Source organism: Halobacillus amylolyticus (assembly GCF_022921115.1).
Classification (GTDB): Bacteria; Bacillota; Bacilli; order Bacillales; family Halobacillaceae; genus Halobacillus_A; species Halobacillus_A amylolyticus.
Window position 1 is genome coordinate 1,784,094 of record NZ_CP095075.1, and the last position, 53,407, is coordinate 1,837,500.

Here is a 53,407-nt window from a genome sequence, read left to right on the forward strand (position 1 = left end):
CAACCCATTCTCTTCAATATAGGCTCTAGCATCAGCAATCGTATTGATCATATGATCTTGGTAACGGTTTAAAGGTTCGAGAAAAATCGTCGTATCGGTTTCCTCGGCTGCTTTTTCTAAATGAAGCAGAGAGTCACTAACAGCTTTCCAGTCCCCTTCCTGGCTTCGCGGTGATTCCATTGGAGGTAAGCGATACGTAAACATTCCCCAGGCTGCTGGAACGACGATTCCTTTTCCTCCTACATATTGAAGAGCTTTTAAGATTTCTGTGATTTCCTTTAAGCCATTTTGACGTTTCTCTTCAGAGAAGTCACCTATCCAGCCATCATATCCGCCGCAAGCAGCATTGACGACAACGCCGGTTTCATCGATGGCGTTTTTAATTTCCTCTTTATGATCCACTAATAGCTTTCCGTCTATCTCAAACGCGTCAAAGCCAAGCTCTTTAATGTACTGAAATTTCTCACTGATTCCTTCAGGAAAAAAGCTCTGATTTTGCGTTGCGAGTTTCATAGTCTCCACCCTTTCTTTATCCGTGTTGGACTCCAAGCTTGATACTAAGATTTGGTGATTGATCGACATATTTCATATAAGCCTCTGCACTATCTTCAAAGCTTACAACCGGATCAATTATTTTTTCACAGTCCAGATGACCGTTCATGAGTAACTGCCAGCACGTTCGTTCGATCCGCTTCCGATCCCAGCGCGGATAATCACGATTCGGTTCACTCGCTACCCTTGAGAATACAAGGTTGGCATTGTTGAAATGGGCTTCCCGTCCAAAGTTAAGACCCTCTGGAAAAGGCTTAGCAAATGCGATATAGGAGATCGTGCCAGCATAACCGGTTCCTTTTAACGCATCCTGAAGGGCACTGCTGATCCCGCTTGTCTCAACCCAGGCATCTACACCCTGTTTATCCGTCAGCTTTTTCACTTCAAAACCCGCGTCGCAGCTAGTGGGATCCAGGCACACATCGGCCCCTCCTTCTCTAGCAATCTCTCTTCGATGTTCAATAGGATCAACACCTATTACTAAGCTGGCTCCCATCTTTTTCACTAGCTGAATCGCAATTTGGCCAATCGCTCCTAAGCCAGAAACAGCGACACAATCCCCTGGTCTAATATGCGCATCTCTCACTGCACCTAACGCAAACTGGGCAGGGTCATAACAAACTGCATTTTGCCACTTTCCATGCTCCGGCATTTTTAATAGTCTATGGTTGTTACTAGCATTCACAATCACATACTCAGAGATTGGTCCATACGTGCAAACCCGATCCCCTACCGAAACGTCCGTGACCTTATGGCCAATTTCTACGATTTCACCGACTATCATATTTCCTAGCTTGAACTCACCGAACACAATTCCTTTTTCCGAGGTATCTTCCCTTGGAACAAAGCTTCTCCACTCCTCTGAAAACTCTTCATCCATGAAAGGAGTAATTCCCCGAAAGTCCACTACCTCCGTGCCGTGTTTCGGAGCTGAAAATTCAACTTTAATTTTCACTTCTTCTTCCCCTAGATTAGGGGCCTCAACGTCCAGCAAGGCTGCTTCTCTTGGTTTTGTAGCGACAAGTGTTTTAATTTGTTCCTCTTTTGCAATCATCCTTTAACCCCTCCATCTGTTACATTTCCTTTAATTAAGTTCTCTGATATCGCATACATAATGACGACAGGCAGTGCGGTAATAATCGACGCGGCCATCATTCTTCCCCAAACGTAATCAGGGGTACTAAATAATGCATATAACCCTACAGGTAATGTGAAATTCTCTGCGCCCGAGAAGAAAATCGAAGCGAAGAGGAAGTCATTCCAAGCAACCATAAAGCAATAAACAAAAACGGAAACTATACCTGTGAAAGAGAGCGGAATGATGATGTAAAAAATTACTTTAACTCGATTTAATCCATCTATTTTTGCCGCTTCCTCTAAATCTTTAGGGATCGTTTCAAAATAACTATTCAACATCAATATGGCCGTTGGCAAAGTCTGAACAATCATTACGATAATGAGTGATGTTTTTGTATCGTAAAGACCCAGCCCGGCAATAACTTTAAACAATGGAACAACTAAAAGAATTCCTGAAAACATATAAACGGTGTAAAAGCTGGCATTGATCGCCAGGCGCCCTCTGAAGTTCAGCCTTGAAAGGGCATAAGCTCCAAATATAGCAATTCCGACAGAGATGACAGATGCTGTTACGGAAACGATAAAACTGTTCTGTAAATAATGAAGGTATGGAAAGATCGCTGGATTAAAGATGTCAATAAAGTGCTGGAGCGTCCAATCCTTCGGGAAGAAAGTCTGATTTCTTGAAATGGCTTCTTCAGAGCCTTTAAATGCCGTCATTAGCATGATAAAGAACGGAAATAAGCAAATGCATAATAGAACGATGACTCCTATATAGAAGGACGCTCTTCTGGCCATTTTCGATGATCTTGTCTTAACTGCTGGCATTTAAGTTCACCTTCTTCCTAATAGCAATAATTAATGTACTAATCACTAAGAATAGGATGACAGAAATCGCTGATGCTTTCCCTAAGTCATTAAAGGCAAATGCGGTTTCATATAAATAGACTCCTAGTACATTCACTTTATTTGTTAATAGATAGACGTCCTCAAACATATAGAACATCCAAATTGTTCTTAACGTGATCACCGTAAGCATGACCGGCATAATGGCAGGTAACGTAACCGCTTTAAACTTTTGCCAGACGTTCGCGCCATCCATTTCTGCCGCTTCATATAAAGTAGGTGATATCGTTTGAAGAATGGCTAAGAACGCGATAAAGGCGTAAGGAAAGTACCTCCAGATCGCAAATAGCACGACAAGAATGAAAGCGCTGGTCGGATCATCAAACCAGAGAGGAGGCTGATTGAAAAGATGTAAAATATCTCCACCAATGTAATTGATGATCCCGTATCCACTATTGAACATATATTTCCACACAAAGATCAGTGAAATGGACGGAGTGACATAAGATAAAATGATCAGCGAACGTGCAACCTTCCTAAATCGAAATGGGCGATTGAACAAGATCGCTACATAAAGACCCAGGCCTGTGCTACCCACTACCACCAACAGGGTGTATAGAAGAGTAATACCAAGTGATTTATAAAAATCAATATTTGTTAATGTTTCTATGTAGTTTTCAAACCCTACAAACTCTGCGGGAAATTCAGGGTTAATAGGCTGCTCAAAAAAACTAATATAGAAGTTTGAGAGCATGGGATAGCCAATTAACAATAGAATTAAAAGGGTGCTCGGTAATAATAAAATCAATGCTAATTTTCCATCTGACGTTTCTCGTTTGACCTTAAACAATATATGGACCACCTTTCTAAACAAGATTTAAAGTTTGGCTGCGGGAATAATGATCCGCAGCCAACCATTTCAGAAGAGACCACCCTTATTCAAGAACTTTCTCCAACTGTTCTTGGGCCGCTTCCATCCCTTCTTCCACACTCGCATCACCAACGGTTACTTGATTCACCATGATAGGAATCGCATTAGAACTTGAAATTTGGCCCATTTTCACAAAGTTCTTATTATCTACTAAACCGAATACTTGAATTTCATTAAAGGATTCGGCAATCTCAGTAGATAGATCACCAAAAGCGTTAATGACTTTGTTAGATTGATAGGCTTCACTTACTACGACACTCTTATGAACTGGCTGAGCACCACCTGGAGCCATGAGAATCCATTCTGTTGCATTTTCAGTTTTGGAAAGGAACTTCACAAACTTTTTCGCCGCTTCTTTCTTTTGCTCTTTTAGCCCAGTGGGAATCGTTAAAGAACTAACTGTTCCAAAGACAGCCTCTTGTTCTTTCTTCGGAATGGCGTACCCAAGGTTACTAGGATCACCTTGTGCATAAACAGCGGGTAAAATGTACGTAGAATAGATGGCCATTGGGGCTGTCCCATTCATGAATGCATCTCTTACCTCAGTTACACCATTTGAGCCTGGCATCGTATATTGCGACAATTTCTTATAATACTCCAAGGCTTCTTTCATCTCGGGAGTGTTAAGGGTGATTTCACCATTAGCATTTAAGATGTTAGCCTTATTGGATAGGGCAAACTGTGAGAAGGCTTGCTCTGACATTCCGGTCTCTACAGTTGGCATGGCAATCCCATACTTCTGATTGGCCTTGTCCGTAAATGCTTTCGCAACCTCTAGCAGCTCCTCCCAGTTCTGTGGTTCATCAAAACCTTTAGAAGCGAGCATTTCTTTGTTATACCATATACCTTGTACCCACCCGCTGATCGGGATGCCTCTAAAGCCTTCCCCGTCCTCAGTACGAACGAGTTTCAATGCCCCGTCAAAGTACTCATCTTTACCAATGTCACTAATGACGCTTTTCAAAGCTTCCGTATCGACAAGAGCATTTCTATCCAGCATCTTTGCGTGCTGCTGCCCCACCTCAATAACCTCTGGTAACTCGCTAGCTTGGGCTAGGGTAATGATTTTGGTCGATAGACTGCCCTCCTCAACAACTACTGGATCAATGGCGATGTTAGGATTAGCCTCTTCAAATTCCTCTATTAACCCGTTTACTACCTTTAGGCGTTCCTGCTCTACAGAAGTATGCATAAATTCAATTGTTACTTTCCCCCCTTTGATTGGCCGGTTTCACTAGAGCAGCCGATTAAAGCTGCTGAGAGTACAATGAACGCAAGTATTCCAAACAATTTTAGTTTCATGTGTCAGCCTCCTGAATAGTTTTTGCTGATTTTACCTCCGAGGAATCCATGTCCCTTTTTTCTATTGGACGCACTTTTAGGGACCGCTCCCAAAAACTTTCAAAAAATATGACAGCGTTACCATTTGTGAAGATCATAATATACATTTTGTTTTGCTGTCAACATAATCTTTCATTCAAAACCCTTATTTTACGCAAACTTAAACCATCATAACCCCTACCTAATCCGAAGTGTTTTTCCTTTTTTAAAAAATTTAGAAAAAATTTATTGAATGACATATTTTAATATATTTGATACTATAAAATGGAACCGGTACCAAATAAAGAGGTGAATGATGATGAATCCGACGATCTACGATATAGCAAAGGCTGCGAACGTGTCAAAGTCGACTGTATCTAGAGTATTAAATAATAACCCTAACATATCTGCTAAGAGTAAGGAGAAGGTACAAAAAGCGATCGAAGAATTGAACTACCAGCCAAGTAAAATTGCACGGGGACTTTCTTCGGGCTTCGATGCTATTCTTGTCGTTTCAAGGTCAACGACCACAACTAAAAACAACCCTTTCTTCTCTGAAATTCTTCACGTCATATCGAAGTTTTCTGACGAGGAAGATTATGATGTTATCCTTCAGACCTCCCAAAATGACGTGGAAGAAATCAAACGTTGTATAGCAAAAACTGCATCCAAAATTGTAAAGGGCATTATTATGCTAAGCTCCCCATCCGATGAAGATTACTTTAAGGAAATCGATAAGTTTAACATTCCGACGATTGTCATCGGGAAAGTTGTCGGGGAGTATCAAAACATATACTCTGTCGATACGAATAACTTTTTAGACAGCTATAACCTCGTCCAATATATGATCGACTTAGGGCATAAAGATGTTGCATGTCTGTATTCACCACAAGAATATCATGTGTCGATTGATCGATTAGAAGGCTATAAACAATGTCTTAAAGATAACAACCTCCCAGTTCGAGATGAGCTCATGATCAACTGTGGTTTTACAATGAACGAAGCTTACGAAAATTCCCAAAAGCTTTTCGATAATTACAGACTCCCGACAGCCATCTTTGCTACAGATGATCTGAAACTGCTGAGCTTATATAAGAGTTTAGATAAGCATGCCATTTCGACCCCCTCGGGTATTCTTGTTGGTGGCTACAGCAATACAGAGATTACATCTTTCCTATTCCCATCTATTATACAGATAGAAAACCCAACAAATGATCTTGGAGAAGTTGCGACAAAACACTTGTTTAAGATTATTAAAAACAACGATGTAACTGGCCGCAAGGTTATAATTCCTACAACAAGGACTGTCCAAGGCTCGAAATATAGAACGCAGTCGTTTCCGAAGTAGGATTGATCAGCTATATATATTACTGAACATTTTTATAAAGCCTTATTAAAAGCCTCCCAGGATATCCTTTTATTAGATACCTGTGAGGCTCCTATTTTTAAATTCCTTCTTATTATTCCGATCCTCCCGCGATTTCGTTTTATCCATACAGAAGGTTCTATACTTAGAAACACTGCGATATATGCAGATTTTCTTTACTAAAGTATTCTTCCCTGCCATTAAGTAATGTCTGGTGAACCTGCTGTCCCAGTCATACTAACTTTATCATAGAATGCATTTACGGTAAGCAGCTTCTAATCCTCCAAAAATAATGACCATAAATTAGGACGCCGTCTCACAGCCAGTGGATGGTAAGCCACTGCTGTCTGCTGTCTGATAACCTTTTTACATTGTGGACTTTGCCGCGCAACGATTATACGTCAACGTCGGTGTTTCAAAGAAAAGATTGGACCGCGCCATTACCTAAACAAAACATGAGAGAGGGTTGTTTGGCTTGAAGCTGTCGGTGAAGGTGTACCATACAGATTCGACGAGCGGCCTCTTTATCATATTTGCGAACGGTTTTCCTTTTAGATTAAATGTCACGTATAGATCATTCATTGTTAATCCAGCTTCATTGGCAGCCTGTTGTAATGCTTGTCTCGTCCCGCACACAAATGGATTTCCTTCCCGATCTTCACGTGCTTCCGGGTTATCAAGAATAATGATAATAGGCGCTTCCAGCAGGTCGCCTTCTCCCCATACCATTCTCGATCCGTGTTCATATTGGCCGAAAGTCCGTACATTTTATCTGGTTTTCAGAGGGAGGATCTTCCAGACAAAGCATGGTACAAAAATCAGGCAATGCTTTCTCCTCCTACATAAACTTTCTAACCTTAGGATATCCATTTGCAGCTTTTCTTACTAATGTAACAAGGTTGTACCTCCAAGTTCCTGTTTAATAAATCCCTAAATGGGAGAAAGTAAGAGAAACAAAAAGGAGATGCTTTTTATGAAGGAAAACGATAACCTTACCGCAGCAGGTACAAATATCGATGAGGTAAAAAGGAAAAATGCGCACTCTGGTATGTCATACAATGAAGCCAAAGAATTTATGGCTAAAACAACGCGGGGACATGGTACCGAAACTTATAGTGATACCAACATTGATGATGTTAAAAGAAAGAATCAACAGCTCAAAGGAAATCAGGAACAATAGAAATGGGATCCGCTGGTGAATTCAAACCAGCGGATTTTTTTATTTTTTCGTCATTTTTTCTTGAGCCATCTTGACCATTTCCTTGACCATATTTCCGCCAATTGGCCCTCCAACTTTTCCAGCTTGTTCTGAAGTGATTTGACCGTTATATCCTTTTTTTAATGGAATTCCTTGTTCTTTTGCGACCTCGTATTTTACGTCATTCGGGGTTGTCATGTTGGCATCATAGCCTTTTCCTTTCATGACCCGTGCTTTTAACAGATCTAAATCTTTTCGGGCTTCCGGAACTAATATTTTATTCCTCGCCATTTTATCGCCTCCTTCATCTGATATGATTTACTTAAAAAGGTGTTTTTATATAAAAAAGAAACCACCTTGTCGAACGGGGGCTTCTTCTTCATTTAAAATGTCGGTAAATGATCGAGGTTGTTGCTCTTGATGCCATCTGGCTCGCTTCGCAAAATATCGCGCCCGTATTTATGAAAAACGTCCACATGTGCCAGATGACCTTGCTTCGCTTCCTCTAAAGCGGAAACATAATCAAGCTCCCGCCCTTTGCTCGTTTGAACCGCAATGATGTCGTCTTCTTCGTTTTTTCGTACCGCTACAATCTCTTCTCGCCCATCAGCAGTAGTGTTCTGACTCTCTTGAGACGCCTGTTGTTCTCCGTCTTGCTTATACTGGTTATAAATTTGCTCAAAATCCGACAATGGTCGTCCCTCCTTCTCTGTTTATTCTTCTCTAAAAAGGGAAAAATATAGGTGGAAAACCCTTCTGCCGCTGCTTATTTTTTTAACTCGCGATAGCGGCTATTTTCCACCAGTGATTCCTTAATTAAATGGGTTCCTATAGAACCGATCCTTTTAAAATTAACTTCATTAAAGGCTGCTTATGTCAAACTCCTTCATCGCTTGACAAAAGCCTAATCTGCCAGTATGATCACTATCAATTCGAACTTATTTACGGAGAGATCAAGATGAAAATTTATGTTGATGCAGATGCTTGTCCAGTAAAAGATATTATTATTTCTGAAGGTACGAATGAGGATATTCCTGTTATCCTCGTCACTAGTTTTTCTCATTATTCTAATGCAGAACCACAATCAGGAGTGGAAACCATTTATGTTGATTCTGGCCCAGAAGCCGCAGATTATCGGATTATGAAGTTAGTAGAAATGGGAGACATCATTGTTACCCAAGATTATGGTCTTGCTTCGCTAGGCTTAGCAAAAGGGTGTACGGTCCTTCACCATAAAGGGTTTAGCTATACACAGGACAACATTGACCAATTATTACAAACACGTTATTTGAGTGCAATGGCACGAAAAAGCGGAAAGCGTACAAAGGGTCCAAAGCCATTCACTTTAGAAGATAAGGAGAATTTTAGGGGAGCTTTTAAAAAAGCCATTTCCCATTAAAAAATAATCGTCCAATTTCACTAGAAAAAAGTGAGTACATTATCAAAGCGGTAGATGTATTTCCCTTGTTGGGTTATAAACTTTAAGCCAATTTTCTGTTTCCGCCTTTATCCAACTTCCAAAGCGATCCAAGAATTTCAATATTTCTTCTGAATTTGATAAAGGGTTGATTGCGTACCAAAGCGCTGTTCTCATCTCTTGCTCTTTTTCAGGATAATGCTTCGAAAATAGTTTAAAGGCTGGGAATAGATCCCTTGTGTACGACTGTTCTTGAACAATGACAAGCGCAAGACCAGCCCTCACAATAATTCTCATGATTCATGAACAGCAATCCTTAATGTCCTCAATGTCGTCATTTCCCGTTAAATCATGCTTGGCTTTATCAATCAGAGATGTTAAATGAATGAGGTGTTCATTCGCCAAGGAGCTGTCGGGTTTATAATCAGGGAGCTTACTTATTAGGTTTTCACCAATACTAATAACCGTATGTATCCCCTTCATCTAAATTCAATATATGATTATTTATCGACACAGTATCATTACTTTCCCATTCAACATCAACGTTCTCTGTTCTTTCCTGATAATAGATTCGTTTTTTAAACCAAAGTGGTCCATTTAGTTCCCCCTTATTCCAAATGTGCCTGCTGCTCCTGCATCCCAACGGTAAAAATCAATTGTATAGTTATCATTAGGGGAATGTATTGTTTTAATTTGTTTATTCGCTCCCATTGAAGAAGCAAAAATCGATAATGAAAACGCTAGAAAAAGGACAATGGATAGTAACAAAGACAAAATGACCGTCAACGAATTTCCTAATTTTTCCAACCAATTCGTTTTATCTTTAAAACCTTTAATTCCTAAAATAAAAGCTATGATGGAAAATAGAAAGATAATGTAAATCGGTGGTGCGATTAACCAAGTGTTGTTTATATTTGAATACAAGGAATACAAAGAAATCCCTAAACAAAGTAGTAATAAATAAAATGACCATAAATTATATTTTATTTCCAAATTATACTCCTCCTTGATGAAATCACTTCTTCAATTCATGCTATTTCTATTGTCTACTACCGATTATTTCAAAACCATGTAATTAACTCAATCCTTGCTCCAACAAAAAAAGACACCTATCTTATTCCAGATAAGCGTCCGTTTGCGGAAATGAGAGATAACTTATGAGTTCTTACAATCAATCAACAAATATCGAAATCAAGAAACTGATTCCAAAGAGGCCAAATGCAATCTGAATGATTATGTACATTGTAAATTCAAAGGCTAAAAGTTTTCTTTGCTTTTTAGTTTTTTCCAAGTGTCGTAAAAAGAAACCAGCACTAATAATAAGTATTACGTAAGAAATTGCACGTAATACTTCTGCAAAAATGACCAAGGATATCAAATCCTCCCCCTTGAACTATATACCTACAATCTGATTCCCAATGGTCTGGACCTTATCTTCAATTTAGGCGCTAATACTGAACTGCGCTCCTTTAATGGAATAAAATAGTTACCTTTTATTTTTATCAAATTTGACCCAAGCATAAAAGATAACTATAGCAATGATAGGGAGAAAAGAAGGGATCCAATGATACTCTATTGGTAAAGGAAAAAATAGTATTCCTGATAGTATGATTACAGGAAGCACCCCTATAAACCATATTCTTACACGTTTATTTTTAAAGCTAAGTTCGAATGCCTCCATTACTCATTCCCCCTCTTGAAGTAACCTGCACCGATAGCTGTAAAAACAATAAGGCAGACTGAACATAGGCAGCTAGTTATTCAATTTTTGCGCCCCTTAAGACTCGATATCAAGATAATGTCCTACTTGTCTAGATTTGTAAGCTCAAATGATCGAACGACTTTTAAATAACTTTCTAACAATTCGTCATACTTTGGGGCATCAAAAGCAATATCAAAAGTGACTTCATACACATGACCGTCAACTTCCGTTAAAAACCAGTATTCTTCATAGCCATCAAATTCGACTCGAACGCCAGTCGTGAACACACCTGTTTCGAAACCTTCCTTTTCGTGTAAATACGTGATCGACCGAGCGTAGTCATGCTGATAGGCAACAAAATCACTAAGCTGCTTCGTTCGCATCTCCTCTTCCCGGTTTCTGGCATTTTCCTGCTTTGCGACGCGGACAATTAATTCCGAACTGTTTAAGCTAAAATGCTCTCTTTCTATGGATTCTTCATAAATCGTGTCAAACGTATAACGGTAGGTATGGAAGGTTGGAAATGAGTACCTGAAAGTGGCAGCTTCCGGTATTTCAAAGGAATAACCTACTTCGGGATAGCTCACTTTAAGATTCTCTGCAGGTTCATAGGACAATTGGGTAGGTTCATCTAGAACTGGGTTATTTTTAAACTCTTCCTCTTTGTATGTCATTGTTTTTACAGAAGCCAGCATAGGCTCAAACAGCTTTTCTTTCATTTTTGGGGGGATCGACAAGGTAGCTTGAACATAAGCCTTATCAAGTTTCCCAAACAATTCGTAATAAATGACGCCTTGTTCCGATTCGTGTTCAACCATATAGGTGAAAGGTTTGAGATCATAGTCTTTATTGGTGTAAACAGTAGGATCGCCCTCCAACCTCTCTATTGAATTATCTTTCATTTCTTCAATATGCTCTTCAGACTTTTCTTCTACCTTTTGCGTTACATCTTCCGTGATCTCTTGGATTTCAGCTTCTGTAAAATCCTCACCCAAAGAGAAATATTCTTGCATATAGACATAACTATTTTTATTCATCGGTCTAATATCAATCGTCGGCACTTCTTTTTGAAGACTTTCTGTAGTTGTCTCAAGTGTAAATTGAAATTCGTTTGCTGAGGGCTGATGCCAAAAAAACATTCTTTCTTCGGTCGTACTTATTACATATTTTGAAATCCTTTCGAAAGAATCATCAACCGTTAGCTGATAAGTATGTGGAGCTAACCAATTTCTTTTGTCCTGTGTATCCTGTTCTTGTTTGAACTCATAAGTTGTTATGGTTGTTTCATCATTCTCGCTAGTCTTTTCTGTGTCATCTGTTTCCACTTTCTCAGCTGTAGAACAAGCACATAGAAATAATAGTCCCAAAAAAATAAGTCTGGTCTTTTTCATAATTACACTCCTACACATATAGTCCTATTATTGTAACATCTCTCTCTAAACGTTGGTTAAAAGAAAGAGGCGACTATCTATTACTGGATAATCGCGCTCCGTTTGCTTAATCTACAACGTCTTTTATGTTCTTTTTACGTTAGAACCATTTTGAATACCACGTTGGAGTCCGAAACTCCAGGGTTGCTTACTATGTAAAATAACTTAATAGCCTATCAAAAGAATTAATCTCGGCATATGGTTTTAATACAGTATCATTCTTGATCATGTGAGGATTGAACCATATGCCGTTTATATTTGCATTTTGACAACCACCAATATCCTTTTCTATGTTATCTCCAACGAATAATGCAGATTCCGGTTGCACATCAAGCTTATTTAATGCTAATTCAAATATACGTTTGTCAGGTTTACTAAATCCAACTTCTTCAGAAATAATTATTATATCAAAACAACTATTTAAATTAGTATTCATTATTTTGGCTTTTTGTCTCTGAGTTGAGCCGTTTGTTATAACTGCAACTTTAACTTGCTTCTTTATAGCATTTACGACACTCATAGTACTTTGGCTTATAGTAAAACATTGAGGGAAATTATTATTCCAAAAATCCTGAATGTAATTGCGTGGCAATCTATATTTTGGTGGAAATTCATCAAAAAATGATTCCAAAACCTTGGTTTTATCACCATAGCCATAGCCTCTACTATCATATTCCTTGAATTTTTGCAGCATTTCATTTTTCACTGAATGCTTAACATCCCCATAACACTTTTCTAAAATAATTAAAAACATTTTATCTACTGCCTCATCCCTATCAAGTAAGGTATCATCTAAATCGAATAGCATTGCCTTATAACCTCTCAAATAACTTCACAGCCTTTCTCACATTGTTTAAATAATCTCTAGTTTGCACCAAGGAAGTTGTTCCACACTCTGTCCCTATACAGAAGGACCCGTTATTCGATAAACGCGACCGATTGTTTTACAATGCGCCCCTATCCCGATATAAAAACAACGTAAGTGCATTTAATAAAATGGTAACAATGACAAGTACTGTTGAAGCAACAGCTACACCACGCATTGTATCCATCAGAGCAGCCCAGTCTTCAATTTTTACCAAGTGAAGGTTATAAAAAATTTGTAAACATATTGCGATAGCGCAAGCGCTGAAACTGATAATAGAAAGAGCAATCCATTTCATATTCTTCTGTTTTTTATCTCCCGCAAGATTAATAATAGGAATTATCCAAGCTACTAACCCAAGTATCAAACTGCCGACGTTAAGCCAACCAGCATCAATCATATTTCATACCACCTTCATTTTTTCTTTCTGAATTTCCCCTCAACAATATGGCCCGATTCAAAAAGGACGCCTTGTTCAACAAGCGACCAATATCTATAAATTGGATTTAAGGATTTCCATCAGTTATGTAACTAACAAAGTACCCTACAAACATAAATATAAAAAAGCTAAAGAACATAAAAGTATTAGCCACAATTAGCCAACGTTTCTTCATAAGCGCCGCGAATACTATCCCAATTGGAGCAATAACAAAAGTCATCATCCATAGTTGACTTGGGATTTGAAAAACTATGTTCGGGATCCAAACAAGTACACAAATAAATAAACAAACCAAAGATAATACTTTAAACCTCTTTTTCTTACCCATCTTAACACTCCCCCTTTATTTACTAAGAAGAAAAGATTCATCTAAATTTACGTATGTACCTCATATAATTTAAGCCGCCATAAACCACTGTGACACTAATACCACTTATAAGAAAGCTAGAAAAATCATTCGAGAATATAACTATTTGCACAGTAAATAGTATAAAATTGGCTGAGATTAATTCAATAGCAGTTCTTTTCATAAATCCTGCATTCTTCTTTTCTAACCAACTTTGCCCCCCCAAGCAATTACACCTATGAATGGGACAAAAGCAGTGCCAACTAAAGACATAACCAAGCCTTTCTGCAATATTATGTAACAGGTATAAAACACAACTGCGGTTAAAACGAGATACATAATGACGTTTATAGGTGAGACCATAATTAACCCTTTGCTATTAATAAGATGGTACACCCTCTAATGATACGAAGGAATAAAGAGATTCGTTTCACCAAAGTACAAAATGGAAAGTCATCCTTATTCGCCCTACACATAAAGAAAGAGCACAATTCATTATTTCAGAATCGCGCCCGATTATGGAATTTTACAATTTTAGATATTAATAAAACTTGCTTATTTAAGGAACTAATCATTTTTCACTTAGTAGATATCAACGATTGAAAATAGTGCAAGGTTATAGGATCCACTTAAGTTGATGGCGTATTTTCTTGGGGGTATTTTTCCAAGTAATATTTAATCGTATCAGGAAAGCCATTTGATTGCTTCATATTTGATTGCATTTTTATAACCCTTACTTTTGTAGATTGTCCCATTTTGGGAAAGTCATCTAACGCAAAACGATCACCTAGCGAAAGTATGGGATCAACATCTTCAGTACTATCCTGATTAGTTACTATTCTTTTAAAATCGCTAACAGACCCACTCATGATCAGTTCGTCATTAAAATAGAATTCTAATTGAGTTTCTGGCCTTCTATTTTCCTTATCTGTAATAGTTATACTTGGATGATTACGCAAATCTGTTAATGCTTCTTGAATTATTCCTATGTCAACAGGCATCGCTGTAAATTCACCTACTCTATATTTTTCTTCGCTTTCAAACTTAATAAAAACGGGTGGTTTTTTTTCAGCTTTTTTAACTAAGGTGTCGGTGTACTCGATTACTTCAACAAGTTTTGCTGAAAAATCATATATACATTTTTCAAAAAGATGTTTAATACACATTTGCATAAACTCTACATGAGGCTCTAACCTTATGTTGTCAGGCATTCTTTCTATATCGCTTCTCACATGTTTCCACTTTTTAAATTGTAAAAGTGCATTTTTTGTAGAAAAGAGTCCTGAAGGGGCCTTCAAACTTCTTACATATGTGTGTAAAGGAAAGCCGTAATGAACGGCATAATTTCTCATTAAGTCCATAAAACGATAAGAGATAATAGAATCATATAAGCGACTGGTTTCCTTTTGAAAATCAATTCTGTATTTCTTCCCAAGCGCCTTGCCTAGCTCTTTTTCTCCGTAATCTATAAACATGCCAGCAGAAGTTAGATAATTTATTAATAGGCGATTTCCTTCTAACACAGCAGATTCATCATTTGATTTAGCATTACCTTTTTTTACCGAAGCCATATACTGAAGAAAAGAATTACTGTTACTTTCTGCTAAGGTAAAAATTTGTTTTAATCGAACATAGTATCTCATGAATTCTATATTCTTTATATGTTTATCATACTCAGCCTTTGGAAAATGCTCAATAATAGTTATTTGATGCTTTCCATTAATATATTCCCTATAGCCAAACCCAAATTGCAATTGACCCCTCTCCTTTAGCTTTCTTTTATAGTACCAAATCTTTAATTATAGTTATTAAACAATATGGCCCTTATATGCGATATTAGCGCTATTCCTTATTAAAGAACAGTTAGCAATAGGTAAGCGTTTGATGTTATCTCCGGCTTTTCCCCTGCTCCACACCGAACGTGCTAGTTTCCCAGCATTCGGCGCTCCATCTAACGATATGTACTAGATTATAAGTTCCTTGTTACTCTTCGAGACGGGATGATTCAATTTGATCCAGCTCACATACCTTTCGGTATTGGTTGATCTTCTCGAGCTTAAATTGATTAACCCCTAACTTGTAGAGGAAAAACTTAATCCTTTTAGCATCCTTCATATGAATTAATTGATGAACATCTTCATGGAGGATTCGAAGGTTACGGAACTGGTCGCTTCCTCCAAGATGTTTCGGTATGTAATGGTGACAATGGACATTATAGGAGTACAAGTATTGTCCTGTAATTTCACATTTCCCCATCTTCATACTGTATCGACTAATCCTGTTATCCAAGTATTCAACACTTCGATTTGGTAGGGTAGCCTTCATTAAGAAACTAACTTCCTTTTGAATATCGGGTCGCAGTTTCTTATACAAGTTTTCCCTACCCTTCTTTGTATAAAGCGAAAGCTTTGGACTGAAGTTCATAGTATTGACCGTTTTAACACCGCCAATGGGAAAAAGATACATATCTCTTATTCTAAACGTTTTCGTCCCTAAGCTAAAAAGCTTTTTATAAATCGGGGGTGGATTAAATGGATGCTCCTGTTTTCCAACTGGTCGAAGACGGTTATACAGGAATGGTTTAAGATCGAATGCAAGACGTGAGAACTCCAGGTTTACATGTGTCGCTCGGTTGAAGTAGTGATGGATTCCTAAAACAAAACTATTATAACGGTGTACATTTTCGGCGGTTGGAGAAGCCTTCATTCTTCGAATGAGTTTTTTGGCTTCCTGTTTCATTTTTTCTCTTTTTGAAGAAATGATGCCTGTATGTGCCACCCGTTTCTTACCCTTTTTATTCGCACGAATAGTGAAACCTAAGAACTCAGATTCTCGTTTTCTCAAGTTTACAATTTGAGATTTCTCAGGAGAGATGTCCAGCTTTAAGCGCTCTTTTAAGTAAAGTCGTACCGCATGGTACCACCGTTGAGCAATCTTTCCATCTCGACATAGGATTTTGAAATCATCGGCGTACCTAACCAAGTATCCCTCTTTCAAATTTGTTCGTTTTCTAGCCTGCCTTTTAGAATCATCAGAACTGTATGATTTGGTAAGAGGAAATACCTCCCATTGGCCTGCAACCCATTGGTCCAGGTCATTTAAAACCACGTTTGATAGTAGAGGGGATAAAATTCCACCTTGCGGGGATCCTTTCTCTGGTACGCCTTCTCCATCAATTTCTGACTTTATCATTTTCGAGATACAAGTAAGAACCTTGCGGTCATGAATACCCATATTCCAAAGCTGTTTATTTAACAATGAGTGATTTACATTATCAAAGAAGCTCTTAATATCTATATCAACCACAAAATGAAATTGCGCTTGATTAATCAAGTATTGTATCCTAGCCATAGCATGATGAGCAGACCGGAGAGGTCTGAACCCGTAGCTATGCTTGAAAAACTGAGATTCTACAATAGGTTCGAGAACTTGTTTGAAACATTGTTGGATGATTCTATCCAAGATACATGGAATCCCAAGAGGTCTCCATTTACCATTTTCTTTTTCAGTCCATTCTCTGCGAACTTTCTTCGGGTGATAATTTCTTAGTTTGGTCCGTACTTCTGTAACGAGTTCATTTTCTGATAGTTCTTTCATGTCGTCGATGGTTTTCCCATCGGTACCTGGTGTTTTAGAACCTTTATTGGTTTTTATCATGCGAAAAGCGAGGAGGATGTTTTCTCTTGATATGATGGTGTCATAGAGATGAGAAAATACTTGTACTCGGCTCGCTTTTTCGTATAGTTCTGTAAATGTCTCCGTCATATTGTAATAATCCCAGTTTCGTAACGTTGGCACTGTGGCATCCCTCCTTATGGAGTAATGTTCCCACGTTCCTACCCGATCGGTGCCATTCACATTAGGAAAATAATCGTTTCATTCATTAGACTTGGGGTTGTTCCTCCACTCCCGTTACAGGAGGTTCATCAGTCATACCCCTACCCTCACAAGGATAAATGCTTTTCAGCATAACTTTATAGCAAACGTTTCGGGTGACAGCCCTTGATTCAACGTTCCTTGCTTTCCAAGTCCCTTACAACGTAGCTATCCTTACTAACATAGGTGCTTCCTTTAAGCCTGTGAGCTAGATACCGCCATGGTTCGGTATAGCGTCTTTCAGAGGGCGCAATTTTACTCCACACCACTCACCCCATCGTGAGATGGGACATAAGTTTCCTTATGTTCGAATCTTTAGACCCTTACATTCGGAAGTTCGTCAGTTCCTATTTCAAAGAACTATTCTCACCTTATCCAGTTTTTCAGCCGTGCGGCATATCCGTTAGCATACCTTTTCATAAGAATGGCTTCAGCCTTCGTTCTGCCGAATCCACCTGTGCTTCATACCCTAAGACCTGTCAGCCTTAACGCATGCAGGAGTATTGACGGGATGGTTTCAGGAAACATGGTTCCGTCATTCCCATCCTCCGTTGCAAAGTTGAAATTTTAAATGCTTAAAACTTCCTGTATTTTCACGCTGAAAAGCGTTTATAACAGAACTTGTCGCGCGCGCCCGATTGCTTAAGATGCTTGACTAACGCTTTAGTGAAAGAAGGAGAAAATATTAAAAGGCTTTTGTAATCATAGGTTTACTATCAGTTTGAAAAAGTGAATTTATTACTTTTATATAACTTACATCTGAAATCTCCATCAATCCCCATTTTAAATAGGAATTAGCATTATCGACTCCCATCACCAAAGAAGAAAACACTGCTATATTCATTCTTAATTCTACATCGGCTGGGCCATCTTCTTTTATGTCTACAATTCTTCCTCCTTTAATGTCCAAAATAAAGGGCAAAGAATTAATGGGAAAGAAATCATCTTCAATTGCAAGTTTAACTGAAATTGTAATACTAGGGTTAAAAATGTGATTGCTTTCCTTAAGTTCTTCAAAAAAGCCAGAACAATTAATAATCCTATACATTATCCCGGTTCCCACATTTGCGATGTGTTTATAGTCAGGGGAGGAAGTAAAATCAACCATTGTTGTTTCTCCACTTTCTGGAGAGTCTAAAAAATGTAAAATTTCGTCAAAATTAGAGTTAATTATTACTCGCTTAATTTGATCTGATTGACTATTGAGGAAAGTTGAAAACTCTCTTATCACATCTGGAGACTCAAAGAACAGTTCGTGAATATGCAAATCTTTTTCCTTGATACTATACACAAAATAACCCTTAACTTCTCCCTCGATTACATAACCAATTACCCTACCAAACCAAAAAGGTCTATTCAATTCTCTTTCAAAAGGAAATCTCTTCGTCATACCGTGCGTTCGGGAATAAACCCTATTATAACAATCAAGAATTTGTCCTCTTTCATCAACAGTTAACTCCACCAAGTGGCTCTTTTCTTTATAGTTAGGAAACTCATTTGGATCTAAGTAGAATTGATAGTTCTTTGTACCGATACCAAATCCCATTTTTTTATAGAAACTAACTTTAAATGGGTTTAACATAACAAGATTGACTTTTGCGTCTGAATTTAAATTTAAAAAATACTGCAATAATTGATAAGCATTTTTTTCTTTCTTATGTAACATATCAACAGCCAACATTCCGACTCCTCCAACGCGTATGGGAGTTGAGGAATAATTCATTTCAAAATCAAAAGTCCTCATACCTGCTAATAAATTCTTGTCTTTAAATACGCCATATAAATTTTCTTTTGTGGTTTCTTCAATGTGGTTTTCGAGTCATTTATCAGCATTTAAGCCTTCGAATGCTGAATTTGCTATTTTATTAAACTTTTCATAATCGCTTCCAGTTATCTTTCTAATATGTTTTTCCATCGAAACCTCCAAAATAATTTCTTATTCAATTCTTGCGCCCGATAATTGAACAGTCATTTATACCTATTCTTGTCGCATTCTATAGCTTTCTTGTGGGCATCCTCGATGGAAAGATGATAGAAATCTGGTTCTTCGGATTGCTTTGTTTTAGTTACAGAATAAATAGAATCCGATTTTTGCTCCATCTCGTAATTTAGATATCGAATACTTTCCCATACTTCATTTTCATAAGGTCTATCTCCCGGAAATGGCACTGGGTGATATCCTCTATAAGGTTTAAAGTAAATTTTGTTATTCTCACAATTACTCTTGGTCGTTTCGTATCTTTTTACTGTATAAGCCTTTCCTCCATTAAATTGTATAGTGTCACCAACACCAATTACATCAAATTTCCCTTTTTTTAGTAAGTTACTTTTTAACTTACGAAACACGTCACTGCTCCTTCTGTTCATCCTGTTCAACTCTTCTTCCCTACTTCACCAAGAATCACAATGGACTGCTGACGGCCCATCTTGTTCAATTCTTGCGCCCGTTAATTGAATAACACATCAATTTTAATCAATCGGAAAAATGTACACTAAATAATTTAAATAATTCTCTAATCCTATATTTTTAGCAATTATATTAGAAGGCTTATTTGTCTCCTCACAATCCCAATATGGAATCATACCCTTACTCACACAATCTTTCACAACATAGTGGGCTGCTTTCTGACCTAATTTATTCCCCTGATGATCCTCTATTGTTTCTATATCTATACCGTGGACATTTTCAGCTAAAAAACCTGTAAAACATAAACTCACAATCTTATTTTGGCAGGCAATACAGTAACCAATACCCTTACGAAAAAAATCCTCAGGAGAAGACCAGAATTCTGATATTTTTGAGCGTAAAAATCCTATGTTTTCAAGTGAATTGTACTTATTCTCAAAAAGTTCTTTGTTGATTTTTAATACGTTATAATCCCCTTTAATTGAAGGTTCATTATTCTCTTTATAATGACCTTTTTCCAACTTATAAACAATTTGATTAGATTTCTGCACGTGACGATGTTCAAAGATCCTCTCTATCGTCTTATCCCATCCTGAATGATTGCCAATGGCTATAAAATTATTTAATCTCAACTTCTTTGATTCAGGGAAAATTACCTTATCAATGAATTCATTTATATGGTTATTAAATACCTCATTTTCCTCATCTCCAATAAAGAAAAAACCATCATTATTGCCCAACCAGATAAGTCCTGTTTTAGGAGAATGGATATGATCTACAAAAATTCGCCCCGGGTTATTACCTTCTATTACCGCTTTAACTTCTAAATGTCCCGCATCATTTATTAACTTTTCGCATTTATAGAATTTAGTTTTATCAAGTTCACGAATCATTTTTAACCCTCCTACCGAAATAACATTGTAACTTAAATCCATCCAGACTTTTCCAACATTTATGCTTGGCTATCACAACTAATGATAACCACTGTGGAGCTATCGCCCCCTATACTGGTTCATCTATTGACTCATAAAAATTCTAGACTTAGTCCTACATAAATTAAAACTGAAACAACCGCAAAGCCAGAAAAGAATAATCCTTTCTGAAACTTTGTCCAATTTTTCATCCACCCCCAACGTTTTCGATCTACATCCAACCAAAAGAAATCGAATAATACTGCTAATATCACAATCAATAAAGCTGCGAAGGTACCCAAAGAACAGTCCTCCACTTTTATTCTTATTTTAACTATACCATTATTAAACCAAATAATTCCAAGTGAATTGAGTAGTCTTTTTATTGAGTTATCTCGAAATCAAGTCTTCAAGATAATGGCCCTTAAATGTAAAAAGGACGCGTTATTCGAGAACCGCGCCCCTTATCATGAAGACTCGACTTCAAAATAATATTAAAACGATCTTCCATTTTTGCCCCCTTTAACGGAAGACTCGAAATCAAGGTATGTAATTTAATATTTCTTTTTTGTTCTATTTTGAAATAAGTCTATAGCTCATACATTTGATTAAGATATCAGAGTTATGAACCCTGTAAGTTAAGCCTTACTAAGCTTTACATTACACCCGAATCAATCACCAATTTGGGTGGAGACGTTGTAAGTTTCACATTTACGCCCAGCGGTACACCATAATTTGGCTGGCAATGACCAAAGGGAAAATTCTCAACAACAGGAAAAGGAGAACTAGCGAAGAAGTTTTTAAGCACTTTTCTTAATTTCAATTCTTCGTCCGAATCCACTTGGAAGTTACCTAAGACTACACCTTGAACCTCATCGAACACCCCTGCCTGTTTGAGATGAGTAAGCTTCAAATCCACAAGAAACGCTGGTTCTGCAACTTCCTCTATTAGTAGGATTGCTCCATTTGTATCTACTTGATAAGGTGTGCCCAATCCATTAGTTAGCAGTGTTAAATTCCCTCCCACTAATTGCCCTTCTCCTGTACCATGAGCTAGCGTGTTGAGAGACGATTTATGAGAATCATAGGTCATAAATTCTCTTGTGAACAGAGATGAAAACGAGCATTCCGTCTCCATCGTTCTTTGTTCGTCATTCAGATCGGATGCCACCATCGGACCGTGGAAGGTAACCATTTCACTTGATTTCTGAATGGCATTAAGCAGATATGTAATGTCGCTGTACCCCCAAAATATTTTAGGATTACTTTGTATCTTTTCGTAATCAATCATATCAGCAATTTTTGCTGTCCCAAATCCTCCATTTGCGCAAAAAATTCCACGGATAGTAGGATCACAAAAAGCCTCATATAAGTCAGTAAGTCGCTTTCGATCGACAGTTGCAAGATCTTCCTCAATATCGAACACGTGTCGTCCAATGACCACATCTAGCCCCATTTCTTCTAATACACGTTTTCCCTGAATCAGGTGCTCTCTGTCTGGTGGCCCGGCCGGTGCAATAACTGCTACCCGATCACCCTCTTTTAAAGCAAGTGGTTTAATCATAAGCTTTCCTCACTTTCCTTAGTTCTGAAATTTGAATGTTGTTGTCGGACTATTTCAGCGTGAAATAATTTATTAAATAATAGTTCCCTTTATTGAAAACGTAATTTCAAGATAATAAAATAAGTATTTCTTACGATAAACTCACACTATTTCCATGGAAGAGAATCGTATTCGCCTTCCCACAAAGGAAATTTAAGACGATTAGAGAATTCACCTTCGTATCCAATTAAGTATAAAAGAAGCATTTCAGTATAATACAATCCCAACTGATTTATTAAGAACTTATCATGTATAAAGTAACTATCTATACTTGAATTACGTTTTGGATGAGCTATATGATTTCTGTAATTTACTAGTAAATGGGGGCCGGAATCAAAATGAGTACTGAATTTCTTATGTTCACCACTGAGAACAGTTTTTATTGAAATTTCATCTAATATAGTTTCTAGATTTATTTGAAAATTGTTTTTATCGAACTTTGATTTACTAATGATTTGCTGTGTCTGTTGGGTTAGTAAAACAAAAGATAGTTTTTCTAAAGCAATTTGGGAATTGATTGTTTTATTCTCTATAAATGTTGCGTTTAATGATTCAACATACCAGTGTATAGTTTCTTTTATAGTTCTCCTTAAAAACTTGTCCTTAAACCTAGAAGCAAAATTTTGAAACAGACTTTCAATAACTTTGCCTTTTTGCTTAGGAAACCAGTTAGGAATTTCTCCATAGGGGCTCATTAAAGGTACTGAAAATTCCTTGTGTACCTCCCCCTCTTTGTTCTTGCAAATTTTTATTAGCATACCTATATGCCTACCTGCACACAGTGTAAAAATCCATACAAGTATCTCTTCTACATCAGTAACGTCTGATTTCTTAAACTTACTCCCATCTTTTTTGTCAATTTTTATAATGTGGGTAATACCGTGTCCATTACTATCCTTTAAGTTCGAAAAGATCCTCTTATCTTTATAATCATGACGATGTTGCAATTCTATGTTCCAGTTTTCATGTTCTATAGTAACTCCACCTCGATAGTGAAAGTTATCTTTTGTGATGTTGTCACCGAGATATTTTACGAAATTATTTACATGAATGTAGTAGCTGTCCATATAAAAATCTTTATCATCCTGTAATTTGTATAACACTATACCTTTAGCAACATGATTATTTTGAACAGAATCTAAACTTGCTTTAGTTGGTATCATCCCAGGAACTTCTAAAATGATTTCTTTCTTATCCATGAGTGATAGAATATCTACTTTTTCAGTTTTTCCAAAAAATCTTATAGCTGGTTTTGAATAAAAGTTAAACTCAACAGTTCCGTTTAGTTGGATTAACTGACTATCACTTATTAAACTGTAATTACCTTCATAATTTGTAAATTTCTCATCAACATTAAAAAATCTAGAACCAATAGCTCTAGTTGAATTCAAATTATCACTTCCTTAATAAGAAAACATAAAAAGCACGCCCTCTAAAGAGCGTACTAACTAAAAGTATTTGCTATATAAATCCTGCCTCAACTTACCACTAAGTTGGGCATATATTTTCGTAGTCTCACTCTTCTCATGACCAAGTAAACTCGACTAGATATACGCTTAATGATGTATCTCATAAGGTCGATACTCATCCTTCTTTTAGGCTTTCTCTCCGTTATAAATAAGCAGGGATCATGGTCATCACGTTCGTCTACGTAACGCTTCAACCAAAGGGAGCAACGAGTATTGAAGTACACTTCCCGTTCCTTATCCCCTTTTCCATGTACAATAACAGAGTTTGTGGTGAAGTTAATATCATTACGATTAAGCTTTACAACTTCTCCAATGCGACAACCGGTTGAATAAATGAATTCAAATAATGCGTTTTCCATAGAGTTTTGGCAAGCTTCTCTAAGGTGTTCAATTTCGAGTTCGGAAAGAAACTTTGGAATTCTCTTCCCTAGCTTTGGTTTTTTCAACTTAGCTGCAGGATTTTTATGAATGAATCCCTCATCAAATGTCCATTTGAATATAGATCGAATACACCGAACGCGGTGCCCTAAACTGGAGGGCTTTAAATGGTTTCCTAACTCAATAAGATAACCTTTTAACTGGTCTGTAGTTATGTCATTCATAAGCACATCACCAAAATAGCCTAGTAACAGGTTGTACTGAAAACCATACGTTTTCAAGGTTTGAGGTGAATAGCCCTCAATCTTTTTATCAAGTTGGTATTTCTCCCAAGCTTCTGATAATAACATTTCGCTTCACTCTCCTAAGGTTATGAACCAAGTAATCTTGATTCTATTATTATCAGGAGGAGTAAATTTCATACTAGAGTTATTCAACAATCTAATAGTTTCACTTAATTTGTAAAGCTAAGAGTCGTTGGTACACTTGAAACGGGCTGCTCTCTCTAATCTGAACTGCACCTCGTTTGTTTAACTTTCAAAAGTTTAAAACGGCAGCTTATTGGCTACCAAGTATCTCCGCCAGAAGGGGGTGGCCATTCTCCTATTATTCGTCGGGTTGATGCTACCTGACCAGTATGATAACTATTGTGGTTTACAAGCATGACTAAAAAGTCACCACGAGTACCTTCGGATTTCCCGAATCCCCGTTCCTCCAGTTCCTTTTTTGCTTCGTTTTCAGCTTCCTTTAACCCTTCACTGAACTTAAAAACAGCGTCATTCCACTCGGTTTCATTTGATGGAGATGTTCCACCGGGCCAAGATTCTTCTGCATGATCTGGGAAATTGGGTACCGTTCCTTTAAGGTAATCAAGAATAAAGTCCTGCCAAAAAATCATATGATTGAGAATTTGCCAAACCGAATGCGGACATTCCTCTGGTTTTTTACCAACCACTTCCCACTGTAAACCCTCAAAGACCGATAGGGGATCAACATGGGCGTCTTCTCCATGTAGTCCATTTTGAAAGAAATAAGATGACAAAAATAACCCTCCCTATCATTATTGAATAAAGTTTTTATTCGGGTACCGCGCCTCGTTTGTTGAACTGCTAAGGTGCTACAAGTTCCACTTTTATTCTGTCAGGGTCTTCAAAATAAACAGCAAGCGCAAATCCTTTATTCCGGAAATGCTCTCCTTATACGGAAGACTCGATTTCAAGATAATCTTAAATACATAGCCATTTGCTGTTTTGCTTTCCTAATTTGGAATATCAACAAACTCCTATTAGCTGGTATTCCGGAATAGTGTATTTACAACACCTCTGTTACAATTCCTTCTTCAACTCCAAATTGGATAAGGCCTTCGTAAGGGTCACCAGGAATGTCTAACAGTGTACAAAATGCTGGTTCGGTCTTGTATCCTTGCATTTTAAGATTTATCACTTTCTCTTTAAGAATGGGGTCTTTTTTTAATAGTTTGTATTCTATTAACATATGGAGATATGCATTTTGTTTCTGTACAGGTTGAGATTGACCAAACAACTCAAACTCAAAATTACTGAAGAAAAAATTTGCTTTAACGACCTGGTTACCTCTTATAGTTGCTCTTTTCAGCGTGAAATTGTCTTTATTATTGTATAGAGTTTGTAGCCGTTCTTCAAAATGATCTAAATCTTGTACTTCCATAACAATGTCTAGGTCTGATCCTACTACATCTATACCGATGGGCAGAGTTCCGCATAGAACTGGATTGTATGTACTTAAGTCATTACAAATATCCAGTTCCTTGATTGCTGCATAAGCTTTTTGCTGCTTTTTACTTCCCATTTTCATCCCCTCAAATAAATTAATCAATGCAGCACCTTCCTCACTTGAAGATATAACCTTTAGGCCGTTTCTTGTTCCAGAAAAGTTAGCAATAGGTAAGCGTTTGATGTTATCTCCGGCTTTTCCCCTGCTCCACACCGAACGTGCTAGTTTCCCAGCATTCGGCGCTCCATCTAACGATATGTACTAGATTATAAGTTCCTTGTTACTCTTCGAGACGGGATGATTCAATTTGATCCAGCTCACATACCTTTCGGTATTGGTTGATCTTCTCGAGCTTAAATTGATTAACCCCTAACTTGTAGAGGAAAAACTTAATCCTTTTAGCATCCTTCATATGAATTAATTGATGAACATCTTCATGGAGGATTCGAAGGTTACGGAACTGGTCGCTTCCTCCAAGATGTTTCGGTATGTAATGGTGACAATGGACATTATAGGAGTACAAGTATTGTCCTGTAATTTCACATTTCCCCATCTTCATACTGTATCGACTAATCCTGTTATCCAAGTATTCAACACTTCGATTTGGTAGGGTAGCCTTCATTAAGAAACTAACTTCCTTTTGAATATCGGGTCGCAGTTTCTTATACAAGTTTTCCCTACCCTTCTTTGTATAAAGCGAAAGCTTTGGACTGAAGTTCATAGTATTGACCGTTTTAACACCGCCAATGGGAAAAAGATACATATCTCTTATTCTAAACGTTTTCGTCCCTAAGCTAAAAAGCTTTTTATAAATCGGGGGTGGATTAAATGGATGCTCCTGTTTTCCAACTGGTCGAAGACGGTTATACAGGAATGGTTTAAGATCGAATGCAAGACGTGAGAACTCCAGGTTTACATGTGTCGCTCGGTTGAAGTAGTGATGGATTCCTAAAACAAAACTATTATAACGGTGTACATTTTCGGCGGTTGGAGAAGCCTTCATTCTTCGAATGAGTTTTTTGGCTTCCTGTTTCATTTTTTCTCTTTTTGAAGAAATGATGCCTGTATGTGCCACCCGTTTCTTACCCTTTTTATTCGCACGAATAGTGAAACCTAAGAACTCAGATTCTCGTTTTCTCAAGTTTACAATTTGAGATTTCTCAGGAGAGATGTCCAGCTTTAAGCGCTCTTTTAAGTAAAGTCGTACCGCATGGTACCACCGTTGAGCAATCTTTCCATCTCGACATAGGATTTTGAAATCATCGGCGTACCTAACCAAGTATCCCTCTTTCAAATTTGTTCGTTTTCTAGCCTGCCTTTTAGAATCATCAGAACTGTATGATTTGGTAAGAGGAAATACCTCCCATTGGCCTGCAACCCATTGGTCCAGGTCATTTAAAACCACGTTTGATAGTAGAGGGGATAAAATTCCACCTTGCGGGGATCCTTTCTCTGGTACGCCTTCTCCATCAATTTCTGACTTTATCATTTTCGAGATACAAGTAAGAACCTTGCGGTCATGAATACCCATATTCCAAAGCTGTTTATTTAACAATGAGTGATTTACATTATCAAAGAAGCTCTTAATATCTATATCAACCACAAAATGAAATTGCGCTTGATTAATCAAGTATTGTATCCTAGCCATAGCATGATGAGCAGACCGGAGAGGTCTGAACCCGTAGCTATGCTTGAAAAACTGAGATTCTACAATAGGTTCGAGAACTTGTTTGAAACATTGTTGGATGATTCTATCCAAGATACATGGAATCCCAAGAGGTCTCCATTTACCATTTTCTTTTTCAGTCCATTCTCTGCGAACTTTCTTCGGGTGATAATTTCTTAGTTTGGTCCGTACTTCTGTAACGAGTTCATTTTCTGATAGTTCTTTCATGTCGTCGATGGTTTTCCCATCGGTACCTGGTGTTTTAGAACCTTTATTGGTTTTTATCATGCGAAAAGCGAGGAGGATGTTTTCTCTTGATATGATGGTGTCATAGAGATGAGAAAATACTTGTACTCGGCTCGCTTTTTCGTATAGTTCTGTAAATGTCTCCGTCATATTGTAATAATCCCAGTTTCGTAACGTTGGCACTGTGGCATCCCTCCTTATGGAGTAATGTTCCCACGTTCCTACCCGATCGGTGCCATTCACATTAGGAAAATAATCGTTTCATTCATTAGACTTGGGGTTGTTCCTCCACTCCCGTTACAGGAGGTTCATCAGTCATACCCCTACCCTCACAAGGATAAATGCTTTTCAGCATAACTTTATAGCAAACGTTTCGGGTGACAGCCCTTGATTCAACGTTCCTTGCTTTCCAAGTCCCTTACAACGTAGCTATCCTTACTAACATAGGTGCTTCCTTTAAGCCTGTGAGCTAGATACCGCCATGGTTCGGTATAGCGTCTTTCAGAGGGCGCAATTTTACTCCACACCACTCACCCCATCGTGAGATGGGACATAAGTTTCCTTATGTTCGAATCTTTAGACCCTTACATTCGGAAGTTCGTCAGTTCCTATTTCAAAGAACTATTCTCACCTTATCCAGTTTTTCAGCCGTGCGGCATATCCGTTAGCATACCTTTTCATAAGAATGGCTTCAGCCTTCGTTCTGCCGAATCCACCTGTGCTTCATACCCTAAGACCTGTCAGCCTTAACGCATGCAGGAGTATTGACGGGATGGTTTCAGGAAACATGGTTCCGTCATTCCCATCCTCCGTTGCAAAGTTGAAATTTTAAATGCTTAAAACTTCCTGTATTTTCACGCTGAAAAGCGTTTATAACAGAACTTGTCGCGCGCGCCCGATTGCTTAACAGGCTCATTGTATTTTATATTCACATAAAAACCGTTCCACACTTGGATACTTTTCACCCAAGCTTGTTATATTAAATCCATAATTCTCATAAAACTCTACTGCGTCCAAATCCGTTTCAGCAAAAATACTACTTAATAAGTGTTTATCGCAAACGAAGTCAATCATTTTACTACCTATCTTACTTCCTCTTTCAAGTGGAGAGACAGCAATATGTTTAATTTCACAAATGTTTGCACTAACAAAGTCAATACCAATACATCCAACTATCACTCCATTGAGTTCAATTACATACAACTTTCTATTAGTTGATTGAATGTACTTTTCATATTCTTGTTCAATTCTTTTTTCAGAAGTGGCATGGGATAACAGCTCTCTTATTTTTGGGTGGATGGTCATTGAATCAATCTTTTTCATAATCACCGGCCTTTTTAATAATTAATTAATTCTAAGCGAAAGGCATTTCTCCTTCTTCAATTAAATGGCACTTTAAATAATTCTGCAGAATCGCGCCCCTATTCTCGAATAAGGAATATGTCAGCAGACATTTCATTTAATTAAAGTTTTATAAAAACCAGTAGATTTCCCTTTATACCCTCTCCGTTTATAAAACTCGTGTGCTGCTTTCCTTTCTTCTCGATTTCCACTATTTAAAACAACGGTTGTTATACCTTTCCTTTCACACCAATCTTCTGCTTGTTGAATAAGTTGTTCTCCTATCCCCTTATTTCGATAGTTTGAATGAACAACCATCGCTATAATTCTCCCAACATCATCATCGGAAACATAGGAATATTCTATATGCATTCCAAGCATACCTATGATTTCACCTTCTATTTCTGCCACCAAAGTATTGTAATAACAATTAGCTATGATTTTTGACATTCGTTTTTCCATCTTTTCATATGTAGTTGAATACCCAAATTCCCCTACAATATCTGTTAATCCTTCAATATCTTCAGTGGTTGCTTTCCTTATAATCAAAAAATCTCCCCCATCTATTAGCTTGAATTTATATGCCACTTATTTTAGAAACTTATTTTGCAATTCTGTCCTTTAGATCAATAACAATTATTTCAAATTCCTTTCAATTGCACAATACGTTATTCCAGAATAGTAGCAATAGGTAAGCCTTTGAGGTTATCGCCAGCTTTTCCCCTGCTCCACACGGAGCGTGCAGGTTTCCCCGCACTCCGCGTTCCATCTAACAAAATATACTAAGTCATAAGTTCCTCGTTACTTTTTGTTTGGGATTTTTAAATCGTTTCAAGCTCACATTTCCTTCGGAAACGGTTAACCTTATTTATCATATCACCAGTAAGCTGAAACTCCTGTATAAGTTCATCAATCATCTTTATATTAGTGGCATGAATTAGCTTGTGTATCCCTTTGTGCAGGATACGAAGGTTATTAAATTGGTCGCTTCCACCAAGACTTAACGGTACATAATGGTGACAATGGACATCTGTCGCAAGCAATTCTAGGCCTGTAATTTCACATCTCCCCATTTTCATACTGTACCGACTGATGCGATTATCCATGTATTCCACACTTCGGTTTGGAAGTGTGGATTTCATTAGTGTACCTATTTCACTTTGGATGTCCGAACGTAACTTTTTGTGTATCATGTTTCTGCCTTCTTCGGTGAAAGGCGTCATTTTTGGAGTGAATCCTAAGGTCTTCACCGTTTTAACATCCGCGATTGGAAATAGATAAATACCAGCGATTTTAAATGTTTTAAAGTTATGATAATACATCTTTTTATAAGTCGGTGGTGGTTGGAACGGGTGACCATATTTACCAACTGGTCTAAGATGGTTATAGATGAACGCACTTAAGTCATAGGCAAGACGTGAAAACTCCAAATTAACCTTGGTAGCCCTTTTGAAATACTGATGAATTCCTAAAACAAAACTGTTAAAGAGCAATGCATTCATTGCCGAAGGCGAAGCTTTGATTCTTCGAACCAGTTTCTTCGTTTCTTTCTTGATTTTGTGCTTTTTATCTTCTTTAACACCGGTGCGGGCAACTCGCCTTTTGCCCTTTTTATCGGCACGGATAGTAAATCCTAAAAACTCTGACTCCCGTTTTCGCAAATTTACTATTTGCGATTTTTTCGGCGAAATATCAAGATTCAGACGGTCCTTGAGGTATAGTCTTGCAGCATGATACCACTTTTGTGCCGTTTTTCCATCCTTGCAAAGAATTTTAAAGTCGTCCGCATAACGGACGATGTAGCCTTCTTTGAGGGAAGAACGCTTTTTGGCGTATCTTTCGCCAACTTTGGATTGATAAGGTTTAGTCAAAGGGAAGAACTCCCATTGTCCAGCAATCCATTGGTCAAGGTCATTAAGCACAATGTTTGCCAATAAAGTTGATAAGATGCCGCCTTGCGGCACACCTTCATTGGGCACTCCTTCATTGTCTATTTCAGCTTTCAACATTCTGCCAATACAAGCCAATACCTTTCGGTCTTGAATTCCCATGTTCCATAGTTGCTTTATAAGCAATGTATGATTAATATGGTCAAAGAACCCTTTGATATCAACATCCACTACAAAATGAAAAGAAGATAAATTGATAAGCTGTTGAACTCTCGCCATTGCGTGGTGAGCCGAACGAAGGGGCCTAAATCCATAACTGTGGTTGTAAAATTTAGCTTCAGCAATCGGCTCAAGTACCTGTTTAAAACTTTGTTGGATGACTCGATCCAGAATACAAGGTATACCAAGTGGCCTTTGCTTGCCATTACCTTTATCAATCCATTCTCGTCTGACTTTCTTGGGGCAGTAATTTTCCAGTTGCCTCCGGATTTTCATCACCAGTTTTTCTTCGGACCACTTTTTCAGGTCATTTATCGTTTTTCCGTCAGTTCCAGGTGTTTTGGAACCTTTATTGGATTTGATAGTACGATAGGCGAGCAATATATTTTCTCTGCATATAATGACATCGTAAAGATGTGAAAAAGATTGTTGGTTCCCACTCTTATCATACAAATCAGTAAACGTCTTAGTCATATCGTAATAATCCCAATATCGTAAAGCTTGCACTGTGGCATCCCCCTATAGGAGTGATGTTCCCACGTTCCTACCCGACCGGTGCAATGCACGTATGGAAAATAACTTTTCATTTCATTAGACTTGGGGCTGTTCCTCCATTCCCATTACAGGAAATTCATCAGTCATGCCCCTACCCTCACAAGGATAAATGTCTTTCGGCATAAGCCTTATGGCAAACGTTTCGGATGACAGTCCTTGTTTCAACGTTCCTTGCTTTCCAAGTCCCTTACAACCTAGCTATACATACTGAACTTAGGTGTCCCCTGGAAGCCTGTGAGCTGGATACCGCCTTTGTCCGGTATAGCGTGTTTCATAGGGCCAATTCTTACTATACACCACTCACCCCATCGTTGGATGGGACATAAGTTTCCCTATGTTCAAACTCTAGACCTGTATATTCGGTTATTCGTCAGTTTCATTTCTTAGAAACCATTCTCACCATATCCAGTTTTTCAGCCGTTGGGCATATCCGTTGGCATACCTTCTCCGAAGGAGTGGCTTCAGCCTTCGTTCTGCCTAATCTACCTGTACTTCAGACCCTGTAACCTGTCAGTCACAACGCATGCAGGAGTATTGACGGGATAGTTTCGGGAAACATGGTTCCGTCATTCCCATCCTCGGTTGTAAAGTTGGAATCCATCTGATTCCCCGCAGTTCACGTCATGGGACGTTTATAGCGGAACTTGTCGCGCTGGCCCTTTAACGTAACAATATTTTGTGGATTCTGATTAAACGACATAATCGATCTTTTATTTAATTCTACAGTTTTTCAAGCTGCTTAAAAATTAACAATGAATTGCAATTTATTACTTTTGCCACAGTCCGATACCTTCATCCTAGTTTCTGTCAAACCACTAGAGCTAGATAACAGTCAAATTTCCTATCTATCAGTGAGCTGCATAGTCATATGTATTGGTCTTTACTCAATTAAAGAGGAAACAGCTCTGATAGTGTAGAAGATTGGAAAATAGAGAAGTATGAAAGGAGATATGTAAATGAAAAAACTAGGAATTCAGCTATTCATGTTAACTTTAATCAGTATTCTCCCCTTCACTTTCCTAACAGAAAAAGTGTCGGCGGATGAGCAGCAGCAAGAACAGAGCCCGTTTAATTCAGAGCATTATGATTATACGACTTATCAGGAAATCGAGGAAAAATTGCAAAGTCTCGATAAAAACAGTAATCGTGTAACACTGGATGTTATTGGAGAATCAACGCGTGGCAATAACATTTACTCTGTTATCGTCAGTGACCCGCAAGCCAAAGGGAAATACGGGAAGATCCAGGCATTAAGAAATAAGATGTTCAAGCATCCGGGCAAGGCACAAGAATGGGTGGACAAACATCCGGATTTTAAAGTGCCCGTCATGATTAATGGTTCTATCCACGGCAATGAGTTTGTCGGTTCTGATGCTGTCTTAAAACTAATCGAGCGATTTGCCTTCGAGGATGATGAGATGACGAAGAACATTCTTGAGAAAAACATTTTGATCTTTAATGTCACCGTCAATCCAGATGGACGAATCAATGCAACAAGATTTAACGGAAAAGGGATTGATTTAAACCGTGATTATATTACCCAATCACAACCGGAAACTCAAGCATCTGTTGAGATGATTACGGAATGGAATCCGATGGTGTTTCTTGACTTACACGGATATGTTCAATACTCTAGCGAAAAACCTGGATTAATTGAACCAACTACGCCGCCACATAATCCAAATTATGAGTATGATTTATATTCCAAATGGGCGCTCGATCAGGCAGAGGCTATGGAAAAAGAGATTGTGACCCATAAAGAAGACTATAGTTCAGATCTGTATAAAAATTTAGAGGGTGTACATATTCCTCGTCGTGATGCTCAATATGGCTGGGATGATTACCCACCAATTTTTGCACCAATGTATGCGATGTACCACGGTGCTTACGGTGCGACCATCGAAGCTCCGACAAACACTTGGGATGGGGTGGAATGGCAAATTAATGCGGTTATGGGAGCATTGAAATTTGCAACGAACCATAAAAACGAAATGATTAAAGACCAAATTGAAATTTTTGAAAGAGGGATCAACTTTCATCACCCCACTCACGAGGATGGATTTTTCCCTCACGCTTATGTGCTCCCGGTAGATGACAAGGATCCAACAGCTACTCATAAAGCCGTGAAGCACTTGAAAGCTAATGACATTGATGTCGTAACAGCCAAACAACCGTTTACGGTTAATGGGGTACAGTACGATGCAGGAACCTTTATTGTCCAAATGGACCAGGCAAAGGCTGGTCTCGCCAACACAATGCTCTGGGATGGCGAGGATATTAGTAACGATACGCCGGCCATGTATGACATTTCCGCTTGGAGCTTACCTGAACTATGGGGATTTGAAGCCATTCCCGTCAATGAAAATCTTGATGTCCAGACTGCTAAAGTAAACAAGATAAATCATAACGGTGAGTTAGACGGAAAAGGACCTTACCACATTCCTAACAGCTCGGTTAAGGCCGTCGCTCTTGTAAACCAATTACTTCAAAACGGTATTCCAGTACTTCAGGACGATAACGGTGAATTTTATGTAGAAAGCCAACCTGGAAATGACCTTCGAAAGGCTGTTACACAATCCGGACTCACTCTAACTACGAGTGAAGTTCCTAGTAATGCAAAAACACTCGAAAGTCTTAAGGTCGCGATCTTAAAGGACGGTGGCATGTGGAAATCGCAGTCCCACTCAGGGACTAAGATCGCACTTGAACGACTCGGTTTCGATGTAGAAGAAGTCCATCCACGACAAGTTGCTCAATATGGATTAGAGGATTATGATGTCTTTATTTACAGCGGTACAGACCATTTAATTTCCTATAACCTGTCTGAAGCAAACCAGCCGTTTGGTTTAAAAAATAAACAACAATTTGAGAACTTCAAACGCCACATCAATACGTTTGCCACAAACGGCGGACAATATATTGCTATCGGGGCAGGTGCATCCTTAGCCACGGAAACACTTGGCTTAACAGATGTAAACATCAACCGTGGACAGTCGAACAGCAATGGAATTGTTCATGTTAATTACGGTAACACGCCCCTAACAGCAGGCTATGACACTACGGACATCGGTTTTGTGTATAGTCCTGTATGGTATACGAACATAACGGATCAAACGATTGCAGCCTCTTTCGAAGAGGAAGACTTTTTCAAAGCCGGCTTCTGGAAGAATCGCGAAGATGCTCGCGGGAAGGCAGTCATTATTCAAGAGAATGAAAAAGACGTAACCTTGATCGGATTAGAAGCAGGTTTTCGGGATCATACAGATTATTTGTACCGATTGATTTCTAACGCTATTTTCGAATAAATAGCCTCATCCTTTTATGGAAGGTCTCAGCTTGTAGAGAAACCCCGGTTTTTCTACAAGTTTTTTCTATGTCCATAAAAAGTATTCCCACAACTCAAAAGTGATTCGAACCGCTTATAGTAAAAAACATACTCATCACCATAAGGACCACCCCCTCTCGAAAACGATGCTTCGATTCCTCAGCCACCGGCCGCCTCCTTCCTCCCACTCCCCCATCTCCTTACATCTCCCCATAAAACGGCTTAAGCATTCTGTTCCCTAAAAATTTTTGTAGATATCCCCCACTACTACTACTTTTTATTTAGTTTTGTTTTGTTTAAATAATGTGCCAGTAAAGTGGTCAGATGACTAGTCACTAAGGTGGGCGCTAGGGTGGTCAGTACTGTGGTCGGTTTTCGACGGCAGTGGAACCACTTGGTAAACCGGAACCTGATTTAAATTTATCAATTTCCTTACAGGTCTTTAGAACCATTAATGCTTTCTGTGTTGGGGCTATCTGGTAGGCTGATCTCTGTTTTACCTCTCCTTGTTTAGGGATAATATTTACTTTTTTTTACTAGGTAGGTGCTTAAAAGTTGCCCCCTTAGAATGTGATGAAGGGGTTTCTCTTCTTTCGATTCGAAAAATAGACTCCTTCGTTTCTATAATCGTTGGCCATCGTTATAAGGTGTCTACATCATCTTCGTTTTTTTATTTGTACATAAAAAAACTGCTCTCCTCTGGCAAGAGAACAGTAGCCTTCTTGTTCGTAAAGGGATCTGAAAAGTAATTTTCCGTGAATCCATGATGTTAGACTGATTGAAAACACGATGATCCTCAGTTATAATTTTCTTAGATCCAGATGATAAGACCAAGTGCGCGATTGATCGAAGCAGTTCCATACCGTAAAAGCCCAATAGCAATAGTCACCTTCCTTTGCCGAGCAGGTGACTATTTTTTTTATTATGGGAAACGATATCGTCTTTAAAATTAGTAGAGAACCCTTGTATAAGAAAAGCACCCCCTCAAGTTCTGACAGAGGAAGGTACTCACAACAAACATGCAGAAATAGGCGTGTTTTTATTTTTGTCAAAGGAGGATTAGAATGTTTCTTGTTCCCATAACGCCAAGCAGAAAAGCTGCCGCTGCCATGATTATGATTTCATTTATACTGATGGGGTGTGCTCCCCCAGCGGAGGAACCGTCAAGTTCAGAGGGCAACGCTAACGCTGAACAAGTGGACCAAGGGAGTAAACAAGATGAAACAAATCAGGAGATCGCCGAGCAAGAGACAGGCGGGGGAACTTCACCAGATGAAGCCACTGAAACTGCTAGTAAGGAACCCGAAAAGCAAACAAACGCCACCGTTACCCGCGTCATTGACGGTGATACACTTGAAGTCTCCATGAATGGTCAAACAGAAGATGTTCGCCTGCTCCTGATCGATACGCCCGAGACCGTCCACCCGTCAGAGCCTGTGCAGCCATTCGGTGCTGAGGCCTCACAGTTTGTAAAAGAAAAGCTTAGTGGTGAAAAAGTAAGGGTGAAAGTCGGCCAAGAAAAGCGTGATCACTATGGGCGTTTGCTCGCATATGTATTTATAGATGGTGAAACGATCCAGGAAATGCTTCTAAGAGAAGGGCTTGCCAGAACGGCATATTTGTACAATGACTTGACGATGCTAGATGAATTCCACGAGGCGCAAAAGCCAGCGAGAACGTCAGAAATCGGTGTATGGTCGATACCTGGTTATGCGCATGTCGATCATAATCACGGCTATCACTACCAGGAAGAACCTGAATCTGAGCAAGGATCGAATATAGAATTGAAATACGATCCGGCTGGGCCTGACAGAGACTGTGGGGATTTTAGCACCCAGCAACAGGCACAAGTGTTTTTTGAAGCCGCTGGAGGCCCCGCTTCTGATCCCCACCGGTTAGATGGTGATGGAAACGGTCTGGTTTGTGAAAGTTTGTAACTAAGTATAGGTTAATAAGGCTTATCTTCCAGCGTGCTTTAGTCTGGGGGACAAGCCTTTTATTCTTAGAAATGGAGTCTGTCCCCCATGCTTTAAAAACTAAGAGCACAGACCGCAAAATTAAATTATCCTGGTATGGTAGGGCTAGCGTTTCCTCTGTAGAACCTGCAGCCCTATAAAGAACTCTAATTACCTAATATAAGCAAATAGACAAGTTGTAGAATAACAGTACGAATCAACTTCAAATATAGTGGTAATAACCCCATACCTGTAAATCCACGAAAAGGATTGCTTTACTCTTACTTTTTATTCATCTCCCACCTGAAGAGGAATGGGGGCATTCTAGGTCCTTAGCGATAAAATTGGTGATTTGCCTTATAACAAATACACGTTACGGGAAGTGTCCATACAGCATATGGTAACTACGAATAGGTAGCTAACTATATGAAGGAGGACATTGATGTCATGAACACCCAATCACCAGAACAAGAATGGCTTCATCGTTTTATAAATTGGAGTCAAAATTATGAGCAATATCTTGACTCATTGCGTTCAAGATCTGACATGAGCCCGGATGAGGGAAATCAAATAGAAAAATGGGTAAACGAGTTCAACCAGTTACGTCAAACTGCTGAAAGTTATAGTGAACGCTCTTCACAAAATGAAGGGGCATCTAATCATTCGCCAGATATCTCCTCCATTTACACAAAAGCTAATCATCTTCATGAGAATTTCCTGGAGTTTTTGCAAGAAAAATCGGTTGACTCATCAGATCAACCTGAAGAGCACAGGAAGGAAAATCAGGCAGTTCCGATTGGCGAACACACCCTCCCCCCGCTTCCCTACAACTACGATGCCTTAGAGCCATATATCAGTGAGAAAATAATGCGCCTGCATCACGATGAGCATCACAAAGGGTATGTAGAAGGATTAAACAAGGCTGAGAAAGAGATGAAAAAGGCAAGACGAACCGGCGACTACTCCCTGATCCGACATTGGGAAGTGGAAGCGGCATTTAATGGAGCCGGACATTATCTTCACACTATTTTTTGGGATAACATGAGTCCTTATGGCGGTGGTAAACCAAGCGGTCCGCTCGAACAGGAAATCAAACATACTTTTGGTGGCTTCGAGAAGTTTAAAGAGCATTTTTCAAATGCTGCTGAAAAAGTACAAAGTGTCGGCTGGGCAATGCTTGTATGGTCACCACGTTCATGGCGAACCGAAATTCTCCAAGCAGAAAAGCACCAAAATCTTTCTCAACAGGATATGATTCCTTTATTAGTACTGGATGTATGGGAACATGCGTATTATTTACAATATACCAATAACCGTAGTGACTATATTGACGCATGGTGGAATGTTGTGAATTGGGATAATGTTAACAGGCGTTATCAAGAGGCAAAGAAAGTTAAATGGCAGCCATTTTAACCTACATTTATTAGGAGGGTGAAGGTTAGCTCAGAGAGGATCGTTCCATCGCAAAAAGCTCCCTTATCTTGTAACAAAGATAAGGGAGCTTTTTTGATTCGTGAGTCTGGCCACTGAAAACAGCAGAGCCCCCATTTTTAGGTTCCTTTTAACAAACAGGAACCCCTTTATTTGTAAAGTTATTTATCTACAACTTCATCTTGTGGGATCAGCTCATCATCATTCATCCCACACTCTGGACACTGACACCAGAGAATGACGGCACTTTTCTCCTTAAATTCTCTTCGTTCCACTTTCATAACTTTTGCTTCATCATGGAAGCATTTCATACAACGTTTCTGTATTAAATCCCCTGCCTGATATTGACTCATTCTACCCCTCCAAGATTATTTGGATTGAGTATCATACTAACATAGATTGGTAGAAGAGGACATGTCGGTCTCCTAACATTATCATTACAACCTTTAAGAAAAGCAGTTAAAAAGATTAACCCCCAGGAAAAAAGGGGTATAGGGGGAAATATACATCATGTTTATGGAGGAGCGACAAAATGAAGAACCCGAATAAACTCCAAGCAAAAATCATGAAATACAAAAATATGTCGAAAAGAGAGAAATGGCACCAGATCTACTCAAATCTTTGGGTAACGCCCATTATTTATGCAGCGTTATCCCTGCTGCTCTTTGCCGTAACGGTGTGGGCCGATCTGAAGATGGAGTTTGGCAACATGATCCCTTCTATTCTCAGTGTCAATTATCAGTTGACCCAAACGATTTTAAGCACCTTAACAGGGGGACTTCTATCATTAAACGTCTTTACCTTTTATGGTGTGTTAACAGCTTTAACTACCTTCGCCGGCCAGTTTTCACCAAGAATCTTAAAGAATTTTATGATGACCAAAGTGACACAGCGAACGCTAGGGATTTTTAACGGGAGTTTCCTTTATGTATTGTTTTGTCTATTGTTTCTTAATGGGGAAACAGCCTCCCAATATTGTTTGATCCCGGTCACAGCAACATTACTAACTGCTTTATGTATAGGGGCTTTTGCAATTTTTATTAACCACATTGTCACTTGGCTTCAAGTGTCGAATATGACGGGTGATATGAAAGAAGAATCCGTCGATATTATTGAAAATTCCTTGCTTAGTGAACTTGAACCTTACAGGGTAGATGATGAAGCAACAATAAACGGCCAAATCCCGGAAGATCAGGGACATCAGATAAGCCTTGATCATTCGGGTTATTTACAAACCATTGATTTTGTTCCATTGATTGAGGAAGCTTGTAAGGATGACCTGATTATTCGGTTAGAATACAAAGTTGGGAATTTCGTCTTTGGCTCAACGCCATTGTTAACCTATTGGAAGAAAGACACAACTACCATTGATGAATTTAAATATAAAAATATGTTTCATACAGGAAATAGTCAAACCGAAATTCAGGATATTGAATTCAGTATCAATAAATTTGTTGAAATTGCGATTCGTGCCCTGGGGAATGATGACCCTAAAACAGCCACAGGCACCATTTATGAGATTGGCGATTTACTTATCAACATTTCTCAGAAGGCAAAGTTCACACCCTATTTAACTGATAAAGATGATAACCTTCGTCTAATTTTACAGAATCTCGACTTTGATGATTATTTATATATTGGCTTTGCCTCTATACGTCATTATGCAAGGGATAACGTAGTGATTACCATTGAATTTTTAAAAGTATTGGACGCGATTGCACAAGGAGTGAGCAAACGAGATCACCAAGCCGTCTGGGATTTTGCCGTATATACGGCAAGTGGATTCGAATATGAATATATGCACTTTCTAGATAACAGGAAGTTTTATTATGCGCTTTTTAATATCGCAAAAACAACGGGGAATGAGGAAGGTTACAACAACCTCACTAAAAAATTATCAAAGCACTTAGAACTATCCTTTAAAGAATAACCCTTCATAAATTAGTATTTAATCGGGGCCGGAAGGTGGGCGAGAATTAAAATGGCTACAACACCAATCCTGATCTTATTGTTTATCGGCTACATCATCTTCACCATTGATAAAAAGAAAGAGAACTTCCCTGTGCCATTAATCCTAATCCTCGTCGGTATCGGGCTCTCTTTTATCCCTTATTTTTCTTCTATTGAAGTTACGAAGGACATGATCTATCATGTCTTTCTTCCTGGGCTGCTGTTCACTTCAGCCTATCAGTTTTCTCCCAATGCCCTTAAGAAGAATGCTGGAATTATAAGCTTCTTAGCGACCATAGGTATCATGCTCACTGTCCTTCTATTAGGTTGGACAATTTATGTGATCAGTGGCCTATTTGTATCGTTATCCTTTGTTGGATCTCTATTGGTTGCTTCGATGCTGACACCGACAGATCCTGTCTCCGTTGTCTCGATTCTTAAGAAGTCTTCGGGAGATAAGATGATGGCTGATGTAGTCGAAGGCGAATCGCTCATTAACGATGGCACAAGCATTGTCATCTTCACAGTCATTGTAGGTATCTATCTTCAGGATAAGACTTTTTCTATAGGTTCTTTCTTCGGTGAATTTTTATTGGTATCTGTCGGAGGAGTGGTGGTCGGCTTAGGATTTGGGTGGCTGTTTAGTAAGGCCATACACATCACTCATCATAAAGAATATCAAGTGATGCTAAGTATTATCCTTGCTTATGGAATTTTTAATATAGCAGAGCATTTTGGTTTGTCTGGGGTATTAGCAACCGTTTTTGCCGGTATCATGCTGTCATTTGAATTTAACCGTTCCCCCACGAAGACCATCTCCGTGAATCACTGGACGGTTTCTGGGGCGTTGTAGAGATCTCAATCCTATCTTTATTATTTTTACTGATTGGGGTTGAATCTACTAGCTATCTTGCTTTTGACAATTGGGGACTGGCCTTCCTAATATTTGTCGCGTCTTTACTGGTCAGATTTCTTATAATCACTGGTGCAACTCAATCCTTTCCAGTGTGGAGAGATAAAATCAGTTGGAGAGAATCCCTCCTCCTTAGCTGGTCAGGTTTGAAAGGCTCTATGTCTGTCTTCTTGATCCTAAATCTCCATTCTAAAGAAGCTCAAGGCACTGAATTAATACTCTCTCTAGCATTTTCTGCTGTCTTACTTTCTTTAGTGGTCCAAAGTGTAGGAATACACCCTTTGTCAAAAAAGTTACTCAATCGTGGCGAGAATAACACTATACGATAGAAACTCAACAAAAAATAATCTAGGAGGGTTAACCTTGAGTCACATTCCAAACACATCTAACTCCCTTTGGAGAGATTTACAAGTAGACACGTTTCCAGCACTCTCTGAAGATAGGCAAGCTGACGTTACCGTAATAGGAGCAGGGATTACTGGAATCACGACGGCTTATTTACTTACAAAACAAGGGTACAACGTCATTTTATTAGAAGCCGGCAAAATCATGGAAGGCACTACAGGTTATACAACCGCTAAGATCACCTCGCAACATGGATTAATCTATGCTCATCTGCTTAAGACTATAGGTGAGAAAAAATCTAAGCTCTACTATCAAGCCAATCAGGAAGCTTTAACGTTGATAGATGAAATAAGAACCGATAATGGCATCGACTGTGACTTTTCTTATCAGGATGCTTATGTATACGGCGAGACTTCACAATCAAAGAGAGAAATAGAAGAAGAAGCAAAGGCTTATGAGAGATTAGGCATAGATGGCGGCTTAATAAAGGAGACTCCTCTTCCCTTCCCAGTTGCTTCTGCTGTTAAGATAAACGATCAAGCACAATTTCATCCATACTTGAGGTTCTTAGTTCATGACCTTATAAAAAGAAACACCCCTATCTTTGAAAATACTAGAGCAGTGGATGTCGAAAAAGATAGACAGCCTAAAGTAACCACACAGGAGGGGTATTCCGTTACTTCTGATCATGTGGTCATGGCTACACATTTTCCTTTTAAAGATTTAGAGAATTTATATTTTGCCCGTCTTCATGTGGAACGTTCCTATTCTATTGCTGTCGAGCCAGCTAAAAAGATCCCTGAGGAAATGTATTTGAGTGCAGACCAACCCAAACGTTCTCTGCGCTATACAGTAAACGACCTAGGAGAGCCACTCCTTTTAGTTGGTGGCAATGGTCATACTAGCGGCCAGGTTGAGGATACGCTAGTTCATTATAGAAACTTACGCTCGTTTGCACATCATCATTTTACGGTTGAGGAAATATCTTACCGATGGTCAGCCCAAGATCTAAGCACGATGGATATGGTGCCTTATATCGGGCCAATTACTGAAAAGCAATCAAACATTTATGTGGCTACAGGTTTCGCAAAATGGGGAATGACGAATGGGACCATTGCCGCAAGATTGATTAGTGACTTGATCAATCAAAAGGATAACCCTTACACAGACCTGTTTTCCCCCTCCCGCTTTCATCTCAAGCAAGATATGAAGAATCTCACCAAAGAAAACGCCGATGTAGCTAAAGAGTTTGTAAAAGGAAAACTAAATAGACAAAATAAAAAACTAGAAGAACTCGACCACGACGAAGGCGCAGTGGTCCATCACAACGGGAAAAGAGCTGGTGCCTATAAAGATTCAGCCGGCAACCTCAGCCTTGTCGATACGGCATGTACGCATATGGGATGTGAGCTTTCATGGAACACAGCAGAGAGGTCATGGGATTGTCCCTGTCATGGGTCAAGGTTTACTACAGGGGGCAAAGTCATAGAGGGCCCTGCAACTAAACCTTTGAAAAAGTTATCGGAATAATAAACCTCCATAAAAATTATTACGTGGAGCTTATAATCCCCCTAAACTGGATAATTTCATTTAATAATCAAGAACTCTCTATTTTAAAAAACTCCATATTAAGGATATTTCTACGTTTAGTTTGGTCTCTCTCACGGGAATCAGCTTTGTAAGGACAATCCCACTCATACCCCTATTCCCTTCTTCGTAATGATGTGATCGACTAGAAGAGGAATGTAAGTGGAAACCAAATTTTTTAAACAGGAGGAGAGACACGCTGGGTCATGTAAAAGCACTTTCGATCAAAGGAATTATGACACTTGTAGTCCTGTATGTAATCCTTAGTTTAGGGTTTGGAATTTCTTTTATTAACACACTCATTTTAACTATCGTCTTAGGCGCTGCTTCCTATGTTCTTGGGGATCTCTATATTTTACCTAAAACCAATAACATTACAGCTACTATGGCAGACTTTGGAGTTACGTTCTTAATTATCTGGTTACTTGGGATAGCTCTAACAGGTATGGAACTGGGAACAATGGCAGGAGCAGCAGCTATTACAGCGGTAGTCATCGCGCTAGGTGAATATTTCTTCCATTTTTATATTTCAAAAAAACTCTTGGCGCCAACAAAAGATTAAGAACTTCATATAGTCATTAAAAATGCGTGGTGTAGCTCCTAACAGGGGCTACACCTTTTTTAAATAAACCCACTAAAGAAGTTTTTCTTTCTGATAAATACAAAATACCCCTTAATTATCCAATGAAAATTCTTCAAAAAATGCTATTTTTAATTAACTGTTCATAGTTGAACCTAAGAATCATTCCCCAAATGCGTCCGTTCTTTAAAGCATAGGAATGATTTAACTAATTATATTCAAGCTGCGCCAAGTGTTAATAAACACTCTCCCTTTGTGGGAATTATCCCCTTAGCTTTTCACAGCATATAGCTGAATAAGAACTATTTTACAAGCTAAAGCTAAAACAAGGATAGTTTTCGGGGGATTGTTATGAGTGAAACAAAGCTTTATCACAAAATTTATGAACAAAAGGAACAGCTTAGCAGCCTAATAACTGAGCATTGGAACCTGTACTCAGGTATAGATACATGGTACTTTTGGTTTAATATAGCGAGTGTTTTGATCCCACTCCTCGTCCTATACTTCAAAATAGACAAGACTAGACTATTCGAAATTTGCTTCTTTGGTTACACAACACATATATTATGGTCATATGCAGATAGCGCTTTAAATCAAAGTAATTACCTCGTTCATCCGCACAGCCTCACCCATTTGTTCCCGGTTGGTGTTAACGTTACGGCTGTTTTATTCCCCGTTACATTTATGCTGTTATATCAGTATTGTATGAATAGGGAAAAAAACTTCTACATTCATGCTATTATTTTATCCCTTATTTTTGCATACGGATTTGGCGGACTATCTGATGCTGTAAATTTGTTGAAAATGCATAAGAATATGAACCTAACCTATTTATTCTTGATTGATATAGCTGTTGTCTTCATTGCTCTTTGGATGACGAAACTTTTCCGCAAATTTAAGGGAATGAAAATAAAAGCGTAAGTTCCTCTGTATGGAGATCCTATACAAGGAAGTACTAATAGAAAAACATCATGCCTTTCATATTATAATTTATTAAGGAGAACCTATCTAATACAAAATAAGTTGAAGGTGGGTACCCAATGGAGACAGAACATAATATAAGGCTAACATCAGCAGAAATGTCCTATCTATGGACTACTTATCAGGCCGACACCATGTCTATTTGTATGGTTAATCATTTTCTTCAGCATATTGATGATATGGAAATTAAAAGGGTTGCAACACATGCTTTAGACATATCACAGCAGCATGTTGAGATTATAAGACAAATTTTTACGGATGAAGCCATTCAAATACCTCAAGCCTTTGGTGATCAAGATGTAAATTTAAAGGCAAAACGTCTTTTTTCAGACGATTTTTATTTACAATATATTAAACATATGTCTAAAGGGGGGCTAGCTACTTTTTCTAGGGCATTGCCCAATATCTATCGTCAAGATATTCTTTCCTTTTTTTCAAAATGCATGACATCAACTATGGAATTGAATAATGAGGTAACCCAACTGCTTTTAGAAAAAGGAATAGCTGTTAGACCACCATATATTCCAAGTCCGAAGGGTGTCGACTTTGTTCAAAAGCAATCCTTTATGTTAGAAGGGCTGGGAAATGGCCGTGCACTGACAGGGATTGAAATTTCAGACCTATATTCAAACATTCAAACGAATCAATTAGGTGTAGCTTTAGCAACCGGATTTAGTCAAGTGGTTGAGTCAAATAAAGTGCGTAAATATATCTTAAGGGGAAAGGACATAGCGTTAAAACACATAAAAGTATTTAGTGATTATTTAAGCTATAATTCACTACCAGTTCCTACATCATTAGCACAGGGAATTACCGAGTCTAAAGAATCTCCCTTTTCAGATAAATTAATAATGTACCACTTCAGCCTTATGATGTATTCGGGGATTGGCAACTATGGAGTAGCTATTTCCGAAAGTCAAAAAAGTGACTTAGCTATTGACTATTCGCGTTTACTAACAGAAACACTAAAATATGCAGAAGACGGTGTAAATATAATGATTGCAAACAAATGGTTAGAAAAGCCGCCAACTGCTTCTAATCGAAAAGACTTGGCAAAAGATTAAAAATGTATAATCATGAGATATCTAAAAGCTATTGCCTTTAGGCTCGCATAATATATTTTTTCTTACTTTAAAGAGGTTCTTTTTCATATTCATCTAATTAAAATTAAAAAGTATCTGGGGAAGAACTCACTTCTTTGACCAGGTACTTTTAATAAAAAAATCCATTAATACTTCTTGAAGAATGCTATACCACGTTATTGCAATAAGCATAGGCTTTGTCTTCTTGAATTGTTGCGCCCATTAGTGTTTACCTTCACAAACCCTAATTTTGAAAGACCAAATCAGCTTTCCTCTTCGGAGTTTCTATCTCCATATAATATTCCTCTGCCTTCCAGTATCTATTTCTAAATTTTTTTAAGTTTCTCTGTGTGACATTACTTTCACGATTAAACCTCTTATCTCTTGGACAATCCAAATAAACCATATAATTCTAGAACATTCTCCACTCCCTGCGTTGCAAAAATACCCCTTCAATTATCATTAGACAAGTATCCGGTATTTTAACTACTTCTGTTTTTTGTGTATCGGAGTGATTATCGTAAGTCAGTAGAGGTAATTCCTGGCCGTCTTCAGTTTCTTAAACAAATTATCTTTTAACCACTCCACATCCCATTGTAAATGGTAATACTCATACCACTCTTCAAATCCAGTATTATAACGTCTTTTTCTATCCACAATGTAGTCATCTATATGAAGAATACAAACCGTAACGTTATTTTCTTGTAGAAACTGATTAACCTCTTTGGCAAATGTTGTTTTACCTGAACGGCTTAACCCGTCTATCCCAAGAACAAGTTTTTGACCTCTCTCAACTTTTGGAATTTCTTTAAATATAGTAAGTATCTCATTTTTCAAAACAGTGCCCCCTCCCCTAAAAGTTTTATGATATAGTTTATTGTTCCTGTGTCATCCGTCTATATAAAATTGATCTAAAGAAAATGTATTTTTTTACTATGTAACCTATCCAATCTAATTCCTCTTAACTATCATACTATGAAAGTATAGAAAGGGGGTATCTTATGTGTTATTACGATCCTTGTAAAAAGAAAGAGTATTATTATGGTCCTTGTGACTATTATGATCCTTGTAAAAAGAAAGATGATTGTTATGATCCTTGTGACTATTATGATCCTTGTAAAAAGAAAAATAAGAAGAAATATTGTTGCTGTTGCTGCAGGTATTATTAAGGAAAGCTTCTATAATCTAAAAGGGGTATAGTAACGATTTCCGATCTATCCGACCATTTTAGCCAATTCCGCCGGTAACACTAGTTATCGGCGGAATTTTTAGATAATGTAGTTATAGACAAACTCGCTGTAACAAGATTTGTCATTAAGTCTAGTTTCCCAGTAGGAGTCCATGAGCACTTCCTGTACTCTCACTACGCCCTCCTAACACCCAATATCCATTATTGATACACCCTTCTACATTAAATTCTAAGATTTCATCCATATCTACTTCCCTTAAAACCAATTTAAAAAAGTACCTGGAGGAAGAACTCACCTCTTCCTCCAGGTACTTTCACATCTTTTTAAATAATTATGAGACTTTCACCCAGTGTGCGGCTTCATTGCTTGACGGAGAAGGGGGAAGCTGCTCTCCTTCCTCTATCTTGACTTCCGTGTCATCTTGATTAGAAGAACCGCCGCTGACTAAACTCTTAACCTTGTACTTGCCGCTTTCTGGTGCTTTTTCACCTGTTTTGTACGTCTGATTATTTGTAGCCATCTTACTCCACCTCCGCTATAAATTTTAGAAAAGAAATAGGCTTATTTTCTTTTCTACAGAACTTGTTCCCAGTACTCAAGTGATTAAACGCATTTAATCCTAAGTTTACTATTTGTAAAAAACTTGTAACTGTATTGTAGTGTTCTGAACTATATTAAAAAGAGACTGACTATAGTTAAAGGTCAGTCTCTTTGATCTATTATTCATCTAGTGGAGGCGTTCCCTGTACATAGGAAGGTGCTAGGAGGGTTAATTCATTCCCATTTCGGGGGCAAGCACTGGCAACAAAAATAGCTTGATTTCTCTGAATAAGAAACCAAGCTTATATTTATATTTTCATAAAAAATGACTAGTCGCTTGGAAGAGAAAATGTGACTGTTCATAGTTATAGGAGATTTTCGAAAAGTCAAATGGTTGGCCATTGGTTAAATGAAAAATGGTTTCAACGTAAATTTTAGGATCCCCTTCTTGCAAGCCTAAATACTCCGCTTCTTCCTCTTTAAGTTTGTCAGCGCGAAGATATAAATCTGAAAAACCTACCTTCAATCCTAATCCTTCACTAATATAATTAAATATGGAGTCAGAGATAATTTCCTTATTCAAATAGGTGACGATGGATTTATTGTAAAACGATTCTTCTAAACATAATGTTTGCCCATTAATATATCGAACCCTCTTTACATAATAGACATCGTCATCGAGGTCAATATTTAAATTATGAGCCGCTTCTTTTGTTGGTTTCCTCACTTCTAATTCAATCGCTTCAGACGTTAAATGATTGCCCTCAAGCTCCTTTTTAAACCCTTGATTTGAAAATAAACTAATGTATCCTTTTCTCTTATGCCTTCTAACAAAAATTCCACTACCTCTGACTTGATAGACGACCCCTTTTCTCTCTAATAGATCTAAAGACTTAGTAATCGTACTCTTACTTGCTTCAAACTGAGTCATTAAAGTTTCTAATATTGGCAGCTTATCTCCTTGTTGAAGTTCGTTATCTTCAATATACTTTTCAATTTCATCTGAGATTTCCTGATACTTTAACATAAACATTCCTCTTTACTTTATTTATCCACTACAATATCAGAATTATATCATAAACCTTTCAGGAGCTCATCCTATAAAATTGTGCAATAACAATACAATTGTTTAGGTATTGATTAATTGTACCGATACAATTATAATGTAAGCGTATTAAAAAATAAATAAAGGGGTGTGTAAACTTGGCAGAAAAGGTTAGAGATTATCCCAAACTTGCTAAAGATATTCTAGAAGCTGTTGGCGGAGAAGAGAATGTCATTGGAGCTACACGTTGTGCAACTAGACTTAGATTAGTACTTAAGCGGTCTAAACCAAAGGCCAAAGAAAAAGTATCATCTATGCCTGGGGTCATTACAGCCGTAGAAAATAACGGACAATTCCAGGTTGTTATTGGTCAACACGTAGGAGAAGTTTATGATGAATTTGCAAGTTTAGTAAACGTTGACACTTCGGAAGGAGAGAGTGGAAACAAAGGAAGGATCTTAAACCGTGTCATTGCAACCATGTCAGCCGTTTTTGCACCGTTTGTGTATATTTTAGCTGCAGCTGGTATTTTACAAGGTTCATTAATATTAATTAATTTATTCTCAGATAGCTTTATAGAAACGGGAACCTATCAAGTTTTAAGCTTTATCTCATGGGCACCTTTTACTTTTTTGCCTATTTTTATTGCCATAACAGCATCCCAACATTTTAGGACAAACACGTATATAGCCGTAGCCTGTTGCGCTGCATTAGTTAGTCCGACATGGGCAGGAATGGCAGCACAAATTGCAGCAGGAAACAGCATTACTTTCTTAGGTATTGCATTATCTGAAACCGTATATACCTCTTCGGTTTTGCCGCCACTCTTTTTAGTTTGGATTCTGTCCTATCTTGAAAGATTTTTAAATAGGAACATGAATGAAGTGATTCGCCCGTTATTTGTCCCATTTTTATGTATGATCATCATGATTCCTTTAACGATTTTATTAATTGGTCCTGCTTCAACCATTGGAGCAAACGGGATTGCTGATGGTTATAATTTCTTAGCAGAAAACGCACCTGCTGTAGCTGGAGCTATTATTGGCGGGCTATGGCAAATCCTAGTTATTTTTGGTGTACATTGGGGCGTCACCCCTATGGTATTAGCGAACTTTGATTTATACGGTCGAGATTCTTTCCAAGCGTATCAAACGATTGCCGTTGTGGCACAAGTTGGTGCGGTATTGGGGGTTTTTCTAAAAGCAAAAAGTCAAGAAGTACGAAAAGTCAGTGCCTCAGCTGGTATAACTGGATTATTTGGCATTACAGAGCCAGCCATTTACGGGGTGACTTTGAGATTTAAGAAACCGTTTATATTTGGATGTATTTCAGGTGCTGTGGGTGCCATCGCCGCGAGTATCTTTAATCCCTATTACTTTGCCTATGCTGGATTACCAGGACCTCTAACCATTGTAAATGGGATCGATGCAGATTATCCCTTGTCTATATGGGGAATTTTATTAGGTGTTGTCATTGCAGTTATTCTTCCTGTCGTTTTAATTCAAATCTTCGGTTATGGGGAAGATAAAGCGAAAAAGGCTGGTAATGAAAACTTAGTAGATGAGCAAGGGCAGCGGGGGACTGAGTTCCAGCAAAACCATCCTGAGAATAATGAAGAAACCATAGTTGCCCCACTTATTGGGAAGGTGATGTCGCTTTCAGAGGTCCCCGATGAAGTATTTAGCTCAGGTGCTATGGGACAGGGAGTAGCGATAGAGCCATCAGCTAACGGAATATATGCCCCGTTTGATGGAACGGTCGTTATGATTGCACATACAAAGCATGCGATCGGTTTACGTTCAAAAGCTGGTGTGGAGTTACTCGTGCATATTGGTTTAGATACAGTTAAATTAAATGGAAAACCTTTCACTTTAAATATTGAAGATGGCAATGAATTCCAGCAAGGTGATGTACTAGTCGAATTTGATAGAGAAATAATCCACAATGAAGGACTAGAGACGATTACACCTATTATCATAACGAACTCAGGTGACTATGAAGAAATTATCATCGAAGAGCGTAAAGATAGTACATTAAATGAGAAATTGATGACGGTAGTAAAATAAAGGAGGAATAAAATATGAGTAAGATGCCAGAAGATTTTCTATGGGGCGGAGCTTTAGCGGCTCACCAATTCGAAGGGGGATGGAACCAAGCAGGTAAAGGACCAAGTGTCGTTGATGTCATGACAGCAGGTGCCCATGGCGTCCCAAGAGAAATAACAGAAACAATTGAAGATGATAAGTTTTACCCGAACCATGAAGCCATTGATTTCTATCATAACTATAAAGAAGATATTGCTTTATTTGGGGAAATGGGATTAAAATGCTTAAGAACATCGATCGGATGGAGCAGAATTTTTCCAAAGGGTGACGAAGCTGAACCTAATGAAGAGGGATTACAATTCTATGATAATGTATTTGATGAATTACTGAAGCATGGAATTGAACCTGTCATTACATTATCTCACTTTGAAATGCCATTACATTTAGCACGAGAATATGGTGGATTTAGAAGCAGAAAAGTAGTGGACTTTTTCGCAAAGTTCTCTGAAGTTTGCTTTAATCGATATAAGAATAAAGTGAAATACTGGATGACATTTAACGAAATCAATAACAAAATGGATGTCAATAACCCCTTATTTTTATGGACAAACTCGGGTGTGGTTGTAGAGAAAGGCGAAAACGCTAAAGAAGTCATGTATCAAACAGGACATCATGAATTACTTGCAAGTGCATTAGCTGTCTCAAAAGGAAGAGAAATTAACCCAGAATTCGAAATGGGTGCAATGGTTTCACACGTACCCATTTATCCTTATTCATCAAACCCAGAGGATGTCATGTTAGCTGAAGAATCAATGAGACAACGCTACTTCTTCCCTGATGTACAAGTTCGCGGTTATTACCCTACCTACGCTTTAAAAGAATTTGAAAGAGAAGGATATACGATCAAGTTCGAAGACGGCGATGAAGAAATCTTAAAAAACGGTAAGGTTGATTATCTAGGGTTCAGTTACTATATGTCTACAACCGTTAAAAGTGATGTAGAAAACAATAATACTGGAGATATCGTTAATGGTGGTTTACCTAATGGGGTAGAAAATCCGTACATCAAATCTAGTGATTGGGGTTGGGCGATTGATCCAACTGGATTGAGATATACATTGAATCGTTTATACGATCGATACCAAATTCCATTATTTATCGTAGAAAATGGATTTGGTGCTGTGGATACTTTAGAAGAGGATGGCTCAATCCATGATCCACAAAGAATCGAATATTTAACATCACATATTGAAGCATTAGAAAAAGCAGTAACGTATGATGGTGTTGATTTAATGGGTTATACGCCGTGGGGAATCATAGATATTGTGTCGTTTACAACAGGTGAAATGAAAAAACGTTACGGGATGATTTATGTGGATCGTGATAATGAAGGAAATGGATCAATGAAGCGCTCTAAAAAAGCTTCATTTGATTGGTATAAACATGTCATTCAAACGAATGGTGAAGAATTGTAATGAATTAAAAATCTACTAACCAAAGTGGTGAACTATCCCCGAATAAGTATTCCTTATTCGGGGATAGTTCGTAATATGAATGCCTCTTTAATTGAAGGTCCAACAAACTAATGTTGGAGACTTTTTACTAATTTTACGGAATTTCTAATTCTTCCTTTGATACAACACGCCAACCGTGCGCTTCAAGTTTCTTTATATACGTTTCTAGTCTAGTTTCCCCGACTTCTATCGCAAGTGGTTCAAAGAAACCCAGCATTCATCAGAAGCATAGGTAATAGTAACTTTTGCAACTTCATATCCATTGTGGAATTGCGGATGAAATCCCGGATCATCTATTATATCCCCTTCAACAGGGCGAATATTAGATTCAAATGTTTTCATCACTACTTCTTGTAAATTCTTTTCTTCTTTTACTGATGATAGAAAAGCATTAAATTTATTTTCAATGTAGTCTCCGGTTACACCCCTAATCAAAAAATCCATTAATACTTCTTAAAGAATACTATACCACGTTATTGCACTAAACAAAGGCTCTGTCTTCTTGAATTGTTGCACCCATTAGTGTTTAATATTTACCTTCACAAATAAAAGTTTTATTGTATAGTATATTCCTGTTTCACCCGTCCTCAGTTCTTAGCCCATATCATAAAATTCCTTAAATATCGATATAATTAAAAGGCTTATTATTTTACTCACTTGGCATGATAAATTAAAGTTTAATTATTATATTTCCTACGTCAAAGAGTGCTAAGAGAAAATGCGACTACATGTACAACAGCTATACAATGATTTAAAAAATGAATCCGAACAAAAATTAGAACGTGGATTAAGAGAAGAAGAAAAACGACTTATTCAATGGATGGTTGAAAAAACCCTGTTACATAAGAATGCAAAATAATAGCTAGGTTGATGCAATTTAGATTAAGCCTTGCTAAAAGGCTTTTTACTCATTAAATAAACTAAAGGATATCTCAAAAAAAGGACAAACCTTTCAGTCTTCTCGCATAAACTAATTTCTAGTGGAAAATCTATACTCCACCCTGAAGCAAGTTTAAAAGGAAGACAGCCAGGAGGGAATGTTCATGTGGCTCTTTGTAGAGAAAGCAATTTTAGCAATGGTTATACTTCGCCTTATTTCCGGTTTTATTGAAATTACTGCTGC

50 protein-coding genes and 3 pseudogenes (2 of these 53 only partly in view) are annotated in these 53,407 nt (G+C 38.1%); 18 read left to right on the top strand and 35 right to left on the bottom strand.

The features are described from left to right. From MUO15_RS09295 to MUO15_RS09315, 5 genes and pseudogenes are all read right to left on the bottom strand, one after another. Positions 1-513, bottom strand: partial view of a sugar phosphate isomerase/epimerase family protein gene (locus tag MUO15_RS09295; RefSeq protein WP_245035292.1) — the 5' portion only. Its footprint begins 285 nt before the window's first position; the window shows 513 of its 798 coding nt (coding positions 1-513); it begins with the start codon at positions 511-513; its stop codon lies off the left edge, out of view. Positions 514-529: 16 nt separating this feature from the next. Beyond that, the gene (locus MUO15_RS09300) at positions 530-1,585 is read right to left on the bottom strand and encodes a zinc-dependent alcohol dehydrogenase (RefSeq protein ID WP_245035939.1); all 1,056 of its coding nucleotides are present in this window, start codon (positions 1,583-1,585) and stop codon (positions 530-532) included. A gap of 17 nt (positions 1,586-1,602) precedes the next feature. Beyond that, complete coding sequence (locus MUO15_RS09305) at positions 1,603-2,427, bottom strand: carbohydrate ABC transporter permease (RefSeq protein WP_396266349.1); 825 nt, start codon at positions 2,425-2,427, stop codon at positions 1,603-1,605. Between the two features lie 16 nt (positions 2,428-2,443). Then, complete coding sequence (locus tag MUO15_RS09310) at positions 2,444-3,325, bottom strand: carbohydrate ABC transporter permease (protein WP_245035296.1); 882 nt, start codon at positions 3,323-3,325, stop codon at positions 2,444-2,446. Positions 3,326-3,410: 85 nt separating this feature from the next. Continuing rightward, positions 3,411-4,708, bottom strand: a pseudogene (locus MUO15_RS09315) (ABC transporter substrate-binding protein). A 337-nt stretch (positions 4,709-5,045) separates the two neighbouring features. On the opposite strand from MUO15_RS09315, the gene MUO15_RS09320 reads away from it, so the two are divergent. Beyond that, positions 5,046-6,074 carry a LacI family DNA-binding transcriptional regulator gene (locus MUO15_RS09320; RefSeq protein WP_245035300.1) on the top strand — a complete coding sequence of 343 codons (1,029 nt, stop codon included), beginning with the start codon at positions 5,046-5,048 and terminating at the stop codon, positions 6,072-6,074. A 462-nt stretch (positions 6,075-6,536) separates the two neighbouring features. Here the strand turns inward: MUO15_RS09320 and MUO15_RS09325 are convergent, their stop codons facing one another. Further along, entirely contained in the window at positions 6,537-6,821 is a 285-nt protein-coding gene (locus MUO15_RS09325; RefSeq protein WP_245035302.1) for a uracil-DNA glycosylase family protein, read from the bottom strand. A gap of 244 nt (positions 6,822-7,065) precedes the next feature. Here MUO15_RS09325 and MUO15_RS09330 point away from each other — a divergent pair, with 244 nt between their 5' ends. After that, complete coding sequence (locus MUO15_RS09330) at positions 7,066-7,272, top strand: gamma-type small acid-soluble spore protein (protein WP_245035304.1); 207 nt, start codon at positions 7,066-7,068, stop codon at positions 7,270-7,272. A 39-nt stretch (positions 7,273-7,311) separates the two neighbouring features. On the opposite strand, the gene MUO15_RS09335 is transcribed toward MUO15_RS09330, so the two are convergent. Both MUO15_RS09335 and MUO15_RS09340 read right to left on the bottom strand, forming a co-directional pair. Beyond that, positions 7,312-7,581 carry an alpha/beta-type small acid-soluble spore protein gene (locus MUO15_RS09335; protein WP_245035306.1) on the bottom strand — a complete coding sequence of 90 codons (270 nt, stop codon included), beginning with the start codon at positions 7,579-7,581 and terminating at the stop codon, positions 7,312-7,314. Between the two features lie 92 nt (positions 7,582-7,673). Beyond that, positions 7,674-7,982 carry a DUF3892 domain-containing protein gene (locus MUO15_RS09340; protein WP_245035308.1) on the bottom strand — a complete coding sequence of 103 codons (309 nt, stop codon included), beginning with the start codon at positions 7,980-7,982 and terminating at the stop codon, positions 7,674-7,676. A gap of 266 nt (positions 7,983-8,248) precedes the next feature. Between MUO15_RS09340 and MUO15_RS09345 the strand changes: the two genes are divergently transcribed. Then, positions 8,249-8,689 (top strand): YaiI/YqxD family protein, encoded by a 441-nt coding sequence (locus MUO15_RS09345; protein WP_245035310.1) that lies wholly within the window; start codon positions 8,249-8,251, stop codon positions 8,687-8,689. A gap of 42 nt (positions 8,690-8,731) precedes the next feature. Here the strand turns inward: MUO15_RS09345 and MUO15_RS09350 are convergent, their stop codons facing one another. The 22 genes and pseudogenes from MUO15_RS09350 to ltrA (MUO15_RS09460) all read right to left on the bottom strand — a co-directional run bounded on the left by MUO15_RS09350 (position 8,732) and on the right by ltrA (MUO15_RS09460) (position 31,753). Next, a complete protein-coding gene (locus MUO15_RS09350; protein ID WP_245035312.1) occupies positions 8,732-9,004 on the bottom strand; it encodes a hypothetical protein in 273 nt (90 codons plus the stop codon). A gap of 160 nt (positions 9,005-9,164) precedes the next feature. Then, a complete protein-coding gene (locus tag MUO15_RS21625) occupies positions 9,165-9,350 on the bottom strand; it encodes a DUF5412 family protein (RefSeq protein ID WP_256464174.1) in 186 nt (61 codons plus the stop codon). Then, positions 9,305-9,700 (bottom strand): DUF5412 family protein, encoded by a 396-nt coding sequence (locus tag MUO15_RS21630; protein WP_256464175.1) that lies wholly within the window; start codon positions 9,698-9,700, stop codon positions 9,305-9,307. Before MUO15_RS21630 ends, MUO15_RS21625 begins: the two co-directional genes overlap by 46 nt. Positions 9,701-10,193: 493 nt before the next feature. After that, positions 10,194-10,388, bottom strand: a complete 195-nt coding sequence (locus MUO15_RS09365; protein ID WP_245035316.1) for a hypothetical protein — start codon at positions 10,386-10,388, stop codon at positions 10,194-10,196. 122 nt (positions 10,389-10,510) lie between these two features. Beyond that, a complete protein-coding gene (locus MUO15_RS09370) occupies positions 10,511-11,800 on the bottom strand; it encodes a hypothetical protein (RefSeq protein WP_245035318.1) in 1,290 nt (429 codons plus the stop codon). 190 nt (positions 11,801-11,990) lie between these two features. Beyond that, positions 11,991-12,647: an HAD family hydrolase gene (locus MUO15_RS09375; protein ID WP_245035320.1), complete on the bottom strand. Its 657-nt coding sequence runs from the start codon at positions 12,645-12,647 to the stop codon at positions 11,991-11,993. Between the two features lie 136 nt (positions 12,648-12,783). After that, complete coding sequence (locus MUO15_RS09380) at positions 12,784-13,104, bottom strand: hypothetical protein (RefSeq protein ID WP_245035323.1); 321 nt, start codon at positions 13,102-13,104, stop codon at positions 12,784-12,786. A 106-nt stretch (positions 13,105-13,210) separates the two neighbouring features. Further along, a complete protein-coding gene (locus tag MUO15_RS09385) occupies positions 13,211-13,471 on the bottom strand; it encodes a hypothetical protein (protein ID WP_245035325.1) in 261 nt (86 codons plus the stop codon). Positions 13,472-14,118: 647 nt separating this feature from the next. Next, positions 14,119-15,243 carry a hypothetical protein gene (locus tag MUO15_RS09390; RefSeq protein ID WP_245035327.1) on the bottom strand — a complete coding sequence of 375 codons (1,125 nt, stop codon included), beginning with the start codon at positions 15,241-15,243 and terminating at the stop codon, positions 14,119-14,121. Positions 15,244-15,472: 229 nt separating this feature from the next. Beyond that, entirely contained in the window at positions 15,473-17,287 is a 1,815-nt protein-coding gene (gene ltrA / locus MUO15_RS09395; protein WP_245033899.1) for a group II intron reverse transcriptase/maturase, read from the bottom strand. A gap of 763 nt (positions 17,288-18,050) precedes the next feature. After that, positions 18,051-19,172: a GNAT family N-acetyltransferase gene (locus MUO15_RS09400; RefSeq protein WP_256464187.1), complete on the bottom strand. Its 1,122-nt coding sequence runs from the start codon at positions 19,170-19,172 to the stop codon at positions 18,051-18,053. A 161-nt stretch (positions 19,173-19,333) separates the two neighbouring features. Then, on the bottom strand, positions 19,334-19,711 hold the full coding sequence (locus MUO15_RS09405; protein WP_245035330.1) for a hypothetical protein: 378 nt from the start codon (positions 19,709-19,711) through the stop codon (positions 19,334-19,336). A 123-nt stretch (positions 19,712-19,834) separates the two neighbouring features. Further along, on the bottom strand, positions 19,835-20,665 hold the full coding sequence (locus tag MUO15_RS09410) for a GNAT family N-acetyltransferase (protein WP_245035332.1): 831 nt from the start codon (positions 20,663-20,665) through the stop codon (positions 19,835-19,837). Between the two features lie 673 nt (positions 20,666-21,338). Next, a complete protein-coding gene (locus MUO15_RS09420; RefSeq protein WP_245035334.1) occupies positions 21,339-22,247 on the bottom strand; it encodes a S66 peptidase family protein in 909 nt (302 codons plus the stop codon). A gap of 146 nt (positions 22,248-22,393) precedes the next feature. After that, positions 22,394-23,677: a YopA family protein gene (locus tag MUO15_RS09425; RefSeq protein WP_245035336.1), complete on the bottom strand. Its 1,284-nt coding sequence runs from the start codon at positions 23,675-23,677 to the stop codon at positions 22,394-22,396. A 57-nt stretch (positions 23,678-23,734) separates the two neighbouring features. After that, positions 23,735-24,483, bottom strand: a pseudogene (locus tag MUO15_RS09430) (tyrosine-type recombinase/integrase). A 215-nt stretch (positions 24,484-24,698) separates the two neighbouring features. Further along, positions 24,699-25,175, bottom strand: coding sequence for a DinB family protein (locus MUO15_RS09435; RefSeq protein ID WP_245035338.1), 477 nt, complete (start codon positions 25,173-25,175; stop codon positions 24,699-24,701). A 269-nt stretch (positions 25,176-25,444) separates the two neighbouring features. Beyond that, complete coding sequence (locus MUO15_RS09440) at positions 25,445-25,987, bottom strand: DUF4269 domain-containing protein (RefSeq protein ID WP_396266332.1); 543 nt, start codon at positions 25,985-25,987, stop codon at positions 25,445-25,447. A gap of 178 nt (positions 25,988-26,165) precedes the next feature. After that, positions 26,166-27,980, bottom strand: coding sequence for a group II intron reverse transcriptase/maturase (gene ltrA / locus MUO15_RS09445; RefSeq protein WP_245033899.1), 1,815 nt, complete (start codon positions 27,978-27,980; stop codon positions 26,166-26,168). Positions 27,981-28,709: 729 nt separating this feature from the next. Continuing rightward, positions 28,710-29,120, bottom strand: a complete 411-nt coding sequence (locus tag MUO15_RS09450; RefSeq protein WP_245035340.1) for a GNAT family N-acetyltransferase — start codon at positions 29,118-29,120, stop codon at positions 28,710-28,712. A gap of 132 nt (positions 29,121-29,252) precedes the next feature. Further along, on the bottom strand, positions 29,253-29,687 hold the full coding sequence (locus MUO15_RS09455; protein ID WP_245035342.1) for a GNAT family N-acetyltransferase: 435 nt from the start codon (positions 29,685-29,687) through the stop codon (positions 29,253-29,255). A 272-nt stretch (positions 29,688-29,959) separates the two neighbouring features. Further along, the gene (gene ltrA / locus MUO15_RS09460) at positions 29,960-31,753 is read right to left on the bottom strand and encodes a group II intron reverse transcriptase/maturase (protein ID WP_245035344.1); all 1,794 of its coding nucleotides are present in this window, start codon (positions 31,751-31,753) and stop codon (positions 29,960-29,962) included. Positions 31,754-32,757: 1,004 nt separating this feature from the next. Here ltrA (MUO15_RS09460) and MUO15_RS09465 point away from each other — a divergent pair. From MUO15_RS09465 to MUO15_RS09475, 3 genes are all read left to right on the top strand, one after another. Then, positions 32,758-35,106 carry a M14 family zinc carboxypeptidase gene (locus tag MUO15_RS09465; protein ID WP_245035346.1) on the top strand — a complete coding sequence of 783 codons (2,349 nt, stop codon included), beginning with the start codon at positions 32,758-32,760 and terminating at the stop codon, positions 35,104-35,106. Between the two features lie 1,084 nt (positions 35,107-36,190). After that, a complete protein-coding gene (locus tag MUO15_RS09470) occupies positions 36,191-37,063 on the top strand; it encodes a thermonuclease family protein (protein ID WP_245035348.1) in 873 nt (290 codons plus the stop codon). A gap of 465 nt (positions 37,064-37,528) precedes the next feature. Next, on the top strand, positions 37,529-38,494 hold the full coding sequence (locus MUO15_RS09475; RefSeq protein WP_245035350.1) for a superoxide dismutase: 966 nt from the start codon (positions 37,529-37,531) through the stop codon (positions 38,492-38,494). A gap of 179 nt (positions 38,495-38,673) precedes the next feature. Here MUO15_RS09475 and MUO15_RS09480 read toward each other — a convergent pair whose 3' ends face one another. Next, positions 38,674-38,865 (bottom strand): hypothetical protein, encoded by a 192-nt coding sequence (locus MUO15_RS09480; protein WP_245035352.1) that lies wholly within the window; start codon positions 38,863-38,865, stop codon positions 38,674-38,676. Positions 38,866-39,044: 179 nt separating this feature from the next. Between MUO15_RS09480 and MUO15_RS09485 the strand changes: the two genes are divergently transcribed. From MUO15_RS09485 to MUO15_RS09510, 7 genes are all read left to right on the top strand, one after another. Further along, on the top strand, positions 39,045-40,442 hold the full coding sequence (locus MUO15_RS09485) for a DUF2254 domain-containing protein (protein ID WP_245035354.1): 1,398 nt from the start codon (positions 39,045-39,047) through the stop codon (positions 40,440-40,442). Between the two features lie 51 nt (positions 40,443-40,493). Beyond that, positions 40,494-41,315: a cation:proton antiporter domain-containing protein gene (locus MUO15_RS09490; RefSeq protein WP_318036213.1), complete on the top strand. Its 822-nt coding sequence runs from the start codon at positions 40,494-40,496 to the stop codon at positions 41,313-41,315. A gap of 8 nt (positions 41,316-41,323) precedes the next feature. Next, positions 41,324-41,704 carry a cation:proton antiporter domain-containing protein gene (locus MUO15_RS21930; protein ID WP_318036227.1) on the top strand — a complete coding sequence of 127 codons (381 nt, stop codon included), beginning with the start codon at positions 41,324-41,326 and terminating at the stop codon, positions 41,702-41,704. Positions 41,705-41,738: 34 nt separating this feature from the next. Next, a complete protein-coding gene (locus MUO15_RS09495; protein WP_245035356.1) occupies positions 41,739-43,250 on the top strand; it encodes an FAD-dependent oxidoreductase in 1,512 nt (503 codons plus the stop codon). Positions 43,251-43,506: 256 nt separating this feature from the next. Next, the gene (locus MUO15_RS09500; RefSeq protein WP_245035945.1) at positions 43,507-43,869 is read left to right on the top strand and encodes a DUF2512 family protein; all 363 of its coding nucleotides are present in this window, start codon (positions 43,507-43,509) and stop codon (positions 43,867-43,869) included. A 369-nt stretch (positions 43,870-44,238) separates the two neighbouring features. Beyond that, positions 44,239-44,808: a hypothetical protein gene (locus MUO15_RS09505; RefSeq protein ID WP_245035358.1), complete on the top strand. Its 570-nt coding sequence runs from the start codon at positions 44,239-44,241 to the stop codon at positions 44,806-44,808. Between the two features lie 119 nt (positions 44,809-44,927). After that, positions 44,928-45,932: a DUF3231 family protein gene (locus MUO15_RS09510; RefSeq protein WP_245035360.1), complete on the top strand. Its 1,005-nt coding sequence runs from the start codon at positions 44,928-44,930 to the stop codon at positions 45,930-45,932. Between the two features lie 262 nt (positions 45,933-46,194). Here MUO15_RS09510 and MUO15_RS09515 read toward each other — a convergent pair. Then, positions 46,195-46,787, bottom strand: a pseudogene (locus tag MUO15_RS09515) (kinase). Positions 46,788-46,991: 204 nt separating this feature from the next. On the opposite strand from MUO15_RS09515, the gene MUO15_RS09520 reads away from it, so the two are divergent. Next, on the top strand, positions 46,992-47,150 hold the full coding sequence (locus tag MUO15_RS09520) for a hypothetical protein (RefSeq protein ID WP_245035362.1): 159 nt from the start codon (positions 46,992-46,994) through the stop codon (positions 47,148-47,150). Positions 47,151-47,471: 321 nt separating this feature from the next. Here MUO15_RS09520 and MUO15_RS09525 read toward each other — a convergent pair whose 3' ends face one another. Together MUO15_RS09525 and MUO15_RS09530 are read right to left on the bottom strand one after the other, a co-directional pair. Then, positions 47,472-47,660: a YjzC family protein gene (locus MUO15_RS09525; RefSeq protein WP_245035364.1), complete on the bottom strand. Its 189-nt coding sequence runs from the start codon at positions 47,658-47,660 to the stop codon at positions 47,472-47,474. A gap of 336 nt (positions 47,661-47,996) precedes the next feature. Beyond that, the gene (locus tag MUO15_RS09530) at positions 47,997-48,707 is read right to left on the bottom strand and encodes a GntR family transcriptional regulator (protein ID WP_245035366.1); all 711 of its coding nucleotides are present in this window, start codon (positions 48,705-48,707) and stop codon (positions 47,997-47,999) included. Positions 48,708-48,883: 176 nt separating this feature from the next. Between MUO15_RS09530 and MUO15_RS09535 the strand changes: the two genes are divergently transcribed. Together MUO15_RS09535 and bglA are read left to right on the top strand one after the other, a co-directional pair. Then, positions 48,884-50,791 (top strand): beta-glucoside-specific PTS transporter subunit IIABC, encoded by a 1,908-nt coding sequence (locus MUO15_RS09535; RefSeq protein ID WP_245035368.1) that lies wholly within the window; start codon positions 48,884-48,886, stop codon positions 50,789-50,791. 14 nt (positions 50,792-50,805) lie between these two features. Next, the gene (gene bglA, locus MUO15_RS09540; RefSeq protein WP_245035370.1) at positions 50,806-52,245 is read left to right on the top strand and encodes a 6-phospho-beta-glucosidase BglA; all 1,440 of its coding nucleotides are present in this window, start codon (positions 50,806-50,808) and stop codon (positions 52,243-52,245) included. Positions 52,246-52,470: 225 nt separating this feature from the next. Here bglA and MUO15_RS09545 read toward each other — a convergent pair whose 3' ends face one another. After that, complete coding sequence (locus tag MUO15_RS09545; RefSeq protein WP_245035372.1) at positions 52,471-52,728, bottom strand: hypothetical protein; 258 nt, start codon at positions 52,726-52,728, stop codon at positions 52,471-52,473. Between the two features lie 274 nt (positions 52,729-53,002). Here MUO15_RS09545 and MUO15_RS09550 point away from each other — a divergent pair, with 274 nt between their 5' ends. Next, positions 53,003-53,143: a hypothetical protein gene (locus tag MUO15_RS09550; RefSeq protein WP_245035374.1), complete on the top strand. Its 141-nt coding sequence runs from the start codon at positions 53,003-53,005 to the stop codon at positions 53,141-53,143. A gap of 184 nt (positions 53,144-53,327) precedes the next feature. Next, positions 53,328-53,407, top strand: partial view of a YqhV family protein gene (locus tag MUO15_RS09555; RefSeq protein WP_245035376.1) — the start only. It continues 196 nt past the right edge of the window; only the first 80 of its 276 coding nucleotides appear in the window; it begins with the start codon at positions 53,328-53,330; its stop codon lies beyond the right edge, outside the window.

What these genes read in the sequence shown, in the direction of transcription:
- MUO15_RS09325 (WP_245035302.1), bottom strand. Translation starts at nt 6,821, where the DNA reads ATGGTATGGGGAGAAGGCGACCTGCTGGAAGCGCCTATTATCATTATT.
- MUO15_RS09480 (WP_245035352.1), bottom strand. Translation starts at nt 38,865, where the DNA reads ATGAGTCAATATCAGGCAGGGGATTTAATACAGAAACGTTGTATGAAA.
- MUO15_RS09375 (WP_245035320.1), bottom strand. Translation starts at nt 12,647, where the DNA reads ATGCTATTCGATTTAGATGATACCTTACTTGATAGGGATGAGGCAGTA.
- MUO15_RS09530 (WP_245035366.1), bottom strand. Translation starts at nt 48,707, where the DNA reads ATGTTAAAGTATCAGGAAATCTCAGATGAAATTGAAAAGTATATTGAA.
- MUO15_RS09350 (WP_245035312.1), bottom strand. Translation starts at nt 9,004, where the DNA reads ATGAGAATTATTGTGAGGGCTGGTCTTGCGCTTGTCATTGTTCAAGAA.
- MUO15_RS09510 (WP_245035360.1), top strand. Translation starts at nt 44,928, where the DNA reads ATGGAGACAGAACATAATATAAGGCTAACATCAGCAGAAATGTCCTAT.
- MUO15_RS09420 (WP_245035334.1), bottom strand. Translation starts at nt 22,247, where the DNA reads ATGATTAAACCACTTGCTTTAAAAGAGGGTGATCGGGTAGCAGTTATT.
- MUO15_RS09370 (WP_245035318.1), bottom strand. Translation starts at nt 11,800, where the DNA reads ATGAAAAAGACCAGACTTATTTTTTTGGGACTATTATTTCTATGTGCT.
- MUO15_RS09525 (WP_245035364.1), bottom strand. Translation starts at nt 47,660, where the DNA reads ATGGCTACAAATAATCAGACGTACAAAACAGGTGAAAAAGCACCAGAA.
- MUO15_RS09345 (WP_245035310.1), top strand. Translation starts at nt 8,249, where the DNA reads ATGAAAATTTATGTTGATGCAGATGCTTGTCCAGTAAAAGATATTATT.
- MUO15_RS09505 (WP_245035358.1), top strand. Translation starts at nt 44,239, where the DNA reads ATGAGTGAAACAAAGCTTTATCACAAAATTTATGAACAAAAGGAACAG.
- MUO15_RS09320 (WP_245035300.1), top strand. Translation starts at nt 5,046, where the DNA reads ATGAATCCGACGATCTACGATATAGCAAAGGCTGCGAACGTGTCAAAG.
- MUO15_RS09330 (WP_245035304.1), top strand. Translation starts at nt 7,066, where the DNA reads ATGAAGGAAAACGATAACCTTACCGCAGCAGGTACAAATATCGATGAG.
- MUO15_RS09335 (WP_245035306.1), bottom strand. Translation starts at nt 7,581, where the DNA reads ATGGCGAGGAATAAAATATTAGTTCCGGAAGCCCGAAAAGATTTAGAT.
- MUO15_RS09305 (WP_396266349.1), bottom strand. Translation starts at nt 2,427, where the DNA reads ATGGCCAGAAGAGCGTCCTTCTATATAGGAGTCATCGTTCTATTATGC.
- MUO15_RS09470 (WP_245035348.1), top strand. Translation starts at nt 36,191, where the DNA reads ATGTTTCTTGTTCCCATAACGCCAAGCAGAAAAGCTGCCGCTGCCATG.
- MUO15_RS09545 (WP_245035372.1), bottom strand. Translation starts at nt 52,728, where the DNA reads ATGGATTTTTTGATTAGGGGTGTAACCGGAGACTACATTGAAAATAAA.
- MUO15_RS09520 (WP_245035362.1), top strand. Translation starts at nt 46,992, where the DNA reads ATGGTCCTTGTGACTATTATGATCCTTGTAAAAAGAAAGATGATTGTT.
- MUO15_RS09450 (WP_245035340.1), bottom strand. Translation starts at nt 29,120, where the DNA reads ATGAAAAAGATTGATTCAATGACCATCCACCCAAAAATAAGAGAGCTG.
- MUO15_RS09365 (WP_245035316.1), bottom strand. Translation starts at nt 10,388, where the DNA reads ATGGAGGCATTCGAACTTAGCTTTAAAAATAAACGTGTAAGAATATGG.
- MUO15_RS09550 (WP_245035374.1), top strand. Translation starts at nt 53,003, where the DNA reads ATGCGACTACATGTACAACAGCTATACAATGATTTAAAAAATGAATCC.
- MUO15_RS09485 (WP_245035354.1), top strand. Translation starts at nt 39,045, where the DNA reads ATGAAGAACCCGAATAAACTCCAAGCAAAAATCATGAAATACAAAAAT.
- bglA (WP_245035370.1), top strand. Translation starts at nt 50,806, where the DNA reads ATGAGTAAGATGCCAGAAGATTTTCTATGGGGCGGAGCTTTAGCGGCT.
- MUO15_RS09475 (WP_245035350.1), top strand. Translation starts at nt 37,529, where the DNA reads ATGAACACCCAATCACCAGAACAAGAATGGCTTCATCGTTTTATAAAT.
- MUO15_RS09490 (WP_318036213.1), top strand. Translation starts at nt 40,494, where the DNA reads ATGGCTACAACACCAATCCTGATCTTATTGTTTATCGGCTACATCATC.
- MUO15_RS09385 (WP_245035325.1), bottom strand. Translation starts at nt 13,471, where the DNA reads ATGGGTAAGAAAAAGAGGTTTAAAGTATTATCTTTGGTTTGTTTATTT.
- MUO15_RS09380 (WP_245035323.1), bottom strand. Translation starts at nt 13,104, where the DNA reads ATGATTGATGCTGGTTGGCTTAACGTCGGCAGTTTGATACTTGGGTTA.
- MUO15_RS09465 (WP_245035346.1), top strand. Translation starts at nt 32,758, where the DNA reads ATGAAAAAACTAGGAATTCAGCTATTCATGTTAACTTTAATCAGTATT.
- MUO15_RS09410 (WP_245035332.1), bottom strand. Translation starts at nt 20,665, where the DNA reads ATGATTCGTGAACTTGATAAAACTAAATTCTATAAATGCGAAAAGTTA.